Genomic DNA, 57671 nt, shown 5'->3' on the forward strand with positions numbered 1-57671 from the left:
CCGTTTCCCACTACCTGTGCAAAGTCTCTTACCCTTCTCAGTAAGCCGTTGGCAATACGAGGGGTACCTCTCGATCTCCGCGCTATTTCCATTGCAGCCTCGCTGGTGATCTTTGTTTCGAGCAGGCCGGCGGCACGCCAGATGATCTTTTGCAGGGTAGCGGAGTTATAGTATTCCAGCCTTGACTTGATACCAAAGCGGGAGAGCAGGGGAGCAGTGAGTAACCCTGAACGGGTAGTAGCCCCTATGAGAGTAAACGGATGTAATGAGATCTGGATGGCACGGGCGCTTGGACCTGTATCGATCATGATATCGATGCGGTAGTCTTCCATGGCAGAATAGAGGTATTCTTCCACCACGGTACTGAGCCGGTGAATTTCATCTATGAACAGCACATCCTTCGGCTCGAGGTTGGTGAGCAGACCGGCCAGATCACCGGGTTTCTCGATCACAGGGCCGGAGGTTTCACGGATGTTGACCCCCATTTCGTTGGAGACAATGCGTGACAGCGTTGTTTTACCCAATCCGGGAGGGCCGTGAAAAAGCACATGGTCCAGCGCTTCGCCTCTCAGTTTGGCGGCCTTGATAAAGATCTTGAGGTTCTCAATAATCTGCTCCTGTCCCGAGAAATCGACGATTTCTTTGGGCCGTATGCTGTTTTCAAACTCCTTTTCTGCCGCACTTGGGCGGACTTCATCTGGTCTTATCGGATTCGACATATCAGGGTGAAAGTTACCAAAAAATCGCCTGTGGCAGCTTCGAATTTTCGGTTATATTTGATAATTAGCAACCTCTCAATATGAAATACACGCGCATTTTAACCCTCCTTTTCAGTGTCTCCACCCTCACCACATACGCACAGGACATAAAGGAGCAGGAAGTAAAACGTATTATTACTACCCTTGCTGCCGATGATATGCAGGGGCGTAAAACCTTTGAGCCCGGTATTGAAAAAGCGGCTCAGTTTCTTGAAAAAGAATATAGTAAAGCCGGTCTTCAACCATTGACAGGCGCTGCCAGTTTCCGTCAGGCATTTCATCGCTTCAATACTACTCCCGGTACACAGGAACTGTACCTGAACGGGGAAAGAGCGCATGAAGGCAGCGTGATCCTGATTGGTGTAACAACGAATATTGACTGGAACGAAAAGAGTGATGTCGCATCTGTATCGCTGCCGGCTTCCGAACAGTTTTATGAATCGCTGAGAAAAATCAGAGATGTAAAAAAGAATACTATTGTATGGGTAGATGCTGCGCATACAGAAGACTTTAAAAAGTTCTATGAGAATGTACAGTCAAGAGGCGGTAAATTTCAGGATAGCCTGCCTACGGTAGTATTAGTACTTAAACAGGGAGAAGATGTCAAAAGCTGGCAGGTGAAAGCGAATCAGCAGGTTACTCCTTTATACCTCAGTAATATCGTGGGAATGATCAAGGGGAAAACAAAACCAGATGAGTATGTTATCTTCTCCGGCCACTACGATCACCTGGGTATTGTAAAACCAGTAGGTACGGATAGCATTGCCAATGGAGCAGATGATGATGCCAGTGGTGTAACAGCGGTGGTCATGCTTGCGAAGTATTACAAACAGCATCCGCCAGCCAGATCCATCATCTTTGTTGCATTTACGGCGGAAGAAATAGGTGGATATGGTTCTAAATATTTCTCTCAGCAGCAGGATCCTGAAAAGGTAGTAGCGATGTTCAATATTGAGATGATCGGGAAGGAATCCAAGTTCGGTAAGAACAGTGCATTTATAACCGGTTATGAACGTTCTGATTTTGGAAAGATCCTTGAGAAGAACCTGCAGAATTCCGCCTTCCATTTTTATCCGGATCCTTATCCGGACCAGCAACTGTTCTATCGTTCAGACAATGCAACTCTTGCCAGGCAAGGTGTACCGGCGCATACCATTTCTACAGACCAGATTGATTCAGATAAACTCTATCATAGTGTAGGTGATGAAGTCAGTTCATTAGACATTAAGAATATCACTTCAACTATACAGGCAATTGCCATCAGTGCGCGTAGCATAGTAGATGGTACAGATACGCCTACCAGGATAGATAAAGAGGGCGTATTAAAACGCTAAGATGAGGTTTGGATCAGGGCAATTAGCCAGGTATCTTTCTCTTTCACTATAACGACATACGCCAGGATAGTCTCCCGCCTTCCCTTCCATATCGATGATGAGCTGGAAGTGGAGGTGTGGAGGCCAATGGCCATTCTCCGCCAGTGGCCCGAAGTGGGCGATGATCTGACCCGCAGCCACAGGTGCATCGGGTTTTAATCCTTCCAGATCAGCTACACTCATGTGCCCGTATAGGGTATGAAAAGTGACACCGTCCAGCATGTGTTTTAAGATGATCGTAGCCCCATAATCTCCCAATTGGTTGTTGAATTGAAAACTATGAACATGCCCATTGAGTGGGGCATATACAGGTGTGCCTGCAGGTCCCCAGATATCGACACCCAAGTGTAAGCGGCGTGGTTCGCCTTCTGTATCGAAATGTGCACTACGGGAATAGATGGTCCTATGTTCGTTATATCCGCCTATACCGAATACGGCATTGTGTTTGGCTAATAGTTGGGTGACGTAGTCACTGAAACGATGTTCATCGTCCAGAATGTCCGGTGTCAGCGCTGTATTAGCGGCAGTAAAGTCCATTGGGTACAGGTGATCCTTTGTGGGATCAAAGAGTACGACTGGCTGGAACGGTTGATGGCGTTGTAAGATCCCGGTTAACATAGTAAAAAAGAAGGCTGGCATTGCGCCAGCCTATATTTATTAAACAACAATATTGATCATTCTTCCTTTTACAATCACTACTTTCTTCACAGGTTTGCCTTCTATCCATTTCTGTACGACTTCGTTGGCCAGTACAGTCTGTTCGAGGGCAGTGTTGTCTGTATCCAGCGGGAAGCTGAGTTCTGTACGGGTTTTACCATTCACTGCGATAGGGTAGTTGAATGCGTCTTCCTTTACATACTTCTCTTCGAATACAGGGTATGGAGCGTCGAGAATAGTGGTTGTATTACCCAGCAGGTGCCACAGCTCTTCAGCGATATGCGGTGCATAAGGTGTAAGCAGGATGAGTACTGGTTCCAGTACGCTACGTTTGTTGCACTTGAGACTGCTCAGTTCATTGACACAGATCATAAACTGGCTTACAGCGGTATTGTAAGAGAAGTTTTCAGTATCGCTATCGATTTTCTGAATGGTCTTGTGCAGGATCTTCAGTTCTTCAGGCGTTGCTTCACCATCTTTTACGATCATGCCTTTTTGCTCATCAGCATAGAGACGCCAGAGTTTTTTGAGGAAGCGGTGTACACCTTCGATACCTTTGGTATCCCATGGTTTGGACTGCTCTACAGGACCGAGGAACATTTCGTACATGCGGAAGGTATCGGCGCCGTATTTTTCAACAAGTACATCCGGGTTGACGGTATTGTACAATCGCTTACTCATCTTCTCTACTTCTGATTTACAGGTGAACTGGCCATCCTGTAATAAGAAGATTGCATTCGCAAAATCAGGTTTCCATTTTCTGGCAGCGTCTATATCCAGCACTACACCATCCACGAAGTTTACATTCATATGGATTTGGCTTTCCAGTACATTGTTCACCTTCATAGAATCCAGGAATTCAGCTAATGAAGCATCCTGTGCTCTAATCAATTCGATAATGTCTTTGATACGGATATCGGTGTAACTATTAGAGATATATACCTGTTTGTTATCCGGCAGTGTGATAGGTTCAATTTCATCAGCACCTACATGGTGGTCGCTGTGGATGAATCTTAAACGCTTTACAAACCTGGAGGAACCCTGAATCATACCCTGGTTGATCAGCTTCTTGTAAGGCTCATCAAAACCAATATAACCCAGGTCAAACAGTACTTTAGTCCACAGACGTGAATACAGCAGGTGGCCTACCGCATGTTCTGTACCACCGATATATACATCTACCTGGTTCCAGTAGTCAGTCGCTGCACGGCTTGCAAACTCCTCCTTGTTGGAAGGATCTGCATAGCGCAGGAAGTACCAGCTACTACCTGCATAACCAGGCATGGTGTTGGTTTCACGTTTGGTATTTGCATCTATATTTACCCAGTCAGTGATGTTAGCCAGCGGGCCTTCACCATCTTCACCTGGTTTGTAGGTGTCTACATGTGGCAATTCAACAGGCAATTCGCTTTCGTCTACAGCGTATGGGATACCATTTTTGTACACGATCGGGAATGGCTCACCCCAGTAACGCTGACGGCTAAAGCCGGCGTCACGCATTCTGAAGTTAGTCTGCTTTTTACCGATACCCATGGCTTCTACCTTATCAGCTACCAGCTCCATTGCCTGCTTCATAGGTACGCCATTCAGGAAGTCGCTGTTCTGCAGCACTGCATCTTTGGTAGGATTTGCTTCAGCACCATCAAATGCATCACCGATGATATTTGTAATAGGAATATTAAAGTGTTTTGCAAAGCCAAAGTCACGCTGGTCGCCGCATGGTACTGCCATGATTGCACCAGTACCATAACCTGCCAGTACGTATTCAGAGATCCATACCGGGATACGTTTGCCATTGAATGGATTCAGTACATAAGCACCTGTAAAGCAACCGGTGATTTGTTTGACCTCTGCCATACGTTCACGTTCAGAACGGCTTTGAACATAATCCAGGTATTTATCAACAGCTGCTTTATTTTCAGAAGTTGTGATCTTAGCTACCAGCTCATGCTCAGGAGCTACTACCATGAAGTCTACACCAAAGATGGTATCGGGGCGGGTGGTATAGACTCTTAATCCTTCATTGTCGTTACCATCAAACCTGAAGGTGATTTCAGCACCCTGGCTCTTGCCGATCCAGTTACGCTGCATTTCCTTCATAGCTTCGCTGTAGTTCACAGTTTCCAGACCCTCGAGCAGGCGGTTTGCATACTCAGTGATACGGAGGAACCACTGGCGCATTTTCTTCTTTACTACAGGGAAACCACCACGTTCACTAACACCATTTACTACTTCATCATTGGCCAGAACGGTACCCAGTGCGGCACACCAGTTCACCTCTGCGTAAGCGAGGAACGCGATGCGGTAATGCATGAGGATCTCACGCTGACGGGCTTCATCATAGCCTTTCCACTCTTCGGCAGAGAAGGTAAGGGTACGATCGCCAGGGCATTCGTGGGCTTTGTTACCTTCTTTTTCAAAGGTAGCGGTCAGTTCAGGAATGCGTTTAGCTTTCCGGGCACTACGGTCAAACCAGCTGTCGAACAGTTGGAGGAAGATCCATTGTGTCCATTTATAGTAATCGGGATTGCTGGTATTCACTTCTCTTTCCCAGTCAAAGCAAAATCCGATGTTACCCAGTTGTTTACGGAAGGCCGCAATATTTTCGGCAGTAGTCACCGCAGGGTGCTGACCTGTTTCCAGGGCATACTGTTCTGCTGGCAGACCAAAGGCATCCCAGCCCATGGGATGTAGTACATTAAAGCCTTTTAGTCTTTTATAACGAGCATAGATATCAGACGAAATATATCCCAGCGGATGACCTACATGGAGGCCCGCTCCTGATGGATAAGGAAACATATCAAGTACATAGCACTTGGGCTTTTGGCTATTGATGCTAACCCTGTAAGCATTCGAGCTGCCCCAGGCGTCCTGCCACTTTTTCTCAATAGCCCTGAAATTATATTCCATATAATTGTTGAATTAACCGGACGTAACGCTACGTCCTAGTTGACTTAAAATAACGTTAAAGGATGACAAAAGTAAACATAACTGTTAATTTTTATTATTTTCGCCTATAAACGGTAGTTTAATGGCGCAGCAACCCGGGAAATCATCTTCAAAAAAATCCAAACCTTCTTATTTGTATTCCATTATTGGAGTGGCACTTGTCCTGTTCCTGCTGGGAACCTTGGGTCTTATAGTGATACATGCTAATAAGCTAAGTGAATATTTTAAAGAAAGCATTGAAATTCAGGTGATCCTAAGGGACAACGTGAAAGAAGAGCAGGCGATCGCTCTTCGTGATTCCATTGCTGGCAGGCCTTATGTTAAGTCGATCGAATACGTATCCAAAGATATGGCGGCCGAGCGCTTTAAAAAGGAGTTTGGAGAGGATTTTATCACCCTGTTGCAGTATAACCCATTGTATGCCAGTATCAATATAAAAGGTAATGCCCGGTATGTAAATCCGGACAGCCTGGCAGTGATCGAGGCAAATCTGGGTCAGCAGAGTATAGTTAGAGAAATTTCTTACCAGAGAGGGCTGGTATCCAAGCTGAATGAGAATGTGCGTAAGATCGGGTTCGTGATCCTCGGTATCTCTGTTATGTTGGCGCTGGTAGTCATCGTACTGATAGACAATACGATACGTCTGGCCATGTTCAGCAACCGCTTCCTGATCAAGACCATGCAGATGGTAGGAGCCACCAGGTGGTTCATAGCCAAGCCTTTCGACCTGCGTAGTATCATCAATGGGGCCCTGAGTGCCATATTGGCTATTGCCGGTTTGATAGGGATTCTCTATTTTGCAGACCAGTTACTTCCAGAGCTCAGTGCCATGCGGGATTACTTTATGACATCTGTCCTATTTATAGGCATGATTGTAATAGGTATCTTTATCTCGCTGGTGAGCACGCATCGTTCGGTAATGAAATACCTGCGACTGAAACTGGATGATTTATATTGATTGATAATTTTCTACATCATATGATTAAAGAAACCAAACAAGCAGATAAGGCAGTCATTGATAGCCGCCCTGTTTTTGCAAAAGATAACTATAAATTGATGATAGCGGGTCTGGTGATCACTGTAGTCGGCTTTCTGCTGATGACTGGTGGTTACAATGATGATGCTACCAAATTCAAACCAGAAGAAGTGTATAGTTTCCAGCGTATTACCCTGGCGCCTATCGTGATCCTGCTGGGTCTGGCAGTAGAGGTTTTTGCGATTATGCGTAAACCAAAGCAATAATACCTGCAACTTATTATAATACAGGCGATGATACTGATTCATCGCTTTTTTTTTATTTAAACGGATAAATCAGCTATTTCCATGAGCATTCTGGATGCCATTATCATTGCTATTGTTGAAGGATTAACCGAGTTTTTACCCATTTCGTCTACCGGTCACATGGTCATTGCCAGTGCAATGCTGGGTATTGGAGACGACGAGTTTACTAAATTGTTTGAAATTGTAATACAGCTGGGGGCAATATTAGCTGTCGTAGTTTTGTACTGGAAGAAATTTTTTGTGTTCGATAAGAACCGCATTCCCTTTTATATCAAACTGGTACTGGCTACCATTCCTGCGCTGATCCTGGGTTTTCTGTTCCATCACAAGATCAAGGACCTGATGGGTTCTCCTGCGGTGGTTGCGGCCAGCCTGTTCCTGGGGGGGATTGTATTATTGTTTGTGGACAACTGGTTTAAGAATCCAACCATTGACAAGGATGAACAAGTGGACAATTTCAGGGCTATCCGCATTGGCTTTTTCCAGTGCCTGGCGTTGATTCCTGGTGTGAGCCGCAGTGCGGCATCCATCATCGGTGGTATGCAGCAAAAGCTGACCCGCAATGCTGCTGCTGAATTCTCGTTTTTCCTGGCCGTACCAACCATGTTTGCAGCTACCTGCTACGACCTGTATAAAAGCAAAGATGCCCTGGCAAGCAATACCGGCAATTTCCAGTTGCTAATTATTGGTTTTGTCATTGCATTTATTGTGGCATTGATTGCCATCAAGTTCTTTATCGGCGTATTGAAAAGATACGGTTTCCGCGTATGGGGTGTATACCGCATACTTGTAGGAGGTGCTATCCTGGCAGCTATGGCGATGGGATACAACCTGACTGTAGGCTAAGAAAAGTAAATAATCCGTATACCCAGCATGAAGAAGATTATATTACCCCTGATGGGGTGCCTGTTTGCTATGACCACGTATGGATAGCAAAATTATGTTCCCGGGACAGTAGCTATTCCTCAACAAGATTCCCTGAGAGGATTTCGCAAACTGGAACAATCTCTTGTTGGCGGAGTTGGTGTGAAGGTAAGCCGCTTCCAGCTGGAAGTTCGCGGTGCTACTACGACAGGATGGATGCCAACGGCAATGGTCTCTATGCCGGTCAATTCATTACAGATAATAGCCGGAGTAAGATTATAATAAAAAAGCTTCTGCCAGGGCAGAAGCTTTTTCTTATCCCTTCACTGCCAGTAGCAGCTCGAGGTCAGTATATTTTAGTTTGAACTTTTCACTCAGGTGATAGTTGGTCAATGCCCCTTTATAGAGATAGATCCCATTCCGCACGCCTCTCTTGATCCACACCAAATTCTCAAAACCACCATCATCCGCCGCTTCGAGCAATAATGGCATCAGTACATTACTGATAGCTTCAGATGCTGTGCGTGCAAATCCTGATGGAATATTAGGTACGCAATAGTGTATTACATCGTACTTCTTGAATATCGGGTTTTCATGACTGGTGATCTCTGATGTTTCAAAACAACCGCCTCTATCTATACTTACATCTACAATCACAGATCCTGCTTTCATGTTGCTCACCATTGATTCGGAGACTACAATAGGTGTACGGCCTGACTGTGAAGACAAAGCGCCGACTGCTACATCAGCATTCCGCAGCTGTTCTGCCAGTACTTTGGGCTGAATAACGGAGGTAAATACACGAACGCCGATGTTGTTTTGCAGGCGTTTCAGTTTGTAGATGTTATTGTCGAATACTTTTACAGAAGAACCCAGGGCCATGGCAGTACGCGCTGCAAATTCGCCTACAATGCCTGCGCCGATGATCACTACTTTGGTAGGAGGTATACCCGTTACGCCGCCCAACAGAATACCTTTCCCTTTATTGCTGTTGCTCAGGTACTGACTGGCCAGCAGCATGACGGCGCCACCAGCTATCTCACTCATAGCTCTTACAATAGGGTAGGTGCCTGCATCGTCTTTGAGATTCTCGAACGAGAGCAGGGTAATCCGCTTCTCCATCATCTTCTGGACCTGCTCTATTTTCAGGGCAGCCAGGTGGATGGGAGAGATCACGATCTGGTGAGGATGCAGCAGCTCTATTTCCTCATCGTTGAGTGGGGCTGATTTTACAATGATCTCCGCTTTGTATACTTCTTTCTTATCGTACAATATTTCGGCGCCGGCTTCTGAAAAATCTGTGTCATAAAAATGAGAGCCATCGCCTGCCTTATGTTCTACCACGATATGATGACCATTGCTGGCCAGTATACTTACCGCATCGGGTGTTAGCGCAATGCGGTTTTCCTGGAAGGACGTTTCTTTTGGAATACCTATGAATAAACGGGAATTTTTCTGTGGAATATCCAACGTTTCTTCCAGTGGTGAATATGTAAAGCCAGCACTCACAACAGGTTTTTGCCTTTGCTCCATATAGTTGTCAAAATTGATCCGGGTGAATTTTTCCTTGTAATCAAAGATACATTATTTGTACAAAGCAATGTATCAGGAAACCCGCAGCTGTCTCCGCTGATCAGGTAATACTGTCAATTGCAATCGAATGGTGTCTGCAGGTAATAAGTCCTGGATGATATCCGGCCATTCTACAAAACATATTGCGCCCTCCTGGTAGAGGGTATCCTCTACACCCGCGCCTATGGCCTCTTCTTCATCACGTAACCGATACAGATCCAGGTGATAGATATTACGTGTTACACCGCCATTTGTACGGTAGTTGTACTGGTTAATAATGGAGAAGGTCGGACTGGCAGTCGTATCCTCCACGCCTTTTGCCGCACACAGTGCCTTTACAAAAGTAGTTTTGCCGGCACCCATAGCTCCTTCAAGGGTAAAAATCTGTTGCGCCCCATATTGTGCCCAGAAACTTTGGGCTATCTTAGGCAGTTCCTCAATAGTAAAGGTCCATTCCATCTCGTAAATGTAATTAAATAACCGTAATCTATTGGTTGATACCGCGTTGCATTAATAAAAGACTTTACAGAAACAATTGATTTTCTGTTACTTTCATATTGGCTTGCCACTCCGTTGCATTAATATTTTATTCACATGAATCGGGGGTGGATACCTTTGTAACGTTAATCAGTCACTAATGGAAACGATCAGTTGTAAAGTTAAAGGAATGAACTGTACCAGTTGTGCCTTGACGGTATCTAAATACCTTCAGCACAAAGGTATGCAGGATGTGAATGTGAGTTTTGCCACAGAGGAATTGAGTTTTACCCTGCCGGAAGGAATTGATACAAATCCAAACGATATTCTCTCCGGTATCGATCAGCTGGGTTACCAGGTGGTATTACCTAACCAACCTCAACCCAAGGCGGCTTTTCTGCGTACACTGACATTTAAGTTTGTTTTCTGCGCCATCTTTACAGCTCCTTTGTTATTACATATGTGGGTACACTGGGCATGGCTCCATGATCCTGTTGTGCAGCTTTGCCTCGCTACACCCGTTTTCCTGACGGGGATGTGGCATTTTGGCCGGAGTGCGATCCGCTCTCTTGTAAACGGGATGGCGAATATGGATGTGCTGATTGCTTTGGGCGCCATCGCTGCTTATGGCTATAGCCTTACTGGTACAATCCTGCACCTGGGCCCTGACTATATGTTTTACGAAACGGCTGCCGCTATCATCACCCTGGTATTCCTGGGCAACCTGCTGGAAGAGCGTTCTGTAAAGCAAACCACTACTGCAATTACTGCCCTTGCAAAGATGCAGGTTACAACAGCCAGTCGTATTGAAGAACACGGTGATCATGAACATATTCATGTAGTAGACAACCAGGCCCTGCGCACTGGTGATAAAGTATTGGTGAATACGGGCGATATGATCCCCATGGATGGCACTATCTATTGGGGGAGTGGCCTCATCAATGAATCTATGATCACTGGTGAAAGCACCCCTCTACGTAAAGGCGAAAAAGATAAAGGTATTGGCGGCACTATCCTGGAAGAAGGTAGTATCAAAATGTTCATCACCGCTACCGGAAAAGATACCGTTCTCTCATACATCATCGACCTCGTAAAACAGGCACAGGGCAATAAACCGCCCATGCAGAAGCTGGCTGATAAGATCAGTGCCATCTTCGTACCATTGGTATTAGGCATTGCGGTACTGACCTTTTTAGGTTGGGCGATATTTGGTCATATCACCATCGGCGCCGCTATTATGCGGAGTATCGCTGTACTGGTCATCGCCTGTCCATGTGCTATGGGACTTGCTACGCCGGCAGCTGTTATGGTGGGATTGGGCAGAGCGGCAAAAAATGGTATTCTCATCAAAGGTGCCCAAACCCTGGAAGCCTTTAAGGATATAAAATACGTGGTGCTGGATAAAACCGGTACCCTCACTACCGGCAAACTGCAACTGGGCAATTATCACTACGAAGGGATGACCGAAAAGGAGTTTGCCCAGACAGTGTATAGCCTGGAGAAATTCTCTTCTCACCCCATTGCCCGTTCACTTGTGAGTATCTGGAAGAAGGAAGGAGAAGTGAAGCTGACACAGATCCGTGAAATAAAAGGTCGTGGTATGCAGGCAAAAGACTCCGCAGGCAATGAATGGCAGCTGGGTTCCTTTGAAATGGCGAAACATACGACTGCTGATGATAGCCATAACCTCTACCTGCTGAAGAATGGTCAGCTGACAGGCTGGATAGACCTGATCGATGAAGTAAGACCTGATGCAGCAGAAATGGTGGCTATGTTGCAAAGCAGAGGTATTACACCCGTGCTGCTGAGTGGAGATACTGAACGTAAATGTCGTGAACTGGCTGCGTTGACAGGCATCCAGGAAGTATATTCCAGCCAGACACCAGAACAGAAATTACAGCAAATAGATCGTCTTATGCAAACCGCACCGGTAGCCATGGTGGGTGATGGTATCAACGATGCACCGGCACTGGCCAGGGCAACGATTGGTATCTCCCTCAGTGATGCCACGCATATCGCTATGCAGAGTGCCAATGTGATCTTATTAAATAGCAAATTGTCTTCCCTGCCACTTGCATTGGGCCTGGGTAAACACACTTTCCTCACTATACAACAGAACCTTTTCTGGGCATTCCTGTACAATGTGATTGCCATTCCATTTGCCGCCTTTGGGGTATTGAGCCCTATATCCGGTGCAGGTGTGATGGCGCTTTCAGATATCGTACTGGCCGCGAATTCTGTGCGCCTGCGGTATAAGAGAGTAATATAGTTACATTTACAGTGTGACTACTCCAACAGAAATACTGAAAAAATACTGGGGCTATGACCAATTCCGTCCTTTGCAGGAAGACATTATTCAGTCTGTCTGCAATGGGCAGGATACACTTGCGCTGATGCCCACCGGAGGTGGAAAATCCATCTGCTTCCAGGTACCGGCACTCATGAAAGAAGGGCTTTGCCTGGTAGTCACACCCCTGATTGCATTGATGAAGGATCAGGTGGCAAATTTGCGTAGCCGGCATATTCCTGCTGCAGCTATCTATGCGGGTATGTATTATCAGGATGTGGAGAAGTTGCTGGAAGAGGCACGTCGCGGTTCATATAAGTTTCTCTATGTATCGCCTGAGCGATTACAGAGTCGTCGGTTTTTAGAATACTGTGATGGATTGCCGGTTACGTTGCTGGCAATAGATGAAGCACACTGTATTTCTCAATGGGGGTATGATTTCAGACCTGCCTATCTGGAGATCGCAGAGATCAGAACACAGTTTCCGGGAGTACCGGTATTAGCACTCACCGCATCGGCTACCCCAAAGGTCCAGCAGGACATCTGCGAAAAGCTGCGCATGCAAAAGCCGGCTATTTTTAGCAAGAGTTTTGTACGTAGCAATCTTTCCTACAGCGTCATTGAAGAAGGCGATAAGCAACCTAAGTTATTACACATCTTACAACGTGTACCCGGTAGTGCCATCATTTATTGCCGTAACCGGAAAGGCACCCGTGAGCTGGCGGATATGCTGGAACAGAACGGGATTTCTGCCAGTTATTATCATGCCGGACTAACAGGAGAGGAACGCACTGCCCGCCAGGAATTGTGGATAGAGGGCAGGATCAGGGTGATGGTGTGTACCAACGCATTTGGGATGGGGATCGATAAGCCGGATGTAAGAGTGGTGATACATGCAGATGCGCCGGAGAGCCTGGAGGGCTATTATCAGGAAGCTGGCAGAGGTGGGAGAGATGAGCAGAAGGCCTTTGCTGTATTGTTGTACCATTCTTCAGAGCTGGATAGAATGACGGAGATGATTGCTTTGCAGTTTCCCGGTCAGGATCAGGTGAGAGGTGTGTATCAGGCACTGGTGAATTATTTGCAGGTGCCGGTAGGTGGAGGAGAAGGCGTGTATTTTGATTTTGATATCAATGACTTCGTACAGAAATTCGAACTGAATATAACAGTGGCATATAGTGCTCTGCGCATATTGGAGCAGGAAGGTATTTTGCAGCTGAGTGAGAGTGTGTTTATGCCTTCAATGGTGGAATTTATTGTTAACAGGCAAACGTTGTTTGCATTTGATGCTGCACAACCGGCGTTGTCTGCTCTGGTGCAAACTTTATTACGCACTTATGAAGGGATTTTTGATAACCCCGTTCCGGTGTATGAAAGGCAGCTCCTGCGGATTCTGCGTATCAAAGAACCGGAGGTGATACTGGGCTTACAACAGCTGCATCAGCGCGGGATAATCCGGTATAAACAACGTAAGACAGTACCACAGTTATCCTTTGTAGAGCAGCGGGTATCTACGCAACATTTAAGGATAGATACAGAACGGGTAAAGGCGAGAATGAAGGCTTACAAGGATAGGCTGGATGCGATGTTGGAGTATGTTCGGAATAAAAAGCAGTGTCGGACACAGTTATTAGTACAGTATTTTGGAGAACACGATGCACAGCCTTGTGGTATCTGTGATGTATGTATAGCGCAGAAGAAAAAACCGGCTGATTTTAAGGCGATATCGGGGTTGTTATTGGCAGAGCTGAGTGGGGTTCCTCTTGAATGGGAAGTGATTCAGAATAAGCTGAAAGAGGTGGATGAAGCAGAATTGATGGAGGTAACGCAATTTATGATCAGTGAGGAAATTATTATAAGAGATGAAGAAGGACGCTTACGCGTTAAAGAATAAGGCTGCATTCATAGCCAGCCGCAGGCCCCGGTAAAAAAAGAGGGTGTATCACAAATAAATGAAACTCCTGAGAAATGCATAAAATGAAATCTGGCTCCACCAGGTATCCGAATTAAAAGAGGGTGTATCTAACTTGTGATACACCCTCTTTTTTGTTATTTAAGCGATATAACTTTCTTCGCATCACTACTCTCAAAAGCCGCCTCAATAATCCTGATCACATTCACCGCATCTTCTGCAGGTACAGGATTCGGCCCTTTACCAATCAGTGCATTATAAATACCCTCATAGTATTCGAGGTAGTCTCCCTTTGGAGATGGCAGGTATTCCCTCACCACCTTTCCATCTCTTTCTGTATGCAGCAACCCCCACTCATGAATCCCTTCCACACCCCATCCAGGCGCTCCCGGCATCAATCCCTGCTGCAACATCGTCTCCTGCGTATCTGCTTTCGTTTTTATAAAAGAACCTTTCCGCCCATGAAACTGATAAGAAGGAATCGGCTCTCTGCTGAGATAAGAGCATTTTAACCTCACTCTTAGATGCTCATAAAAATACACCAGCTCAAAGTAATCATCCACCAGTGACTCCTTCCTGATCGTCCTGATATCCGCCCATATCGCATCCGGCATTCCAAACAGTATCAGTGCCTGATCTACCAGGTGTGAACCCAGGTCATACAATCCGCCTGTACCTGGCAGTTTCTCTTCCTTATGTTTCTTATAACTCAGTTCCTCACGATAGCGGTCATAATGAATCTCTGCTTCCAGCAAATCACCCAGATCGCCACTGTTCAGCACCTGTTTTACAATCTTAAAATCACTATCAAAGCGTCTGTTATGATACACGCTCAACAGCAACCCTTTTGAAGCCGCCAGTTCTGCCAGCTCTTTCCCTTCTGCAGCATGCACTGTAAAAGGTTTTTCAACTATTACATTCTTCCCCGCGTCCAGCGCAGCTTTGGTGTATTCATAATGTGTATAGTTAGGTGTATTGATTACGATCAGATCCAGTTCAGGATCCTGAATCATATCCGCTACACTGGTATATACTTTCACATCAGGATAACGCTGTCTTGCGAGGTTCTTACTTCTCTCCACAACAGCATAGAAGGTAAACCCCGGATGTGTGTGAATGAAAGGTGCGTGAAAGATATGTCCTGACATACCATAGGAACAAATCCCTGCTTTGATAATTTTCTCCATATCCTAGATTTTAATTAAAACCAGCTACTACTTTTTTTGCTGCTCTTACCGCCTAATCCCAAGGCGCCCAGCAGGCTCCTTGTGATCATCGTAGTTGCTGTTCGGCCCACTTGTTTGGCGATAGGACTGCTTAGTACAGTGTCTAATATACTCTTCTCTTCGGGTTGTTTTTTGCCTCCGGCAGTTTTCGCTGCAGGGGCACTTTTTTCCGCTGCTTCCTGCAGCTTTGCTGTCAGGATCTCATAAGCACTTTCATTATCGATTTCCTGATTATACTTCTTCGCAATTTTGCTGCTGTTTACCAGTGCATCCATCTCTGCCGCAGAGAGTATGTCCATGCGGGAGCGTGGTGTAACCAGCATGGTCGCAGCCAGTGGCGTAGGTATACCTTTTTCATTCAGACAGGTGAACAATGCTTCGCCAATACCAATCTGTGTGAGTAGTTCATCAGTTTTATAGAAATCAGACAGTGGGTAGTTCTCTGCCGTCTGCTTAATGGTCTTACGGTCATTGGCAGTAAATGCACGCAGTGCATGCTGTACTTTCATACCCAGCTGTCCCAGTATTGAAGGTGGTACATCCATTGGATTTTGTGTACAGAAAAAGATGCCCACGCCTTTGGAACGGATCAGTTTAATGATCGTTTCGATCTGCTGCAACAGTGCAGAACTGGCTTCCTGGAATACCAGGTGCGCTTCGTCTATAAATAGCACCAGTTTGGGTTTATCCATATCACCTTCTTCAGGTAATGTAGCATACAGCTCTGCCAGCAGGCTAAGCATGAATGTGGAAAACAGCTTTGGTTTATCCTGGATATCTGCTACTCTTACGATGGAAATCACTCCTCTGCCATCATCGCTGATGCGCAGCAGGTCATCTACTTCAAAAGAGGCTTCGCCGAAGAACTTATCGGCACCCTGTTGCTCCAGCGCAATTACTTTTCTGAGCACAGTACCGGCTGAAGTGGTAGAGATCTTACCATAATCTTTTTCCAGTTCAGCCTTGCCTTCATCGCTCACATACTGCAATACTTTCTTGAAATCTTTCAGGTCCAGCAGGGGCAGTTGACTATCATCACAATATTTAAATATCATGGCCACCAGGCCTTCCTGTGTATCGTTCAGTTCTAATATTCTGGACAGTAATATCGGTCCAAATTCACTCACCGTTGCTCTCAGGCGTGCGCCTTTTTCATTACTGAGTGACAGCAGTTCTACCGGGTAGCCGGAAGGAGACCAGCTGCCGTCGATTTTCTCATATCGCTCTTTGATCCTGTCACTGTTGGTGCCGGCAGCGGCTACGCCACTCAGGTCACCTTTAATATCCATGAGCAGTACGGGTACGCTGGCATCGCTCAGCCCTTCTGCAATCACCTGCAGGGTTTTGGTTTTACCTGTACCTGTGGCGCCGGCTATCAATCCATGCCTGTTCATCGTTTTCAGTGGCAGGTACACATCTGCTCCACTTACAACATCGCCATTCAGCATGGCGCAGCCCAGTTTAAATCTTTCGCCTTTGAAGGTATATCCAGTTTGAATATGCGACAGAAATGCTTCTTTATCGGCCATGGGGTATTAAAATTTCTCTGAAGATAAAAAAAGGGCTGTAATCACTTACAGCCCTTTTTGAAATTTTTATGAAAAAAGCATTAGAGATCTTCTTCTCTTTCCAGCATCAGTATCGCACTCTGCGGTACGATAAAGTACTTTTCTCCCTGGTACGACACTTCTGTGGAGCCATTGAGCAGGAAGATAGCCAGATCGCCTTCCTTTGCCTGTAAAGGAATATACTTCACTTTCTCATCTTCTCCCTTCCAGGCATCATCATCCTCAGAAGGTAATGGAATGGCATATCCGGGACCTGTTTTGATCACATATCCAGATTGTACCTTTTCCTTTTCCTGCATACCGGGAGGCAAAAATAGCCCACTTTCTGTACGTTCATTGGGGGTAAGTGGTTGTACCAGAACCCTGTCGCCTACAACAATCAGCTTTTTCAATTTATTATCTATTGTCAGGTGTGTTGCCATGATCTATATAGTACAAAATGTATGCAGCAGGCACATGTCGTGCCAAGATGACATACACTATAGTGCAGATAATGGGAAAGTTTCGCCTGCGCGGATGCCTTTCTCCGTTTGCTGCAGCACGAGGCATTCTACCTTCGGATCATGCTCTAAATACAGTACATATTGCTGCTCCAGGGCTTCAGTCAGGTAGGTTTTCTTCTCCTGAAGGGTTGTCAGCGGGAACATATCGTATGCCATTACGTATGGCAGCGGAATATGTCCGATGCCGGGCAACAGGTCCGCCATATACAGGATGGTTTTATCCTTGTATTTGATCTGTGGCAGCATCTGTGCATCTGTATGTCCGTTTACAAACCGGATATTGATATTATCAGTAAAGCTCACGCCTTCCTTTACTTCCACAAATTTCAGCTGACCACTTTCCTGCATGGGCAGGATGTTTTCTTTCAGGAAAGATGCTTTCTCTCTGTCGTTTGGTTTTATTGCCCAGTTCCAGTGATCTTCATTGCTCCAGAAGGTAGCATTTTTGAAAGCAGGTACGAGTTTATCGCCCTGTCTTACAATGGAGCCACCACAATGGTCAAAGTGCAGGTGGGTCATGAACACATCGGTGATATCATCTTTGTGAAAACCCAGTTTAGCCAGGGAGCTATCCAGGGTTGCATCGCCATGCAGGTGGTAATGGCCGAACCATTTCGCATCCTGTTTGTCACCAATACCTGTGTCTACCAGGATCAGGCGTTTGCCATCTTCGATGAGCAGGCAGCGCATGGCCCAGGAGCATAAATTGTTCTCGTCTGATGGGCTTAGTTTGTTCCAAATAGTCTTTGGTACTACGCCGTACATAGCACCTCCATCCAGTTTAAAAAAGCCTGTGTCTACGGTATATAGTTGCATACAATTGAAATTTTATTGTAGTGCCTTTTGCTTTCTCCGGGCGGAGAACAGCCATGCGAGGCCCATTAAAAAGAAGGCAGCCAGTGCAATTACAGAATTGCGCATACTCCCTGTCAGCTCATGGATATACCCGAAGGTGGTCATACCGATCACGATAGAAAGCTTTTCAGTCACATCATAGTAACTGAAGAAACTCGCGGTATCCTCCGTTTCCGGCATTAGCTTGGCGTAAGTGGAGCGGCTCAGGGACTGAACACCTCCCATGACCAGACCTACAGCTGTGGCCAGTATATAAAAGTCGGTGGCCGTCTGCATCCGGTAACCTGCAAAGCAGATGCCTATCCATACGAATATGACACCGATCAATACAGGCAGGTTACCATACTTACCTGAGAGCCATGCCATGCCCGAAGCACCGGCAATCGCTACTAACTGGATCACTACCACTACACTGATGAGGGTGGTAGAAGGCAGGTGTAATTCCTGTGCACCAAAGAGGGTTGCTGCCATCATGACTGTCTGCACACCCATGCTGTAGAAGAAAAAGCCTCTCAGAAAGCGTTTCAGTACCGGCATGGTCTTCACCTGGGCATACACTTTGCGTAGCTCAGAGAAGCTTTCTGTGAACACACCTGCTTTATGTTCAGTAATTGTTCCTTTGGATGCGGGCAGTCGTACAAAGGTGATCTGGGCAAAGCCGATCCACCAGACACCTACCAGCAGGAAGGTAATGAGCACTGCCTGACCTTCTGTGATACCAAATGGCAGCAGTGCCACCAGTGCAAAACCAACCAGCTGTAACAGTACGCTACCGATGTACCCCATGGCAAAGCCTTTGGCACTTACCCGGTCACGGTCTTCCTCTGCAGCTATCTCTGGTAAGTAAGAGTTGTAAAACACCAGGCCTCCGCAGTAGCCGAGGGTAGCGAGGACAAAGAAGATGATCCCATATTCGACATTGCCGCCATTGAACAGGTACAACGCACTACAGCTGATACCACCCAGCCAGGTGAACATCATCAGGTAACGTTTCTTGTTACCTCTTGTATCTGCAATAGAAGACAGGATCGGAGAGGCAATCGCAGCAATCAGAAACGCTGCTGCCATCGCGTAGTCATACAGGGCCGAATTAATAAAATATTTTCCGAAGAAAGGAATGCGGTCGCTATGGAAGGCCGCTTTTGTAGCGCTTGTAAAGTAAATAGGGAAAAAGGTAGTAGTAATTACCAGATTGTAAACAGAGTTAGCCCAGTCATACATGGCCCACCCGTTAATTACTTTCTTACTGGCAGTCTTTTGCATATGCATCTCGTATTATGGGGTTCAATATACGATTAAAGCACAAATCCCCACGTCATTTGTAGTCCAAGATACTCATACGCTGTTCACACATAAAATACTCCTGCTCATCGTTGGAGCTGACAATGATCATACGATTGCTTGCATATGTTGTAATCAGCTCCTGGTAAAGCTTTACACCAGCTGCATCCAGGTTGGTACATGGTTCATCCAGCAGTAATACAGGCACATCGGAAAAGATGGCCAGCGCCAGTTTCAGCCTTTGCTTCATACCAGAAGAAAAGTGCTTCACCTGCTTACGCATAGATGATTGCAGACCGACTGTTTCCGCAGCTTTTTGCGGGGTAATACCAGGTATGAACTGCTTAAATTGCAGATGAAAACTGATGCTCTCTGCGAGGGTAAATTCTTCGATCAGTTCGAGATAGGGGGCTGCGATAGCACAGGATTCAAAAAAACGATCGGCGGGTATGGGGGTGTTCGCATCGTGGTAGGTGACAGTGCCTTCGTTGTGCAACAAATGTCCGCTGATCACCTGCAATAATGTAGACTTACCTGAACCGTTTGGTCCAAGTATGGCATAACGTTGTCCGGCTTCAAAGGTAGCGTTGACCCGACGGAAGATCCAATCGTAGTTAAAGCGTTTACCCGTCTGGTCCAGCGTTATTTTCATTCGTCCTCATTATTTATAGAAAAGGCAATACCACATGTTTTACACATGGTATTGCCTGTAAAGATTTTATTTTCATTCGTCACTGGAGAGAGACGTATATCCTTTCATGATACCACGTCCGGACTCACGGATAAATGCAAGGATTTCATCCCTTTCATCCGTAGCAGGATATTCAGCTTCGATGATGCTCACTGCTTTTGACAGCTTGTAGCCTTTCACGAAGATCACGCGGTAAATATCCAGGATATGATTGATCTTTTCCAGAGAGAAGCCTCTTCTTTTTAAACCGATAGAGTTCACGCCTACATAAGACAATGGCTCACGTGCAGCTTTTACGTAAGGGGGTACATCTTTTCTTACCAGTGAACCACCGGTTACGAAAGCATGTGCACCAATTTTACAGAACTGTTGTACAGCCACCATACCAGCCAGCACTACGTGGTCGCCCACGGTGATGTGACCAGCCAGGGTCGTGTCGTTAGAAAATACGCAGTAGTTACCTACTTCACAGTCGTGGGCGATATGGCTGTAGGCCATGATCAGACAGTTGGACCCGATTACGGTTTTCCATTTGTCTTTAGTACCCCTGTTAATGGTTACATACTCGCGGATAGTGGTGTTATCTCCAATAATGGTGGTGGTGTCTTCTCCGTCAAATTTGAGGTCCTGTGGTATAGCGGATATGACGGAACCAGGGAAGATACGGCAGTTCTTTCCAATCCTTGCCCCTTCCATGATAGTGACATTCGACCCGATCCAGGTACCGTCACCAATCTCCACATTCTTGTGGATGACAGTGAATGGATCGATTTTAACGTTTGGTGCCACCTTCGCGTCAGGGTGGATGTAAGTAAGCGGATGGATCATTGCTATTTTTTAGCCTCTTGTTTTAATGATTTGAGCAGTCAGGTCGCCCTCTGTAACGATCTTGTTACCTACAAATACAGTTCCCCGCATTTCCACGATACCTCTTCTGATAGGGCTCAGCAGCTCCATCTTCAGGATCATCGTGTCACCAGGGAATACCTTTTGCTTGAACTTACAGTTGTCGATCTTGATAAAGTATGTATCGTAATTTTCAGGATCAGGAACTGTGTTCAGTGCGAGGATACCTCCACATTGTGCCAATGCCTCTACCTGTAATACACCCGGCATAACCGGATTGTTCGGGAAGTGACCCTGGAAGAAGGGTTCGTTGAAGGTTACATTCTTGATACCGACTACCTGCGTATCTGTGAGATCAATGATCTTGTCTACCAGCAGCATTGGGAAACGATGTGGCAGGGTCCGCTCTATACGTGGAAGGTCAAATATAGCCGGTTTATTAGGATCATATACAGGCACATCTTTAATATGCTTGTTCTTCTTGATGTATTGTTTTAAGCGACGGGCAAACTCCACGTTGGAAGCATGTCCCGGACGGTTGGCGATGATATGGGCCTTGAGCGGATAACCTACCAGTGCCAGGTCGCCCATGATGTCCAGCAGTTTGTGACGTGCAGGTTCGTTAGGGAAACGCAGCTTAATATTGTTCAGGATACCTTCGCGTTGTTCCACACTGATATTCTTGCGTTGGAAAACGGTTGCCAGGCGCGCCAGTTCTTCTTCGCTTACAGGTTTATCAACGATCACGATTGCGTTGTTGATATCACCACCTTTGATCAGGTTATTGTTGATCAGGTACTCCAGCTCATGCAGGAATACGAAGGTACGGCACGGTGCGATTTCTGATCTGAAGTCAGCCAGGCTGTTCAGGTTCGCGTGCTGGGTACCCAGTACCGGCGAGTTGAAGTCGATCATACAGGTGACGCGGTAGTCTACCGCAGGCAGCGCTACCATTTCCACATTCTTCTTATCGTCGTAGTAGGTAATATTGGTATCGATGGTATAGTATACCTTCTTAGCATCCTGTTCAGCTACACCTGTCTGTTCGATCAGTTCGATGAAAGGCATAGCGCTACCGTCAATGATAGGCACTTCAGGACCATCAATATCTATTTCTACGTTGTCAACACCGGTACCTACCAGTGCAGCCATGATATGTTCGATGGTATTTACTCTTGCACCATTGTGTTCCAGTGTGGTACTTCTGGCTGTATCTACTACATAATCCACATCCGCTTTTACTACAGGTTGGTTGGGCAGATCAATACGTCTGAACTTAATACCCGATCCAGGAATACCAGGTTTGAGGGTCATATTTACGCTGGCACCTGTGTGCAAACCTACACCCGATATAGTGACAGGGGTTTTTATCGTGTGTTGATTGGGCGACTGTTGATTCTCCATCATATTTTATTAACTAATTTTTCTGTTGTCTCGTAAGGGTATGCGATCCCGCAAATGATTGTGGCGTAGTAAACTACAGGAATATTAAACACCTTCTCTTACAGAAAGTAACTGTTTTACCATATCCTCCAGCTCCTTTACACGTTTTTCAAGGTCCGGCAAATTTCTAAAAATTGCCTGACTTTTCAGTGAACTTTTGTAGTCAAAAGCAGGAGAGCCCATCAGCGCCGTATTTGACTCGGTGATGGATTTGGAAAGACCGCTCTGCGCGTTGATCTTAGTGCCGTCTGCCAGCTGAATATGGCCTACCAGACCTACCTGGCCGCCGATCACGCAGTTCTTTCCGATTTTGGTACTGCCGGAGATGCCGGTCTGTGCCGCGATTACGGTATTCGTATCTATATCTACGTTGTGCGCGATCTGGATCAGGTTATCCAGTTTTACACCCTGGCGGATGATGGTGGAGCCCATTGTCGCTCTGTCGATAGTCGTATTTGCACCGATTTCCACATCGTCGTGGATCACTACGTTGCCGATCTGAGGAACTTTCTTGTATTTACCATCAGGCTGGGGGGCAAAGCCGAAGCCGTCGCCACCGATTACGCAGTTCGCATGCAGGATCACCCGTTTGCCTACCACGCAGTTCTCGTAAACTTTCACACCTGGGAATACCACAGTGTCGTCGCTCACAACTACATTATCACCCAGATATACACCCGGATAGATCTTCACATTATTGCCCAGTACGACATTTTCACCCAGGTAGGCAAATGCGCCAATGAATACATTGGTGCCTGTTTTTACAGAAGCAGGTACAAAAGATGGTTGTTGAATACCAGTTTTGTTGCCTACCAGCTGTTTGTATTGCTCCAGTAGTTGGGCGAATGCGCTGTAAGCATCTTTTACCCTGATCAGGGTAGACTTTACAGGACGCTCTGTCACCAGACTTTCGTTCACAATGAGTATGGAAGCATTGGTCGTGTAGATGAATTCTTCGTATTTGGGATTGGCAATGAAACTGAGCATCCCTTCACCAGCCTCTTCGATTTTGGCGATGTTATTCACTTTTACGTCCGGGTTGCCTTCCAGCTTACCATCCAACATGGTAGCCAATTGTAATGCGCTAAACTGCATAGTTAATAATTAATATAGTTATCCAGGCGGTACCAGTTTTATGATTTAATTGACAGCCATCTAGTTATACATTATCTACAATCTATCATTCATAATCCTGTGTTGCTTAGATTTTTGGATGACAAATGTAGAATTTTTTTACGGGTATAGCCAGTGTATGACTAACCAGTGCATTATCGATTGACGAAATATCCTTGACGGTCCCGTCTTTAAAAAGGATGTTAATCCTTTCATTATTAATGTTGTACGCGCTCAGACTAGCTGTTCCTGTGAAGACAAAGTAATCAAGATCATGGCCAGAAATGCCATATCTTTCTTGTACCTGTGTTTTCAATAAAGTTATGGCCGAGGTATCAAAAGCCTCATTACTGAGCAGGCATTTAAACAAATTCCTGTTTGTCAACCATTTACATAACAAGGAAAGGACTGGATCCGTATGGGTGGTCCATACCTTTATCGCGCTTAGAATATCGTAATCATCCAGCAGACAAAACTGTTGCAGACAAGCTGGTTCCTGTTCGAAGTTGGCAGCTGTAATAGTATGGTACAGGAAATATTCCAATGCCGGCGAGGCAAACAGGGATACTCCCCTCAGTGCCAGTTCTTTAGCCCGTTTCAGTATTTTGACCAGCATATTTTCTGCACTTAATACTGTCTTGTGCAGGTATACCTGCCAGTACATCAATCGCCGGGCCACAATAAACTTTTCTATTGAATAAATTCCCTTCTCCTCCACCATCAGCTCATTCCGTTGCACAGTGAGCATTTTTATAATACGGTCATAACCAATTACTCCTTCAGAAACTCCCGTATAAAAGCTGTCACGATTCAGGTAATCCATCCTGTCTACATCCAGCTGGCTCGACACCAGCTGATGAAGAAACGTTTTATGATAACGCCCGTTGAAGATTTCTATTGTCAGGCTCAGGGCTCCTTTCAGCTCCTTATTCAACTCCTCCATCAGCCACTGGCTGATCTTTTCGTGGGATACCCCTTCGATAATTCCATTTTCCAGGGCATGAGAATAAGGTCCATGACCTATATCATGCAGCAAAATAGCCATCTTAGCGGCTATCTCCTCTTCGTCCGTAATTTCTACCCCTTTCCCTTTCAACTCTGCCAGTGCGCAGCTCATCAGGTGATAAGCGCCCATACTGTGATGAAAACGGGTATGCATCGCTCCCGGATAAACCAGATGTGCCAGGGCCATCTGATGAATACGGCGCAGGCGCTGATAGTAAGGATGGGAAATTAAGGCAAATATCAGCGGATGATCTATCGTGATGAAGCCATACACCGGATCATTTACAATTTTTCTCTTGCGTTCTGCCATTTTTACCGTTACCCTTTAGCTTGGGCAAAGCTACGTTAAGGAATTATTATCTTTAACTTTTTCTAATGTATAAGACGCCACCCGTACCTCCTTCCCCTATATCTGCCTCGATTTTCCTATTTTTATTGCAAAAATTGATAATATTTGGACAACTTACAGCAAATCAACTGTTATTTAACAATTTATTGTGCCAACATCGCATATAGGGAATATTTTTTGCCAGTAGAGAATGGTACCTTGGCCAAATAGTTGCTGCATGAAACTAATTTTATCTTACTCCTAACCAATACTTGCATGAGTCAAATAAATATACTCTGGGTAGATGACGAAATAGAATCACTGAAATCGCAAATTATGTTCCTTGAAAACAAGGGATACAAGGTGTCTGCCCTGACCAATGGCTATGACGCCCTGGAATTTCTGAAGGAACAGGTGGTAGATGTTGTGCTGCTGGATGAGTCTATGCCGGGTATAACTGGACTCGAAACCCTGGCCAAGATCAAGGAGATCGATCAGCAGATCCCTGTGGTCATGATCACCAAAAATGAGGCGGAAAATGTGATGGACGAAGCCATTGGCTCCCAGATCACCGACTACCTTATCAAACCCGTGAACCCGAACCAGGTACTCCTTTCTCTGAAGAAAATCATTGATAATAAAAGGCTTGTGGCCGAAAAGACGACCATCGGTTACCAACAGGACTTCCGTTCCCTCTTCATGGCCCTGAACTCAGGTCCGGACTTCAATGAGTGGATGGATATTTATAAGAAGCTGGTTTACTGGGAAATGGAAATGGCCAAAACCAACAATCCAGAGATGATGGAGGTATTAAACTCCCAAAAGGCGGAGGCCAATACGGAGTTTGCCAAATTCATCTCCCGCAACTATGCCAGCTGGGTGGCTCCGAAAGCGAAGGAAGCTCCTGTGATGTCGCACTCCGTATTTAAAGAAAAGGTGGTGCCACAGCTGGACAATGACGTGCCGAACTTCTTCATTATCATAGACAATCTGCGTCTGGACCAGTGGAAGGCGATCCTGCCTATCTTCCTGGAGTCCTTCAGGCTGGTCACCGAAGATACTTTTTACAGTATACTCCCTACTTCTACTCAATATAGCCGCAATGCGATCTTTGCCGGTCTGTTGCCAATAGATATAGAAAGCCGTTTTCCACAAGAATGGAAAAATGACGATGAAGATGGAGGGAAGAACCTGCATGAAGAAGAATTCTTCGCAGATCAGCTCAAACGCCTGAAATTAGATGCCCGTTTTTCCTACACCAAGGTGACCACTCACAATGATGGTCAGCACCTTGTGAACAGCATACATAACCTGCTAGCCTATCCGCTGAACGTAATTGTGTACAACTTTGTGGATATGCTGAGCCATGCACGTACAGAAATGGAAGTGCTGAAAGAACTGGCAGGGGATGAAACTTCTTACCGTTCTATCACCGCCAGCTGGTTTGAACACTCACCTTTGCACCAGGCGCTGCGCAAAGTGGCAGACAGAAAGATTAACCTGATCATTGCGACTGACCATGGTAATGTCAGGGTGAAGACACCGGTAAAAGTGATAGGAGATAAGCAAACCACTACCAACCTGCGTTATAAACATGGTCGTAACCTGAACTATGACGCCAAGGAAGTACTGGCCTTCAGGGATCCCCGCGAAGCAGGTCTGCCCAAACCCAATGTAAACTCCTCTTATATCTTTGCAAAAGAAGATGGCTACCTCTGCTATCCGAATAATTACAACTACTTTGTCAACTTCTACCGCAATACCTTCCAGCATGGAGGTATTTCGCTGGAAGAGGTGATCGTACCTGTCGCAAGGTTGGTGAGTAAATAATCTTACTTTTGTGTCATGAACTTCAAAGTGACACCCAATAACCTGACCCGCCTTGAAAAAATCTTTGGAGAGGCTAAGTATGAGTTGCGTTTTGAAAAAGGAACGTTTAATTCAGGCTATTGTGTACTCGAACATAAAAAGGTCGTGGTAGTTAATAAATTCCTGAACCTGGAAGGACGTATCAATACGCTCCTGGATATCCTGGGCTCGATGGAACTGGATGAAAGTGTGCTGACTCCTGAATCCCTGAAGCTATACAAGCAGATCGTGGAAAACAGGAATACCGCTGCTGATGCGGCCGACGAAGAATCCACTCCTCCTTCACCAGAAACACCTTCAGAGAATTGAAAGTAACTTTTTTAGGAACAGGCACCTCTCAGGGCGTACCCGTTATAGCTTGTGGCTGTAGGGTATGTACTTCTACCGATAAGCATGATAAGCGTCTGCGCAGCAGTATCCTCATTTCTGATACACCTGCAGGCAATATCGTTATCGATACAACACCAGACTTCCGCTACCAGATGCTGAGAGCAGAAGTGAAACACCTGGAAGCGGTATTAGTGACCCACTCTCATAAAGATCATATAGCAGGGATGGACGACATCCGGGCTTTCAATTATTTTCAGCAGCGCGCGATCGATATCTATGCGACACCGTTCACACAGGAAAGCATCATGCGTGAATTTGCCTATGCTTTTGCAGAGCATAAATATCCGGGCATTCCGGAGCTGAATCTCCTTACCATTGGTAATGACCCGTTTGTTGTAAATGGCATGCTGTTTACGCCGATCAATGTCATGCATCATAAGATGCCGGTATTGGGCTTCCGTTTTGGCGACTTCACGTATATTACAGATGCGAATTTTATCGCACCTGAAGAAAAAGAAAAAATTGTGGGCTCCCGCATACTGGTAGTAAATGCCCTGCGCAGGGAGAAACACATATCTCACTTCACCCTGGATGAGGCGATTGCCCTGGCACAGGAGCTGGCTATTCCACAGGTATACTTCACGCATATCAGTCACCAGATGGGACTACATGCCGAAGTATCGCAGGAGCTGCCTGCCGGTATGGCACTGGCCTATGATGGGCTTGAAGTGACATTGTAATTTCATCCATCCATTTATTTGTTAACCTATGAAACCATTCTGGCACTTCACCGCGCTTGAAAGAAGAGGCATCATCGCATTGCTGCTTCTCACTGCTATCAGCATATATACACCGGCGATAGTCGCGCACTATTTTCCACTGCAAACCAGCAGGGATACATTACTACGACAAGATATTGCGGCTTTTCAATCCTCTCTGAAAAAAGCCCCGCCTCCACCTAAAAAGCATATTACCTTTTCCCGTCCCCGGCAATCAGTAATCAACATCGACATCAACAAGGCTGATTCCGCAGCCTGGGAGTCATTGAAAGGAATAGGACCTGTGCTGGCTGCACGAATTATCCGCTTTAGAGAGAAACTCGGCGGTTTTTATGCCATTTCCCAGATCAGGGAAACTTACGGCCTGCCGGACAGCACATTTAAAAAAATTCAACCTTACCTGCGATTGAATGCAGTTTCACTAAAAAAACTGGACCTCAACACCGCAGATGAGCAAACTTTGGCCCAACATCCTTACATAAGGTATAAACTGGCGCGGTTAATTGTCCTGTATCGCAGCAACAACGGGCTTTTTCAGCAACCATCTGACCTTCTTGGCATACCATTGGTGGATGATAGTATTTATCGTAAAATTGAACATTACATCAAAACAGAAAAACCCCCAATATGAACTTCGAACCTACAGAAATGCAGCAGCAGATCACCCAGGTGATCAGGGATTTCGGTAAATCGCACATTCAACCAAACGTTATGGAATGGGATGAAACCCAAACCTTTCCGGCACCACTCTTTAAACAACTCGGCGAATTAGGCTTAATGGGGGTGTTAGTTCCACAGGAATATGGCGGCAGTGGCCTCAGTTATCTTGAGTACGTTACTGTCGTCAGCGAAATCAGTCGCTTCTGTGGCGCTATAGGCCTTAGTGTAGCAGCGCACAACTCTCTTTGCACCGGTCATATCTTACAATTCGGATCTGAAGAACAAAAGAAGCGTTACCTCCCTAAACTCGCCAGTGGCGAATGGCTCGGTGCCTGGGGCCTCACAGAACCGAATACCGGCTCCGATGCCATGAACATGAAGTGTGTGGCAAAGAAAGACGGTGACGAATGGGTGCTGAATGGCACCAAATGCTGGATCACCCATGGTAAAAGTGGGGACGTGGCAGTGGTAATAGCCCGTACCGGAGATGTAAGAGATAGTCATGGTATGACCGCCTTTGTAGTAGAACGTGGTACACCCGGTTTCAGCGGTGGTAAAAAGGAAAACAAACTGGGTATGCGTGCCTCGGAAACCGCCGAAATGATCTTTGATAATTGCCGGATACCTGTTGCCAATATGCTGGGTAATGAAGGCGAAGGCTTCATCCAGTCGATGAAAGTACTGGATGGGGGTCGTATCTCTATTGCCGCACTTTCGTTAGGCATTGCCAAAGGCGCTTACGAAGCGGCCCTGAAATATGCACAGGAACGGCATCAGTTCGATAAACCTATTGCAACCTTCCAGGGTATCTCTTTTAAACTGGCTGATATGGCCACAGAGATTATGGCTGCTGAGCTACTGACTATGCAGGCTGCCTCGGGTAAGAGCAAAGGACAAAAGGTGACTCAGCAGGCGGCAATGGCCAAATATTATGCTTCGGAAGTGGCAGTAAAAACTGCGAACGAAGCCGTACAGGTATTTGGTGGCTATGGATACACGAAGGATTTTCCTGTAGAGAAGTTTTATAGAGATGCGAAATTATGTACTATAGGAGAGGGGACTTCCGAGATTCAGAAGCTCGTCATTGCCCGTGAGGCCCTGAAGTAATTGAACTATCTAAAAACATACTAATAGACTGATCCGCTCCCGGAGTGCGATCAGTCTTTTTTTTATAACCTATTTACTATCTTTCATCTATATAAACTACTATGTCATGACCTTTGAAGAACACTTACATCAAATGTTCCCGACAGCAGACGCCATCCCGGCGCAATTCCTGCTACCGGAGGAGATTCACCAGCGTGAATATCTTTCCGGCGGTGAAATGAAACCCTGGAACGGTGATGTCCACACCGTTCTTTCCCCTGTAGCTGTCCAGACTCCAGAAGGCCTCAAAAGAAAAGTAATTGGCTCTTACCCGCTGTGCACACAAACAGAAGCCCTTGCAGCGCTCGATGCAGCTGTACTCGCGTACAATGATGGTCGTGGTGAATGGCCTACCATGCCGGTAGCTGAGAGGATTGCCTGCATGGATAAGTTCACCGGCAAGATGATTGCAAAGAAAGACGAGATTGTAAAACTGATCATGTGGGAAATCGGGAAATCGTATGCAGATTCCATAAAGGAATTTGATCGTACCATTGAGTACATCAACGCTACGATCGATGCACTGAAAGATCTTGATCGCAATTCCAGCCGTTTCGAAATTGAACAAGGTATTATCGGACAAATACGCCGCTCACCATTAGGTGTTGTGTTATGTATGGGACCCTTCAACTACCCGCTGAATGAAACCTTTACCACCCTGATTCCAGCCCTTATCATGGGCAACACGCTGCTGTTCAAACCTCCAAAGCACGGTACGTTATTGCACTATCCTCTGCTGGAAGCTTTTGCAAGCTGTTTTCCAAAAGGTGTGGTGAATACCATTTATGGTCGTGGAAATGTGATCATAGCCCCGCTCATGGAGTCTGGCAAGATCAATGTACTCACCCTGATCGGTAGCAGTAAAGTAGCCAACCAGCTAAAGAAGATGCACCCGAAGGTAAACCGCCTGCGTGCTATTCTGGGGCTGGATGCAAAGAATGCCGCAATTATCACAGAAAAGGCTGATTTAGACCTCGCAGTAAAAGAATGTGTATTGGGTTCACTTTCATTTAATGGGCAGCGCTGTACGGCTATAAAGATCATTTATGTTCATAAAGATGTAGCGGATGCATTCATTGAAAAGTTTAGTGCTGCTGTAGGCAAACTGAAAATCGGTATGCCATGGGAGAAGGATGTATTCCTTACACCACTGCCAGAGCCACAGAAACCGGCTTATCTGCAGGAGTGTATTGAAGATGCTATCGCTAATGGTGCGAAGGTGATGAACGAAAATGGCGGTACTACATTCGAATCATTTGTATACCCGGCGGTATTATACCCTGTGAATAATAAAATGAAGTTGTATAGAGAGGAGCAATTTGGCCCTGTCATTCCAATTTTGCCATTTGACAATATAGAAACACCGATCGATTATCTGATTGAATCCTCTCACGGACAGCAGGTGAGTCTTTTCAGCAATGATGCAGACGAACTGGCTTCGTTGATTGATCCGCTGGTAAACCAGGTAAGCCGGGTGAATCTGAACTGTCAATGTCAGCGTGGTCCTGATATTTTTCCATTCACCGGCAGGAAGGATTCTGCTGAAGGAACATTGAGTGTTCCGGATGCTTTACGTGCGTTCTCTATTCGTACAATGGTGGCTACTAAACTGACGGAAGAGAACAAAAATCTCCTGAATGAGATCGTAAGTGAGCAGCATTCAAACTTTTTGTCAACAAAATATATCTTTTAAACAAGATCCTATTAGTGTTGATTTTTGAGTTAGAATATTACTTTTAAGGTTTTTAGCCATATGTTAAAAGTTTAATGTATTGATGCTGTCTAAACTTTTTGATAAAAAAGTGAGTATAAACTAAATAAGGTGCTGGATTTTTGAATTAAGAACGTTAAATTTGGGTTAATTCATCACTCTTTACCAATTTATCAACCTCCTACAAAAAGAAAAGACAATCGAAACAACTTTTACGCAACCAAAAGAAAAAGGCATCCTCTCAGAGGATGCCTTTTTTATTGTGCCAATGTCTTTTGCTTAGTGCTCCAGAAAATCGTTTTCTTTTTCTTCTTTGCCAGCTGCTTCGGCTTTCTTTTCGATGTCGTTAAACCATTTCTCGACAGTACCTGCCAGGAATACGGGCACCTTTCCACCAACGTACTCTTTCAGTATCTCAAAGGTCTTGATAGCCTGTTCGTTGCTAAGGCCGGCTCTTTCTTTCAATTCTTTTAAGAGGTCCATATTTATTATTTGAATTAAAGGTAATAAAAAAGGCGAACGATCATCGTCCGCCCTTTTCAAAATATCATGTACACCTTACGCAACTTTCAGCTGCACCAGTGTTGATTTATCTAACTTCTCTTCTGCATATGCTCTTGTCAGTACAAAAGAGCTTTCGTTGGAAGAAGGCAGGTTAAACATCGCATCGCTCAGTACTACTTCACAGATAGAGCGAAGACCACGTGCACCCAGTTTGTACTCCATTGCTTTTTCTACGATATAATCTACTGCATCATCTTCTATTTCCAGGTCAATACCTTCTACTTTGAACAGTTTCTTGTATTGTTTTATAAGTGCATTCTTTGGTTCTGTCAGAATCGCTTTCAGCGCTTCGTTATCCAGAGAATTCAGGTAAGTTACAACTGGCAGACGTCCCAGCAATTCAGGAATCAGACCGAATGCTTTTAAGTCCTGAGAGTTGATGTAACGGAGTATATGCTTCTTGTTTTCTTCTTCTCTCTCTTTGTTCACAGTGAACCCGATAGAATGCGTCTGTACTCTGCGGCTGATAATCTTATCAACACCATCAAATGCACCACCGCATATAAACAGGATATTCTGTGTGTTCACTTTGATCAGTTTCTGCTCAGGGTGCTTACGACCGCCTTGTGGAGGAACGAGTGCTTCGGTACCTTCCAGCAGTTTCAGCAGGCCTTGCTGTACGCCTTCACCACTCACATCGCGGGTAATGGAAGGGTTATCGCTCTTACGTGCGATTTTATCGATCTCGTCAATATATACGATACCTCTTTCAGCAGCTTCAACATCATAGTTACATACCTGTAGCAGGCGGGTCAGGATGCTTTCCACATCTTCACCTACGTAACCGGCTTCGGTAAACACGGTTGCATCTACGATAGTAAAAGGAACATTCAGCAGACGGGCGATAGATTTAGCCAGCAGGGTTTTACCTGTACCGGTTTCACCTACCATGATGATATTGGATTTCTCGATTTCCACATCGTCATCTCCTACCTGTTGGTTCAGCCTTTTATAGTGGTTATAAACGGCAACTGCCAGTATTTTTTTTGCATCATCCTGTCCGATCACATACTCATCAAGGAATTTCTTGATCTCCTGGGGTTTGGCCACTTTTGGAACGAAGTGGGAGGGGGCTTTTTTACCCTGCTGTTGAAACAATTCCTGTTCTATGATCTCCTGTGCGTTGGCCACACAGTTCTCACAAATATGGCCATCTGCACCAGCTATCAATATCTGCACTTCATCTTTCGAACGATTACAGAATGAACAACGTATTTTGGACTCTTTCATAGCTTACAAAGGTACAAATTAAAGGGGGAAAGGGTGTCATTTAAAAAGAAAAGCAAAAGTTAAAAAGAAAAACCGGCTGTGAAGACACGGTTTCTCTTTCTAAATTTTGCTTCTATAGAATTTACAACTAATTATTGAGGCGTAGTACCGTCCTGCTGCTGTTGTTTTCTAGGGTTCTTGGTGAGTACGTCATCGATGATACCGTATTCTTTTGCTTCATCGGCAGTCATCCAGTAGTCACGATCAGAATCCTTTTCAACTTTCTTTACAGGCTGTCCGCAGTGTCCGGCAATGATTTCGTTCAGCTCTTTTTTCAGCTTTACGAACTCGCGGGCAGTGATCTCGATATCTGAGGTCTGTCCTTCAGCACCGCCATGAGGCTGGTGAATCATTACACGAGCGTGCTTCAGCGCAGTACGTTTGCCTTTAGTACCAGCCACCAGCAGTACGGCGCCAAAAGAAGCGGCCATACCTGTACAGATTGTCGCTACATCAGGAGCGATGATCTGCATGGTGTCATAGATACCTAAACCAGCATATACGCTACCGCCGGGGCTGTTAATATACATCTGTATATCACGGGTACGGTCAGTAGATTCGAGGAACAGCAACTGTGCTGTGATAATATTAGCTACATAGTCATTTACCGGATCGCCCATGAAGATGATGCGGTCCATCATCAAACGGGAAAACACGTCCATAATCGCCATGTTCATCGGGCGTTCCTCGATGATGTTGGGAGTTAAGGCATTGATCTGGTGACGGGTATAGCTATCTACTACCAGGCTACTGATCCCTCTATGCTGGATGGCATATTTCCTGAATTCGTTATTAATGTTCATGATGGTGATGTTTATTAGGTAATTTAGCAAATTCTTCGGCTGTTACTTCCTCTTCCTTCACATTTACCTTTTGTTCTGCCCAATCAAACAGTTTTTGAGTCACCATCTCACGATAGGTCTGATCTACGAATTTTTCATCCTGCAGCAGGCGTTCCAGGTAGCTATCCAGCCAGTCTGCACCATCTGCAGCAGCTGCACCACCAAAATAGCCCATTACTTTCTGTTTGGCGCTTTCCTTCAGTTCATCAAAGGATACGTCCAGTTTATTTTCGCGGATCAGTTTGTCGCTGATCAAAGTCCAGCGTAACTGATGATCAAATCCAGGATATTCTTTTTCGGCTTCTTCAGCAGTTTTTGGCTTTTCGCCACCCTGCTGCAACCAGCGCTTCAGAAATTCTTTGGGCAGTTCAATAGGAGTTTCGTGTACCAGCACCTCGAACAGTTCGTTGTGCAGGTGGTTACGGCTCTCGGAATCCCAGTACTTTTCTATTTCAGATTTCAGTTTCTCACGGAAGGCTTCTTCAGTGGTTACTTCATCTTTAGGGAATACTTCTTTGAAGAATTCTTCATTCAGTTCCCTTTTTTCAATTACTTCAACTTTCTCGATTGTCAGTTTGAAGTAACGTTGTGCATCCGCATCGTTATGACCATGGAAACCAAGGTCGTGCAGGATATCGTGTAAAGCAGCTGCATCAAATGAAGTAGCCAGGAAGAATACGATGCTATCGCCCTTTCCTTTACCCTTCAGCTGTTCCTGGATAGGAGCAGAGAACTGCTTTAACTTAATGGCGTTTTCTTTCTGAATACCACCTTCCAGTACGTTACCTGCTTCGTCGCTCTCTTCGAACTTAACAGTCAGGAAATCATTCTCAGAAGATACTTTTTCAGTTTCTACGTTTTTGCCACCTTTTTCGAGCAGGTTGTCAACCTCTTTGTCCAGCATTTCGCTGGTCACTTTAATTTTATAACGGCTCAGGGTAGTTTTACCTTCCTGCAGTGGAGTTACTTCAAAAGCAGGTTTCAGGCCAATTTCAAAATCGAAGTTATATTCGGTAGGATTGTTATGATCGAAATTTTTAGCTTCCTTTTCCAGAGAAAGTGGCTGAGCGAAGATCTCAACTTTCTCATTCTGCAGGTAGCCTGTGAGTTCTTTCTCTACAGTTTTCAGTATTTCATCCGCGAAGATTGCCGGACCGTGCATTTTTTTCACCATCCCTGCTGGCACCATCCCTTTACGGAAGCCTGGTATATTGGCGGTTTTGCTAAGCTGTTTTACTGCTTTGTCATAATTGGGAAGATAATCTTCCTGGCTCACTTTCACAGTGATCTTATCATTCAATAAACCGATGTTTTCTCTGGTAACGGTTGCCATAATTAATTTTAATAAATGTTCTTGTATGAAGCAATAATAATTCCTGAATTGAAGAATATGCCATGAAGTCACAAAGGCACGAAGGAATGGCAGCTATGTGGGAGTTACTAAGTGACTTAGTGCCTTAATGGCAATATTTTTTATAAGCTGTATGCCGAAATGTATAAAAAAAAGTGCGGGTGGAGGGACTCGAACCCCCATGCCGTGAAGCACCAGATCCTAAGTCTGGCGTGTCTACCAATTTCACCACACCCGCATACACTATTGTGTAAAGAACTACTTCCCCCTGCCTTGACATGCTGTGGAAAGGACGGCAAAGGTATTGTTTTTTATGAATTTAAAAAAAATGTCTGCACTTAAATCAGTGCCTTTTTGGCTGTTGTCGGCCTGAACATATAAAATAAAGTTATATTCACCAGGATAATTATTGTACAGCCCGCACATACTACCGGCCACTGCCCTTGGTTCCAGAGCCATAAGCCGATCGCAGAACCGCCCGCCCCACCAATAAAAGTACTGGTCATATAAACTGTATTAAAACGGTTTCTCGCCTCCTGCTTCAAAGCGTATATAATGGTCTGATTCGTTACCATGATGGATTGATGCCCTACGTCTACCAACACAATTCCGACTAATAGTAATATAATATTGCTCCCTGTAAAGTAAAATGCCCCAAAACTGAGGAGTTCCAGTATTAGACCGATAATAATATTCTTTCCCGGATCCCGGCCATCACTCATCTTACCCACCAGTGGTGCCGCCAGTGCCCCGGCTGCTCCCGCTATGCCAAATAAGCCAATCTGTGCCGAGGTATATTTAAAAGGAGCATTGGAAAGGAACAACACCATGGTCACCCAGAAGGCGCTCAGCACCGCAAAGGAAAGGGCGTTCATTACAGAAGCCTCTCTGAGCCGGGGATGTGTACGGGCATAATGAACCACCGTACGCATCAGTTCTCCATAGTTACTCTTCAGGGTTGGCTGACTATCCGGAAACCGGAAGTACATCAATACCATCAGCACGGTACAGATGCCTGCCGCTATATAATACATCTCCCGCCAGCCAAATAAAGCCCCCACTGTACCACTCACTGACCGGGAAGCCAGGATGCCTACCAGCAAACCACCCATGATGGCACCGATGATGCTCCCTCTTCTATGATCCGGCGCCAGGTGAGCTGCCAGTGGTAATATCAATTGTGGTACTACAGAGGTAATACCGATCAGCAGACTCGCTGCCTGCAATACAAAGAAGTTCTGTGCGGTAGCCGCCAGCAATAGGGCGCCTATCGCCACCAGCGTGGTGATCAGTATCTGTTTTTTACGTTCAAGGATATCGCCCAGCGGTACCAGGAGTAATAACCCCAGTGCATATCCGATCTGGGTGAGGTAGGTGACACGCCCGGCGGCGCTTTCTTTCAGCCCCCATTCTCTGGCGATCAGAACGATGAGGGGTTGACAATAATATATATTAGCGACGATCAATCCGGTACAGGCCGCCATAAACGCGGTGTCTGCTTTTCCAAGGTGCTTTTGTTCCATGACAGGGTAAAATTAGTTATACTAATTCAACACCCAACCGGCCCATCATTTATTTAGACAATAATTACCTGTAATTATCCAACAAACTTATCGCCCCTGTCGCCAGGAATTTAGCGCCATAGGCAATGGCGCCTTCATTGAAGATCACTTTGGGATGGTGCAGATAATACCCGCCACATGTCGGATCCTGTGCGCCCAGCAGGTAAAACATAGAAGGTACTTTCCTGGAATAGTGGGCAAAATCTTCACCTGCCAGCAGCGGTATAACCTCTCTGCTATTGCCGGCACCAAATACGGTATCGAGACTTTGTACAAGTTTGCCATGTACATTGCCGTCGTTCAGTACACTTGGCAGGTTATAGTAGAGGTCGAATCTGATCTTTGCATCATAGGCTATCATCAGTCCTTCAATGATCTTATTGAGTCTGCTGATGATGTCATTGTATGTATCCAGGTCCAGAGACCGGATGGTTCCTTCCAGCACTACTTTGTCAGCAATCACATTCGGTGCTACGCCGCCATTGATTTTGGTGAAGGACAATACGGCTGTTTCCGTAGGAGCAGTATGCCTGGCTACAATCATTTGTGCAGAAGTCACCAGTTGAGCCGCCACAGCCACTGCATCTACACCCAGTTGAGGTGCCGCGCCGGCATGTGCAGCTTTGCCCAGTACTTCGATGCTAAAGAATCCGGTACATGCCAGTGCAGGGCCCAGTGCATAGGTGATCTGACCCACGGGCAATGAAGGATCTACATGCAGCCCCAAAGCGGCCTGTACATCATCGAGGTAACCTTCTTCCACTATTCTGTGAGCACCTGTCATACCTTCAGGATCGCCATTTGGCCCTTCTTCAGAAGGTTGGAACAGGAACCTGACAGTACCCTGGAAGTCTGTATTCTTTAAAAGCGCAGCAGCGCCTATCAGCATAGTCGTATGCAGGTCATGACCACAGGAATGCATTTTGCCGGCTGTCAGTGAGGCAAAGGGTAAACCTGTTTCCTCCTGCATAGGCAAGGCATCCATATCAGCACGGATGGCTACTACAGGGCCATCACCCTTACGCAGGGTGCCAATCACACCTGTACCACGGGCAGCGCCGGTAGTATATGGTATGCCAAGCTGGTCAAGCTCCTGCTTTACCAGTTGAGATGTTTTTTCTTCCTGATAACCCAGTTCAGGGTTGGCATGAATCTGTCTTCTGATCTGTATAAGTCTGGCTGATAATTGCTCGTCCATTTATTCCACTTTTCTTAAGATGATCCTCTCAAGATAAGCGGTTTTTACGATATTCTCTCGGAGAGCAGCGATACCGTTTCCGGAACACGGCCGTGAAGTAGTTCGCTCCTCTGTAGCCGGTATTGTAACTAATTTCCTTGATGCTTAGTGTAGTTTGAGAAAGTAGCGTGGCTGCTTTTTTCATACGCAGGTGTTCGATATACCCTCTGGGGCTGACCCCTAATAGCTCTTTGAAAGCCCGTTCAAAAGTGTTGATATGCATATCTGCTTTCCTGCTCAGATCTGCAATGTTCAGGTGTTGGTGATAGTGATGTTGAATGTACAGGCATACCTGTTTCAGTTTGCCTGCCTGTTCGCCGTTTTGCAGGTATTTAGGCGTAAGGGCGTTGAAATACAGCGTGAGCAGTGATCCCAGTTTTTCTTCTATGTAGGCTAGCTTTTCTTCTTCCTGTATGGGGCATTGCCGCAGGTCCTCCAGTACTTTCAGATCGGCTGCTTCCATTCTGATGGCGGGCAGTGTCGTACCTCTGCGCGCCTGTTTTTGCTGTTGCTGATAGATGTCTTCGAATGAAGGATGCCGGGAAATGAACCTGCTGAAAAAGGTTGGGGAAAAAGAAATACAGATCATCTCATAATTGCCGGACCGCAGGTCGGCCGTATTCTGAGAGTGCGACGGAATGTAATAGATGCCGAATTCTTTTTCAATCAGCATTAGTTTGCCCTGCCCCTGCAGCCGACAGCTGATATTACCTTTCAGGATGCAGTACATGGCCAGCATGGGCGATGGGGTAGAAGGCCGTAACCGTACTTTTTCCCGGATAAAACATTGTTGCCAGCTGATCAGCCAGTCGGGTCCCTTTATTTCCTGAGTAATGTAACTGCCGAAGGGGGCTTCTATATACGTGGTCGCCGAGGTAGGTGATAGCAGATATTGCTTGAATTGCTCCGGCAGATGAGTTGATATACGGATATGCGGCTGCATTTTTTCAGGGATCCCGAAGTGCAGCCCAGGGGGATATTGGTTGGACATCATGTATAATGTTTAACGTGTGATTGTGAGTAAATAGTTTGGGTTAGTATCAGCAAATTAACGAATATGACTGCGGGGGCATTGCATACTCATAGCCTGTTATGTAGCAGCACTGCCGGGCGGGTCATTTAATACTATGGTAATATGCTTATCTTAGCTTTACACGAAAACCAAACCCCAATCGTTATGACTACACAAGAGATCGCCCAGAAACTGGTGGCGTATTGCGCTAAAGGAGAATTCGAGAAAGCTCAGACTGAACTGTATGCCGAGAATGCGGTAAGCATTGAACCTTATTCTACACCTAACTTTGCAAAGGAAACTAAAGGTTTGCCAGCGTTACTGAAAAAGATTAAATTTTTCATGGATGGATTAGACGCGGTGCATAGCATCAAGGTGTCTGAACCATTGGTAGTAGCGAATGCTATTTCTTTTTCTATGGATATGGATGTGGATATGAAAGGACAGGGAAGAATGAATATGGCAGAGATTTGTGTGTATGAAGTGAAAGATGGAAAGGTTGTATCTGAACAGTTTTTCTTCTAAGTAATTTTTCAGCCGGCTCCAAGCCACTGCGCCGAACCAATCGCTTTTATACCGCAGGTATAAAAGCGATTGGTTCGGCTTTTTTCTTTTATTACCTTTCCATTCTACTGTCTAAATCGCATTTGCTTATGAAACGAATATACCTCCTGGTATGCCTCTTTGCTGTTGCCTCGCCTATGCTGGCACAGCAAACACAAAAACCACCTTTGCACGGTAAACACTGGATGGCTGTCACCGGCAAGCCACTGGCTGCTACCGCTGGTTCTATGATATTTCAGAAAGGAGGGAATGCCGTAGATGCTGCCTGCGCTATGTTGGCTGCTACCTGTACCATGTGGGATGTACTCAGCTGGGGTGGCGAAACGCAGGCCCTCATCTACAATCCAAAAACAAAAAAAGTCATTGCCATCAATTCGCTGGGTGTAGCGCCAACCGGTGCCACGCCTGAATTCTTCAAAGGCAAAGGCTATAACTTTCCACCTGAATATGGTCCGCTGGCAGCTGTTACTCCCGGTACTCCCGGAGGTCTTTGCCTCATGCTTGCAAACTATGGTAAACTGAGTCTGAAAGAAGTACTGGCACCTGCCATGGAAATGGCGGCTGGTTACCCGATCGAAGCACAGACCGCCAACAGCATTGAGCGTGCAAAAGAAAGGATCAAAGGCTGGCCATACAGCAAAGCTGTTTTCCTTACACATCCTGGTGAAAAGAGAGAAGCACCCGATGCAGGTGAGATCTTTGTACAAAGAGATCTACTGGCTACGCTTACCAAAATGGTAGAAGCAGAACAGGAAGCACTGCGCAATCATAAAAGCCGTAAGGAAGCGATCATGGCTGCTTACGACCGTTTCTACAAGGGGGATATTGCAAAGGAATTTGTAAGAGGTTGTCAGGAACAGGGTGGTCTCATCACCATGAATGATCTGGCAAAATGGAAGCCTGTAGAAGAAGAACCTTTACATGTAAATTACCGTGGTATAGAAGTATACAAATTACAAGCCTGGACTCAGGGCCCTGCTATGTTGCAAAGCCTGAACATCCTGGAAAATTTCGACCTGAAAAGCATGGGTTACAACTCTTCCCAATACATCAACACCGTATACCAAACCATGAGTCTTGCCTTTGCAGATCGTGATTTCTACTATGGTGACCCTGCTTTTTCTCCTAAATTACCAATGGATGGTTTGCTGAGTAAAGCCTATGCAAAAGACAGGGCGAAACTGATCAATCCATCACAGAACGAACCTAAGTTAGGGCCTGGTGATCCATATGTGTACGAAGGGAAAAAGAATCCATTCACAGATTTGCTGAATGTGCATAATGCCCTCTCTGATACATCTATCAATCTGAACAAAGGTTTCCTGCCTAAACACGATGCTGCTGTCATCCTGAATTCACCTGTTACTGATCAGATGATGGCGATGAATGATAGCACTTATATGGACAGATTATGGAGAGGTACTACCAGTGTGGAAGCCGCTGACGAAGAAGGCTGGGTAGTGTCTGTAACCCCTAGTGGTGGCTGGACACCGGCATGCATTGCAGGTCATACAGGTGTAGGTATGAGTCAGCGTATGCAATCATTTGTGTTGGATTCTGCGGTATGCCCTTTCAATGTGGTCGCTCCCGGCAAGCGCCCCCGCGTTACTTTAACACCTAGTTTAGCGCTGAAAGATGGTAAACCATTTCTTTCCTTCGCAGTACAGGGGGGTGATACCCAGGATCAGAACCTCTTACAGTTCTTCCTCGATATAGTGGAATTTGGAATGACGATACAGCAGGCTACTGAAGCTGCGAATATCAATACGAACCAGTTGTGGTTATCCCTCGGTGGTACCCAGGCAAAAGATCGTATCCCTCATCCGGGAGAGATCCTGTTGAATAAAAACACACCTGACAGTGTGCGTACGACCCTGATCAATATGGGGTACAAGCCTACTTACGGTGAGCGTACCAGTGGTCCGGTAAATGCTATTTTCCTTGACAGGGAACATGGTAGTTTATGGGGTGGTAGTAGCAACCATGGGGAGGATTATGGCATTGGCTGGTAAATTTCCAGCCATGCCGGCAATCGCAAAAAAAAGTTGGCAAATTCCAGAAATATTTTACATTTGCAACCTTGATTGCAGGGGAATTAGCTCAGTTGGCTAGAGCGCTTGCATGGCATGCAAGAGGTCACCGGTTCGACTCCGGTATTCTCCACTAAATTCAAAAGCCTTAAAATGTTTATCAGTAAGCATTTTAAGGCTTTTTTGTTTTTTATAAGTTTGTTTTCTTTTCCTGATACTCATACAAAATACCTGCCCTTTCACCTGCAAAACTGGTTAGAAATGGGTCAGCTTTTAAAAGCAACCAAGGGCGAAATCAACATTACCAACTTTGAAGGTCGTATTCGACTAAGATGGAGTTTTGAAGGATAACGTTATTCCCTAAACCTCCGATATTGCATCATGCAAAGTGACAATGGCCTGTAGGAACTGGTTTACAGCGGTTTTTGCCAGAGAATTACAAACTATAGTTGCTTCTACGGCATTACTATGTTGTTTATAATTTCCTTTATGCCACTCGTCTTTATGACTGTGTTTCATAAGAATATTGTGCAGGCTCTTAATAGTGCTTTCGGTTACTCTCATTTCCTCATAAGAATCCGAAATGATATCTAACGCATTAAAATAACCTGCAACCTCCTGGGAATCCCTATCTTCTAATTTAGATACGCTTAATTTATCAATCAGCACCTTTACTTCATCATCTGACATTCTGGAGCCTTCTATTCTTGTAGAAGCGCCAACACTTCTGACAGTTGCGATTGATTTTAACTGTTTTAGGTTTTGTCTTTCTCTTTTCTCAATGGCCGTCCATGAAGCATCAAAGCGGTCTAATTTGCTTATTGCACTGATCAGTTGCCAGTCTGGTTTCAACTGAAATGTATGCACCTGGTTTTCCATTATGTGAATATAAACTATTTTAATTAAATGAGACGATATGAGACGAATGGAGATCTAAAATGAGACGATTGTTTAATACAATTTGAGACGATATGAGACGAATGGAGACTTCCAGTAATCCTAAAGCTGATTTTACTAAATTATTTAATACCTCAAAACTCTCCAAACATTGATATCTCCCCCCATCAGTTATTTACCTCTTCATTACCAGTGCCTTACTACTATCAATAGAAAAATTCCTATACTTGCTTAAGGTTTTACTGTTTAAACATTTTAATAAGAAATCAGGAATTTATCATAATGAATCAATCTGTTCATAACAAACTTGTTTCTTTTATCTGGAGTGTGGCAGATGACTGCTTACGCGATGTATATAACCGTGGTAAATACCGCGATGTAATTTTGCCAATGGTAGTATTGCGTCGGTTGGATGCGCTGTTGGAACCCACCAAACAGAAGGTGTGGGATGAAATGTCTTTTCAGCGCGATGAAGCGGGCTTTACCGAATGGGATGAAGCCGGGTTAAGGGAAGCTTCCGGTTATGTATTTTATAATACGAGCGAATGGACATTACAGCGACTGAAAGATACGGCCTCCAATAGTCAGCAGTTATTAATCGGCAATTTTGAAGATTACCTCAATGGCTTTAGTCAGAATGTAAAGGAGATTATTGACAACTTTAAGTTGCGTACGCAGATTCGGCATATGGCTGTAAAGGACGTATTGCTGAATGTCTTGGAAAAATTCACCTCTCCTTATATCAACCTTACACCCTTTGATAAACTGGATCCTGATGGCCGTAAATTGCCGGCGCTTTCCAACCTGGGTATGGGATACGTGTTTGAAGAGTTAATCCGGAAGTTCAATGAAGAAAATAACGAAGAAGCCGGAGAACACTTTACGCCAAGAGAAGTTATTGATCTGATGACGCATCTGGTGTTTGAACCGGTTAAGGATCAATTGCCTCCTGTAATGACTATCTACGATCCTGCCTGCGGCAGTGGTGGCATGCTTACCGAATCACAGAATTTTATTAAAGACCAGGAAGGTATAATCCGGGCTAGCGGTGATGTGCATTTATATGGCAAGGAAATTAATGATGAAACCTATGCCATTTGCAAAAGTGATATGATGATCAAGGGCAATGATCCGCAGAACATACGCCTGGGAAGTACCTTAAGTACCGATGAATTTGCCGGCACGCATTTCAATTTCATGCTCAGCAACCCGCCTTACGGTAAAAGCTGGGCTAGTGAACAGAAAAATATTAAGGATGGTAAAGATGTGATAGATGGGCGGTTTAAAATAAAATTGGATGATTATTGGGGTAATACAGAAGCAGTGGATGCTACTCCACGCTCGTCCGACGGGCAGCTATTGTTTTTGATGGAGATGATCAGCAAAATGAAACCTTTACGCCAAAGCCCTATTGGCAGCCGCATTGCCAGCGTTCATAATGGAAGCAGCCTGTTTACGGGTGATGCAGGTAGTGGAGAAAGCAATATCCGCCGGTATATTATTGAAAATGATTGGCTCGAAGCTATTATTCAACTACCTAATAACCTCTTCTATAACACAGGCATCACTACTTACATCTGGTTGCTAAGCAACAACAAGCCTGCCCATCGTAAAGGCAAGGTACAGTTGATAGATGCCAGCCAACGCTATCGTAAACTACGCAAGAACCTGGGCAATAAAAACTGTGAATTTGCTCCTGAGCATATACGGGAAATAGTAGACGTATATAAGCAAATGCTGATCATAGACCGGAACACTGAGGAAGATGTCGCCAGCCAGGTATTTGATAATGCAGATCTGGGATATCATAAAGTTACCATAGAAAGGCCTAAAAGGCTTAAAGCACAGTTTACGGCAGATAGGATTGCTACTCTACGCTTTGATAAGGGACTTCGTGAACCTATGGAATGGGCTTATGAGCAGTTTGGAGAGGAAGTTTATACCCAACTGCAAAAATATGAGAAAGCCATTATTGACTGGTGCGAAAAGGAGGAACTGAACCTGAGCCCCAAGCTGCAGAAAGCATTGGTAAGTCCGGCGCTTTGGCAGAAAGGCTTGGATCTGATAGCCACTGCCACCAGGTTAATGAGCCTTATTGGCACTGAGGAACATAACGACTTTAATTTATTCACTGCACGTGTAGACGAGACGTTAAAGGCGGAACAGATAAAGTTATCAGCCACTGAAAAGAATACTATTTTAAATGCCATAAGTTGGTATCATGCTGAAGCGGAGAAAGTGGTAAAAAGCAGGCAAAAGCTGAGTGCAGATAATCTGAAGCAACTACTTATCAGGTTAGGTTGTACCCGGGAAGAACTGCACCATTATGGCTGGTTTTCTTATGGTAAGCACGGTGAATACATACAATATGAAACGGAAAGCGATTTAAGAGATACGGAGAATGTGCCATTAAAGGATAACATATACAGCTACTTTCTGAAGGAAGTACTGCCGCATGTACCGGAAGCCTGGATAAACCTTGACACTATCAAAATAGGCTACGAGATTAGCTTTAATAAATATTTCTATCGTCATAAGCCTTTGCGTAGCCTGGAAGAGATTACTGCAGATATTCTGGCGTTGGAAAAGGAAAGTGACGGGCTGATCCAGGAAATTCTTAATTTCTCCCATTAACCGCTATGGAACTACAAAATCACCTTTTTAATACCATTGCCCAGGTGATCAGCAACGCCAGGCAAACAGCCTACCGGAACGTTAACAGCATTATGCTGCGCATGTATTGGGAAATAGGCAGGCTGATAGTGGAAGATGAGCAGCAGGGGCGTGAGAAGGCACAATACGGAAAGGCATCTCTTAAAAACCTTGCCGGGCAATTAAGCCTGGAGTTTGGAAAAGGGTTTGATGAAAGGAATCTGAACAATATGCGGGCCTATTACCGCTCTTTCCCAATTTGGAACGCAGTGCGTACCGAATTGAGCTGGACACACTACCGGCTCATAAGTCGCGTGGAGGACGAAAGCCATCGACAACAATATATACAATTGAGTATTGATAACCAGTGGGATACACGTACGCTGCAAAGAAATATCCAATCTCAGTACCTGAATCGCACGCTGGCGCCGGTTACTGCGCAACCACAGCCTCATCAGTTTATTAAAGATCCTTATATTTTCGAGTTCCTGAACCTGCCATCTGATGTCCGCCAAACAGAAAGCACGATAGAGGCGGCATTGATTAATCACCTCCGGGAATTTTTGATGGAAATGGGTAAAGGTTTCGCTTTTGTTGCCCGTCAACAGCATATCGTAACAGATACGGCAGATTTTTATATAGATCTTGTCTTTTATAATTACTACCTGAAGTGCTTTGTACTGGTAGATTTGAAAACAGGAAAACTGGGCCATGGAGATATTGGGCAGATGGACATGTATGTACGCATGTATAACGATTTGAAAAAGCAGGCAGATGATAACCCTACTATCGGCATTATCCTTTGCACCGAAAAAGACGAAACAATTGTGAAATATTCGGTATTGGCTGAAAACGAATACCTCTTTGCAAGTAAGTACCGCCTATACCTGCCCAAAGAGGAAGAACTGAAACAATTAATTGAACAGGACCGTATAACGTTGGAATTAGATCATGAGAACAAATAAATTGAAAAGATATGATGCTTATATGGCGAGTGGAGTGGAGTGGTTGGGGGAGATTCCGGAGCATTGGGAGACGATTTCGAATAGGCATGTTTTCAAAATAAAGAAGAATCTAGTTGGTAAACTTTCTTATAAATATGATCTTCTTTCGCTAACACTTTCTGGTGTTATAAAAAGAGATATGGAAAACCCAACAGGAAAATTTCCAGCTGAATTTGATACTTATCAAGAAGTTTCTAAAGGAGATTTTGTTTTTTGTCTTTTCGATGTTGAGGAAACCCCAAGAACAATTGGTTTGTCACAACACAATGGGATGATTACCGGAGCATATACAGTAATGCAAGCGGCTTCAATATTTAATGCTCCATTTTTGTTCTATTTTTATTATAATCATGATCAAAGTAAATCTTTAAGACATCTTTACACTGGGTTAAGAAATACCATTTCGAAAGAAAAGTTTCTTGCCTATAAAACATTTATTCCTCCTTTCTCCGAGCAAACTGCCATTGCCCAATTTTTAGACACCAAAACAGCATTAATAGACAAAGCTATTGAGCTAAAAGAGAAGCAAATTGCCTTATTGAAAGAACGCCGTCAGGCAATCATTCACCAGGCAGTTACCAAAGGGCTGAATCCTGATGTGCCGATGAAAGATAGTGGAATTGACTGGGTTGGACAGATTCCGGCACATTGGGAGGTTAAAAAGCTGAAATATGTGTTTGATTTTATCGGGGGCGGCACCCCGAGTAAAGAACGTTTAGATTATTGGAATGGTGATATTCCATGGGTTTCACCTAAAGACATGAAATCAGATAAAATTAAGGTAACTGAGGAATTTTTGACATGCAAGGGATTAAAAAACTGCCCTTCAAGCTTGCTTACGAGTAATTCATTGATAATGGTTGTTCGCTCAGGTATATTAAAGAGAGTTGTACCGGTGGCCATAACTAAAGTAGAAGTCGCTATAAATCAAGATATGAAGGCATTTATACCACTTGGCGAAGTTTTGCCCAATTTCATGTTTTTTTTTATCAAGGGGAATGAGATCTTTCTAAAAAACGACTGGGTGAAACAAGGAGCAACAGTAGAAAGTATAGAAATGGAGCTTTTGAGAAATTTCAGCATAGCATACCCTCCATACACAGAGCAAAATCAAATCATTGATCATGTAAGAGTTCTTTCTACAGAGATTGAAAAAATCTTATTACTAATAGAACAAGAAATCGAAAAACTCAAAGAATACAAAGCAAGCCTTATCAACAGCGCCGTCACAGGTAAAATAAAAGTTACCTGAATAAGCTGAAAGAAACACACGTATCACCCCTAATTAATATCACATGCCCAGTCAAACCAATGAACAAGCGTTGGAGGACGCCATTGAAAAGTGCTTAACCGGAATTATCTCACGCAAAAGCAACGCTAATGAAGAAGCTGAAAATGCCGCTCCTTATGGAAACGGTCATGGCTTCTATGTAGGCTACCCTCATGAGTTTGATGCACGCTACGCAATTGACAAATCAAGGTTATGGCATTTTCTGGAAAACACCCAGCAGGAGGAACTGGCCAAACTGCAAAAGCAAGGTGACTGGCAATTAAAGATATTGGAAAGAATTGACCGCATGGTCAAAAAATATGGGGTACTGAGACTGTTACGTAAGGGGTTAGATGTAGATGATGCGCATTTCACGCTTTTCTATGTAGCTCCTTTAGCGAGCAGCAGCCAGAGCCTGAAAGATAATTTTGAAAAAAACGAGTTCAGCGTTACACGACAGTTATGTTATTCCGCCAGCAACCTGGCAGAGGAAATAGACATGGTACTGTTTATAAACGGTCTGCCTTTAATTACCATGGAGTTGAAAAATCCATGGACAGGGCAGACTGCAAGATCAGATGGCCAACATCAATACCGTCATAAAAGGGATAATACGCAACCCCTGTTACAATTCGGGCGTTGTATTGTACATTTCACTGTAGATACTGATGAAGTATATATGACTACCCGGCTGGCCGGCCCGGATACATTTTTCCTTCCTTTTAACAAAGGTCATAATTATGGTAAGGGCAACCCACCGAATCCTTTCGGACATCGGACCGCTTATTTATGGGAAGAAGTTCTTTCCCGCTACAGTCTGGCAAACATCATACAGCACTTTGTCCGTATAGATGGGAAAGATAGCGATCCGCTTGCAAAGAAGAACCTGTATTTTCCCCGTTATCACCAGCTGGATGTAGTGCGTAAGCTCGTAAACGATGCTTCGGTAAAGGGAGTGGGCCAAACATACCTGATACAGCATTCAGCCGGTTCCGGTAAAAGTAACTCTATCACCTGGGCTGCATACCAGTTAATAGAAACTTACCCCACCAGTGAGCAAACGCCAGGTGGAAAAGGTTTCAGTCAGCCCTTGTTCGATTCTGTAATTGTAGTGACCGACCGCCGCCTGCTTGATAAACAGTTAAGAGAAAACATTCGTGAGTTCTCAGAAATAAGAAATATTGTAGCACCAGCCTACTCTTCCAAAGAACTCAAAGAAAACCTGGAAAGTGGTAAACGTATAATTATTACTACTATCCAGAAATTTCCATTCATTATTGATGGTATCGCCGATTTAAGTAACCGGAACTTTGCGGTTATTATTGATGAAGCCCATAGTTCCCAAAGTGGCCTGGCTGCAGACAATATGAACAGGGTAATGGGTAATGCTGCAGATAATGAAGAGGAAGACGAGGATGATTCACAGGATAAAGTGTTGAGAGCAATGAACAACCGCAAGATGAGAGGCAATGCCTCCTACTTTGCCTTTACTGCTACACCTAAAAACGCTACCCTGGAAAAGTTTGGCAGTTTACAGGAAGACGGGAAGTTCAAGCCTTTTCACCTGTATTCTATGAAACAGGCCATTGAAGAAGGTTTTATCCTGGATGTGCTGGCCAATTATACTACTTACAGAAGTTATTACGAGATAGAAAAATCTATAGAAGACAATCCACTTTTTGAAACCGCGAAAGCACAAAAAAAGCTAAAAGCATTTGTAGAGCGCAACCCCCAAACAATAGCAACCAAGGCTGAAATTATGTTGGATCACTTCATTACCAAAGTGGTTACACCTAAAAAATTAAAAGGAAAGGCCAAAGCAATGGTTGTAACCCAAAGTATTGAAAGTGCTATCCGGTATTATTTTGCCTTGCACAAACTATTAGAACAGAAGGGCAGCCCATTTCGAATAGCTATTGCTTTTTCCGGTAAAAAAATTGTGGATGGTATTGAGTATACGGAAGAAACCACCAATCAATTTCCCGCGCACCTGGATACTGCTAAACCTACCGACCCCGGTTATATTGCAGATACCATAGCGCGTTATTTTAATATGGACGATTACCGCATACTAGTGGTGGCTAACAAATATCTGACTGGTTTTGACCAGCCTAAGCTGAGCACGATGTATGTAGATAAAAAGTTGCAGGATGTGCTGGCGGTACAGGCTTTATCAAGGCTAAACCGTGCTGCTGACAAGCTGGGGAAAAAAACGGAAGATTTGTTTGTGCTCGACTTTTTCAATTCTACAGAAGAGATTAAAACATCTTTTGATCCTTTTTATACAGCCACCTCTTTAAGCAAGGCTACTGATGTAAATGTATTGCACGAGCTGAAGGCTTATCTGGATGATGCAAGCGTATATGAATGGAGTGAGGTAGAAGATTTCACTACCCGGTATTTTAATAAAGAGGATGCTGATACGGTATTAAGTCCCATCATTCAATTAGGAGAAGAACGATTTAATCACGAGCTGGGCCTGGAAGAAAGCGCCAAAGCAGATTTCAAGATCAAGGCCAAACAGTTTGTAAAAATCTATGGCCAGATGGCTGCCATTATACCATTTGAAGTACGCAAATGGGAATTATTGTTCTGGTACCTTAAATTTCTAATACCAAAGTTGATTATCGTAGATCGCGAAGCCGATGCGTTAGATGAACTATTGAATGCGGTAGATTTATCTACTTATGGACTGGAAAGGGTTAAATTAAATGTTTCAATTGGGTTAGATCAGAGCGAGACAGAACTTGATCCACAGAATGCTAACCCTAGAAGTGCACATAATGCAGGTGGAGCAGAAGATCCTTTAGACGTAATTATTCGCAGCTTTAACGAGCGCCATTTTCATGGATGGGAAGCCACCCTAGAAGAACAGCGGGTAAAATTTGTATCGCTTGCCCAAAAGCTTCAGGCACATCCTGACTTTCAAACGAAGGTGGTCAATAACCCTGATATACAAACACAGGATCTTGCGTTTAAAAAGTTATTGGAAGAGGTAATAGCAGAACAGCGTAAAAAGGAACTGGATTTATACCGCTTATATTCCAAAGATGAAGCTTTCAAACAGGCTTTTATAGATACCATGCGGCGTTTATCTATGAATAATAAAGGTAATCGTTGGGTGTTATAATATTTTTCTATTCGAAAAACAGTTGGAAAATCCAATTTACCTGATATCTTACCAAATAGGCATATGATCATATAAATAGTCAATTGCGTAATGATATTTTCATTAATTCAAACACATTCTTTTAGCCTTAATAAACTCCACGAATATGTTTCACTTAACTAAAACTTTTCGCTTATGTCCCATATGATCTATGAAGATTATAGAAAATCTGCTCTAAAACATTTAAAAACATGCGAGTTTATGCTCGAAAACTTAGATAAAATACCGGCAGTTGACAATCTTGATGGTTTAAGTAAGGAGGAATGGAAAAATCATGTTCTTAGAAACATATTCTATTTAACAGGATATGCGGCTGAAGGAATTATTAATTATTGCATTTATAAACTTGCATATGGTATTCGAGGAAACAATTTAGACATAGAACGTTTAAATATGAAGTTGTTTAAACTTATTTAGGTAAAAAAAGAAGAGTCCCAGGAATTGTAGATTTTTGATTTGCGAAAAAAAAGGAACTACTCTGGGACTCATAGACGAAGATAAAATAAGAGAATGGATATTACCACATTTAAGTAAGGGAAAGCGAGGTTTAAGCCGAGAATATGTCTGGTAAAAGTGGTACAGCTAATCTTAAAGCGTATGAAAACTGGGTGCCAGTGGCGGGAACTAAGTGTTCGGGAGTACATAGAAGCTCCCAAAGTAAGCTGGCAGCATATATATTACTATTTCAATAAATGGAGTAAAGATGAATCATTCAAGGCAGCCTGGAAAGCGCTATTGTCAAGCCACAAACAGCTCCTGGACTTATCGTGCGCCCAACTTGATGGTAGTCATACACCGGCTAAACGGGGAGGAGAACAGGTGGGATACCAGGGCAGAAAGGCCTGTAAGACAACTAACAGTTTGTATTTGAGCGATAACAATGGCCAAATACTGTCGGTAGGTAGTCCGCAAAGTGGGGAACATAATGATTTGTATGAGATCAGTAGCATTTTTGAAAAAATGATCAGTTTATTGGAGGAAGCGGGTATTAACAGTAGCGGCGTTTTTTTGAATGCAGATCCTGGTTTTGACAGTGAGGAGCTACGGAAGGCTTGTGATATAAAAGAAATAGAGCTAAATGTGAAACCCAATAAGCGTAACGGCAAAACCGCCAGTGAGGAGTATAGATATTTTGATGACCAATTGTACAAAAGGAGAACAAAAATTGAGCATGCCAATGCCTGGTTAGACGCGTTTAAAGCTCTATCTGTTCGCTATGAAACAAAAGTATTCACATGGATGGGGTTACATTGGCTTGCTCTTATTACATTATTCTGTCGAAAATTAAAAGTTTAAACAACTTCTATAATAAATACTTGGCCAAGCACTCGGCCTCACCGTTCCAGTGGAATATGTTTCAGGTTGCCAATTCCAGTGCCAACTACGATTTTTTACGATTATATAATTAGTAATCATAATTATGCAGCAAATAAGGACTACATAGTTAGGAAAGTGGGAATTGCTGCGTTTACTGCATTTAATGGCCAATAAATTTGGCCACCCTTTCTATTAATATTCTAACTGTTCCCTCAGATACACTATATTTTTCATTATACCGAGCTTCTGAATATGCCCTATTTAATATAATACAGAGCTCCGTTTCCTCATTAGTTACACAAGGCAAGACATGGATTTCGAGCAATGTTATCAAAAGTCTGTCGTTTTTGAAGATGACAGGGTTAAAATAAGAACGCTTCATAAAGACTCCCCTTTTCTCTTTTTGTTCACCCGGATAAAAATTTCTGAATATTCGGCTTTTTACAGCATTTTTTCTAATTCGTTAATTATTTGTCCTATACCAGCACAAACTCCTATATTCTCTCTATTTTTATTACCCATAAATCCCGTCAAATGTCAATATCCAAAAAACAACCAACCGCCAGGAAAAGGGTAAACAAGAAAAAACAGGCGCTCCCATTACACGTTTCGCATACCCGTAAACCGGATAACCTGACAGATAAAGAATGGCAAACAATTTTGCGTCGTCAGATAGCAGAAAAGGAGACATTCACTATAGAAAACCTTGACCAGGAACCTATATATAGCAATTATCGTGTGTTTAGTGCAAAATCAGGAAATACCTATAAAGTAGCTTTACGCAGTAAAGATAATAGCCTGAATTTTTGCTCCTGCCTGGATTTCAAAACAAACCAGTTAGGCACATGTAAGCATATCGAAGCTGTTCGCTTATTCGCAGGCAAAAAGCGAGGTATGAAAAAACTGCTGGATGTTTTACCGGTACTCTCTTATTCATCCATGTATGTATCTTACACAGGAGAACAAAAAGTGAAACTGCGCATCGGAACAGAAGGTGAAAAAAAGTTTAAGAACTGGAGCAGGAAATATTTTGATAGAGACAATACACTACTTCCTGCTGCATATTTTGATATAGAGCAATTGTTGCTGGAAGCTCATAAAATAAATGCCCAATTCCGTTGCTACGATGATGCCTTACAACTAATCATTAAATATCGGGAGAAGCACAACCGGAAAGCATTATTAGAAGAAAAAGGGGACCAATTGCTGAAAGATCTCGTAAATGTGTCCCTGTTCCCTTATCAGCAGGAAGGTATACTATTTGCTACCAGGGCTGGCCGATCTATTCTTGCAGATGATATGGGACTCGGTAAAACAGTACAGGGTATTGCATGGGCAATGCTCCTACAGCAACATCTAAATACACATAAAGTGCTGATTATCTGCCCCACTTCATTAAAATATCAATGGAAAACTGAAATAGAAAAATTTACTGGTCGTTCTGTTACAGTTATAGAAGGTAATGCACTAACCAGGCGGGCTTTGTATGAAAATGATGAAAACTATTTCATGATTGTTAGCTATCATATGGCAGGTAATGATTGGCATTACATTAATCAGATGAATCCTGATGCTGTAATTCTGGATGAAGCACAACGTATCAAAAACTGGAAAGCAAAAATTTCGCAACACATCAAACGTATCCAGTCCCCCTATGCGCTGATTCTTACAGGTACACCACTTGAGAATAATATTGAAGAACTGTATTCGCTGGTTCAATATATTGACCCATTCCAGTTGGGGTCCTTACATCATTTCCTAAGAAAACACCAGTTAACTGATACCGATACCGGAAAAGTTACCGGCTATAAAGGCCTTAATGAAATTGGTAAACAACTTGCTGATATTGTGTTGCGTCGCACTAAGAAAGAAGTGCTTAAACAGTTACCCGGAAGGATGGATAAAACACTGTTTGTACCACTAACACCACCCCAACAGGATTTACATAAAGAATATGCAGACGCGGTAGCTCAACTGGTAAATAAATGGAAGCGTTTCGGTTTTCTAAATGAACAGGACAGACAGCGAATGTTAAACTATCTGAATTTGATGCGCATGGTTTGTGACAGCACCTATATTATTGATCAGAAAACCAATCATCAAACCAAACTGGATGAATTGTTTAATATTTTGGATGAGCTGTTTCTAATAGAGGATGAAAAAGTGGTCATTTTTAGCCAGTGGGAAAGAATGACACGTCTTATTGCTGAAAGACTAAAAGAGCGCGGGGTGAAATTTGAAAACCTTCACGGAGGAGTACCCAGTAAACGACGGGAGTCGTTGTTTGAGAATTTTAATAATGATGCACAGTGTAAAGTTTTTCTTTCTACTGATGCTGGCGGAGTAGGACTTAACCTACAGGCTGCCTCATATCTTATTAATATGGATATTCCCTGGAATCCTGCAGTACTTGAACAACGAATTGCCCGTATTTATCGCATGGGGCAAAAGAAAAACGTATCCATCATTAATCTGGTTGCGCAGGAAACGATCGAACACAGGATGCTGTCTGTATTAAAGTTTAAAAGTGCTGTTGCCGCTGGTGTATTGGATAATGGCGAGGATTGTATTTTCCTGGGTGATGACAAGTTTAAACAATTCATGCAGTCTGTAGAAACACTTACACAGGAGATATCACAAACCATCACCTCTTTCGATACACAGGAGCAGGAAGAAATAGCAACACAATATAATAAAACAGAGAAAGATGCAGACGATAATAACATGATTGAAAGACTGGAAAATGAGTCTTTACAACAGCCGGCAGTCAAAATAATGACGACGGATGATCCCCGGGAAGAAACGGCTGCTACAATAGTTCAACATGGTATGAACTTCTTTACACAACTAATAAATACCTTAAGTAATCAGGATGCTGTAGAAAAACTGACTGCAACGATTACTGAAACAGACCAAACTACTGGTCAAACATATCTGAAACTACCAATTGAGAGTAAGCAAACCGTTGAAAAAGCGCTACACTTATTAAGCGGTTTATTTAAAGCATTTGACAAATGATGTTGCCTGTGCTTGACCTTTTCGCTTGTGAGGTCGTTGGTGAATCTATGAATCGCATTATTCCTGATAGATCAATCTGTCTTTTCAGAAAGTATGAAAGCGGATCACGAAATGGAAAAATAGTCCTGGTACAATATAACAGTCTTCCAGCTGAAGGCTTAGCGGGAGGGTATACAGTTAAAGAATATAGAAGTACAAAGCAACATAAAGAAGAGCAGTGGAGCCATGAGTCAATCATACTACGTCCCTTGTCTACTGATCCTTCATTTCAGGATATTGTACTTACAGAAGATCAATCTACAGGCTTTAGGGTACTGACTATTTTCGAATCGGTTTTGTCTTCAAACAGCTAAAGGTACCTACTATGGCTCTTCAGGGAGTGCGCTTAATATTTCCCTAAAAAGGAAGTATAAATTCTTAATCTTTTTCTCCAGTGTTCGAAAATTTGGAGAGGAAAAATTATTGTCGCTATAGTAAATATTTTCGCTTTAAATGTTTAACTGTGTGCATAGCTGTATTGAATCTTCCAAAAAATTTGACAATTCTCCAAACTTCTCCACAAGCCTGTGGGTCATTGTGATCTACAGGCTTTTTTGCACGAGAATCACAAACTATAATTCGTTCCCGGCCCTGAACCATGTTTAATGATCTGTTTTTCATTGACCAGGAAGGTAAGAATCCTTTTGACCGTACCTAGCGGTATGTTCAGTTTCTTAGCTATTTGCCCAGATTGGCATCCTGGATGATTTTCAACAAACATATAAATGCTTTTCTCTTTTGGAGCCAGGCTAATTTCCTTTGCAGCAGCCGTTAATTTAATCATTAACTGACTGCTGATGTTATTTAAACAATCCAGAAAAAAAATAATCCACGGATAAACATCTTCATGCGGCCTTTGTTGCTGGCATTGCATTAATTCTTTGTAATATTCTCCCTTTCTGTTTTCAATTTCATGTTCAAAGCTTACATACTGAATCCATCTGTACCCGTTTTTTAGAAGTAACAAGGTAGCTATTAATCTGCTTAACCTTCCGTTACCATCCTGAAAAGGATGAATACTTACGAAATCGTAAGAAAACAGCGCACACTTTACAATAGGGTGTGTTTCATTGTCCGCATGATACCATTCTATAAGTTCCTGCATTGCATTTTCTGTTTCAATGCCGGGTGCAGTAGTATGAAAGATAACCTGTTTAGCCCCGTCTGGTTTTCTTGCTTCTACGGCATTACTGTGTTGTTTATAATTTCCTCTATGCCACTCGTCTTTACGGCTGTGCTTCATAAGAATATTGTGTAGGCTCTTAATAGTACTTTCGCTTACCCCCATTTCCTCATAAGAATCGGAAATAATATCCAATGCATTAAAATAACCTGCAACCTCCTGGGAATCCCTGTCTTCTAATTTCGATATACTTAATTTATCAATCAGGACCTTTACTTCATCATCTGACATTCTGGAGCCTTCTATTCTTGTAGAAGCGCCAACACTTCTGACTGTTGCTATTGATTTTAAATGTTGTAGGTTTCGTCCTTCTCTTTTTTCAACGGCGGTCCATGAAGCATCAAAGCGGTCTAATTTGCTTATTGCACTGATCAGTTGCCAGTCTGGTTTCAACTGAAATGTATGTACCATATTTTCCATTATGTGAATATAAGCCATTTAATGAAATGAGACGATATGAGACGAAAGAAGACTTAAAATGAGACGATCGTTTAAATACAATTTGAGACGATATGAGATGAATAGAGACTACAAGTAATCCTATAGCTGATTTATCATCAAATTATTTAATGCTTCAAAATCCTCCAAAAACTTCGACATCTCCCCGCCCTTTTCCACTAAAGCGGGAACAGTACAGTAAAATGTATTGTTCCCGTTTTCTTTTTCTGCTTAATCCTTGCCTGGTTGGCCATACACTGGAATACTGCATTTTACATTTCAAAGCCCCGATTGCTCACGGCCTACTTTACGTTTTATACAACATTGTGTGAGATGAATTGTTATGAGAAATTAATATGGATGATTCTCACGAACTGCTCTTTTTTTAAATGTTTATAAGATTATTTAGTCGGGCAATAGTGATTTTTAAGTTTGGATTGTTTCAAAATATCTTACTTTTAGATAATCTTGTCATACCTTATTTTATTACCATTCATATGATAAATCTAAAACACAATGAGTATAGTAAATGTAACATTGCAACCAATACAATGCATTGCACAGCAATCACTTACCCCCTCTAATCCTCCACGACCGGACCCGACTGACAAGTATTACGTATTCGCTCCCCTGATAAATGCCCAATTATTAACCAGTCCAGAAAACACTATACTTGTAAGAGTCACTTTATTAATAGACACCACTGTACAGGCTTCCAATGTAATATATTCGACAGGACATGCCCAAATCACAGATAATGTAATGAGCT

At 43.9% G+C, this 57671-nt stretch carries 45 protein-coding genes and 2 tRNA genes (1 of these 47 cut by a window edge); 22 read left to right on the forward strand and 25 right to left on the reverse strand.

The genetic code is table 11. The annotated features are described in order from the left end of the window. On the reverse strand, positions 1-707 hold the 5' portion of the coding sequence (gene ruvB, locus QQL36_RS10580; protein ID WP_415751073.1) for a Holliday junction branch migration DNA helicase RuvB. It extends 310 nt beyond the left edge of the window; the window shows 707 of its 1017 coding nt (coding positions 1-707); the start codon lies at positions 705-707; the stop codon falls past the left edge of the window. 92 nt (positions 708-799) lie between these two features. On the opposite strand from ruvB, the gene QQL36_RS10585 reads away from it, so the two are divergent. Further along, positions 800-2092, forward strand: coding sequence for a M28 family metallopeptidase (locus QQL36_RS10585; RefSeq protein WP_321569691.1), 1293 nt, complete (start codon positions 800-802; stop codon positions 2090-2092). Here QQL36_RS10585 and QQL36_RS10590 read toward each other — a convergent pair. Both QQL36_RS10590 and QQL36_RS10595 read right to left on the reverse strand, forming a co-directional pair. After that, positions 2081-2749 carry a peptidoglycan DD-metalloendopeptidase family protein gene (locus QQL36_RS10590; RefSeq protein WP_321569692.1) on the reverse strand — a complete coding sequence of 223 codons (669 nt, stop codon included), beginning with the start codon at positions 2747-2749 and terminating at the stop codon, positions 2081-2083. The genes QQL36_RS10585 and QQL36_RS10590 overlap by 12 nt on opposite strands. A 39-nt stretch (positions 2750-2788) precedes the next feature. Then, positions 2789-5698, reverse strand: coding sequence for a leucine--tRNA ligase (locus tag QQL36_RS10595; protein WP_321569693.1), 2910 nt, complete (start codon positions 5696-5698; stop codon positions 2789-2791). A gap of 121 nt (positions 5699-5819) precedes the next feature. On the opposite strand from QQL36_RS10595, the gene QQL36_RS10600 reads away from it, so the two are divergent. The 3 genes from QQL36_RS10600 (at position 5820) to QQL36_RS10610 (ending at position 7864) form a co-directional block, all read left to right on the forward strand. Next, positions 5820-6695 (forward strand): cell division protein FtsX, encoded by an 876-nt coding sequence (locus QQL36_RS10600; RefSeq protein WP_321569694.1) that lies wholly within the window; start codon positions 5820-5822, stop codon positions 6693-6695. Between the two features lie 20 nt (positions 6696-6715). Continuing rightward, positions 6716-6979: a DUF3098 domain-containing protein gene (locus QQL36_RS10605; protein WP_321569695.1), complete on the forward strand. Its 264-nt coding sequence runs from the start codon at positions 6716-6718 to the stop codon at positions 6977-6979. 81 nt (positions 6980-7060) lie between these two features. After that, positions 7061-7864 (forward strand): undecaprenyl-diphosphate phosphatase, encoded by an 804-nt coding sequence (locus QQL36_RS10610; RefSeq protein ID WP_083724104.1) that lies wholly within the window; start codon positions 7061-7063, stop codon positions 7862-7864. Positions 7865-8197: 333 nt separating this feature from the next. Here QQL36_RS10610 and QQL36_RS10615 read toward each other — a convergent pair whose 3' ends face one another. Next, positions 8198-9415, reverse strand: coding sequence for an alanine dehydrogenase (locus tag QQL36_RS10615; RefSeq protein ID WP_083724108.1), 1218 nt, complete (start codon positions 9413-9415; stop codon positions 8198-8200). 72 nt (positions 9416-9487) lie between these two features. Continuing rightward, on the reverse strand, positions 9488-9913 hold the full coding sequence (gene tsaE / locus QQL36_RS10620; protein WP_083724110.1) for a tRNA (adenosine(37)-N6)-threonylcarbamoyltransferase complex ATPase subunit type 1 TsaE: 426 nt from the start codon (positions 9911-9913) through the stop codon (positions 9488-9490). Positions 9914-10091: 178 nt separating this feature from the next. Between tsaE and QQL36_RS10625 the strand changes: the two genes are divergently transcribed. Continuing rightward, positions 10092-12200 carry a cation-translocating P-type ATPase gene (locus QQL36_RS10625; protein WP_321569696.1) on the forward strand — a complete coding sequence of 703 codons (2109 nt, stop codon included), beginning with the start codon at positions 10092-10094 and terminating at the stop codon, positions 12198-12200. A 13-nt stretch (positions 12201-12213) separates the two neighbouring features. Further along, the gene (locus QQL36_RS10630; RefSeq protein WP_321569697.1) at positions 12214-14112 is read left to right on the forward strand and encodes an ATP-dependent DNA helicase RecQ; all 1899 of its coding nucleotides are present in this window, start codon (positions 12214-12216) and stop codon (positions 14110-14112) included. 155 nt (positions 14113-14267) lie between these two features. On the opposite strand, the gene QQL36_RS10635 is transcribed toward QQL36_RS10630, so the two are convergent. From QQL36_RS10635 to QQL36_RS10680, 10 genes are all read right to left on the reverse strand, one after another. Further along, complete coding sequence (locus QQL36_RS10635; protein WP_321569698.1) at positions 14268-15317, reverse strand: Gfo/Idh/MocA family oxidoreductase; 1050 nt, start codon at positions 15315-15317, stop codon at positions 14268-14270. A 14-nt stretch (positions 15318-15331) separates the two neighbouring features. After that, on the reverse strand, positions 15332-16885 hold the full coding sequence (locus QQL36_RS10640) for a helicase HerA-like domain-containing protein (protein WP_321569699.1): 1554 nt from the start codon (positions 16883-16885) through the stop codon (positions 15332-15334). A gap of 80 nt (positions 16886-16965) precedes the next feature. Continuing rightward, a complete protein-coding gene (locus QQL36_RS10645; RefSeq protein WP_083724120.1) occupies positions 16966-17346 on the reverse strand; it encodes a co-chaperone GroES family protein in 381 nt (126 codons plus the stop codon). A 57-nt stretch (positions 17347-17403) separates the two neighbouring features. Continuing rightward, positions 17404-18243, reverse strand: a complete 840-nt coding sequence (locus QQL36_RS10650) for an MBL fold metallo-hydrolase (RefSeq protein ID WP_083724122.1) — start codon at positions 18241-18243, stop codon at positions 17404-17406. Positions 18244-18255: 12 nt separating this feature from the next. Further along, positions 18256-19545: an MFS transporter gene (locus tag QQL36_RS10655; protein ID WP_083724218.1), complete on the reverse strand. Its 1290-nt coding sequence runs from the start codon at positions 19543-19545 to the stop codon at positions 18256-18258. A 52-nt stretch (positions 19546-19597) separates the two neighbouring features. Next, entirely contained in the window at positions 19598-20215 is a 618-nt protein-coding gene (locus tag QQL36_RS10660) for an ATP-binding cassette domain-containing protein (protein ID WP_083724124.1), read from the reverse strand. Positions 20216-20287: 72 nt separating this feature from the next. After that, complete coding sequence (gene lpxA, locus QQL36_RS10665; RefSeq protein WP_083724126.1) at positions 20288-21082, reverse strand: acyl-ACP--UDP-N-acetylglucosamine O-acyltransferase; 795 nt, start codon at positions 21080-21082, stop codon at positions 20288-20290. 9 nt (positions 21083-21091) lie between these two features. Next, complete coding sequence (locus tag QQL36_RS10670; protein WP_235643757.1) at positions 21092-22507, reverse strand: bifunctional UDP-3-O-[3-hydroxymyristoyl] N-acetylglucosamine deacetylase/3-hydroxyacyl-ACP dehydratase; 1416 nt, start codon at positions 22505-22507, stop codon at positions 21092-21094. Between the two features lie 81 nt (positions 22508-22588). Then, complete coding sequence (lpxD, locus tag QQL36_RS10675) at positions 22589-23638, reverse strand: UDP-3-O-(3-hydroxymyristoyl)glucosamine N-acyltransferase (protein WP_083724128.1); 1050 nt, start codon at positions 23636-23638, stop codon at positions 22589-22591. Positions 23639-23744: 106 nt separating this feature from the next. Further along, positions 23745-24971: an HD domain-containing protein gene (locus QQL36_RS10680; RefSeq protein ID WP_083724130.1), complete on the reverse strand. Its 1227-nt coding sequence runs from the start codon at positions 24969-24971 to the stop codon at positions 23745-23747. Between the two features lie 294 nt (positions 24972-25265). Between QQL36_RS10680 and QQL36_RS10685 the strand changes: the two genes are divergently transcribed. The 6 genes from QQL36_RS10685 (at position 25266) to QQL36_RS10710 (ending at position 31466) form a co-directional block, all read left to right on the forward strand. Then, positions 25266-26819: a response regulator gene (locus QQL36_RS10685; RefSeq protein WP_083724132.1), complete on the forward strand. Its 1554-nt coding sequence runs from the start codon at positions 25266-25268 to the stop codon at positions 26817-26819. A gap of 15 nt (positions 26820-26834) precedes the next feature. Then, complete coding sequence (locus QQL36_RS10690) at positions 26835-27167, forward strand: hypothetical protein (RefSeq protein ID WP_083724134.1); 333 nt, start codon at positions 26835-26837, stop codon at positions 27165-27167. After that, complete coding sequence (locus tag QQL36_RS10695; RefSeq protein ID WP_083724136.1) at positions 27164-27928, forward strand: MBL fold metallo-hydrolase; 765 nt, start codon at positions 27164-27166, stop codon at positions 27926-27928. The genes QQL36_RS10690 and QQL36_RS10695 overlap by 4 nt, the downstream gene beginning before the upstream one ends. A 28-nt stretch (positions 27929-27956) precedes the next feature. Continuing rightward, the gene (locus QQL36_RS10700; RefSeq protein WP_321569700.1) at positions 27957-28598 is read left to right on the forward strand and encodes a helix-hairpin-helix domain-containing protein; all 642 of its coding nucleotides are present in this window, start codon (positions 27957-27959) and stop codon (positions 28596-28598) included. Next, positions 28595-29734, forward strand: coding sequence for an acyl-CoA dehydrogenase family protein (locus QQL36_RS10705; protein ID WP_321569701.1), 1140 nt, complete (start codon positions 28595-28597; stop codon positions 29732-29734). Before QQL36_RS10700 ends, QQL36_RS10705 begins: the two co-directional genes overlap by 4 nt. Before the next feature lie 106 nt (positions 29735-29840). Beyond that, the gene (locus QQL36_RS10710; RefSeq protein ID WP_083724142.1) at positions 29841-31466 is read left to right on the forward strand and encodes an NADP-dependent glyceraldehyde-3-phosphate dehydrogenase; all 1626 of its coding nucleotides are present in this window, start codon (positions 29841-29843) and stop codon (positions 31464-31466) included. A gap of 297 nt (positions 31467-31763) precedes the next feature. Here QQL36_RS10710 and QQL36_RS10715 read toward each other — a convergent pair whose 3' ends face one another. The 8 genes from QQL36_RS10715 to QQL36_RS10750 form a co-directional block, all read right to left on the reverse strand. Beyond that, positions 31764-31967, reverse strand: coding sequence for a hypothetical protein (locus tag QQL36_RS10715; protein WP_083724144.1), 204 nt, complete (start codon positions 31965-31967; stop codon positions 31764-31766). Between the two features lie 75 nt (positions 31968-32042). Next, a complete protein-coding gene (clpX, locus tag QQL36_RS10720; RefSeq protein WP_083724146.1) occupies positions 32043-33278 on the reverse strand; it encodes an ATP-dependent Clp protease ATP-binding subunit ClpX in 1236 nt (411 codons plus the stop codon). 131 nt (positions 33279-33409) lie between these two features. Beyond that, positions 33410-34120 (reverse strand): ATP-dependent Clp endopeptidase proteolytic subunit ClpP, encoded by a 711-nt coding sequence (gene clpP, locus QQL36_RS10725; protein ID WP_083724148.1) that lies wholly within the window; start codon positions 34118-34120, stop codon positions 33410-33412. After that, entirely contained in the window at positions 34110-35492 is a 1383-nt protein-coding gene (gene tig, locus QQL36_RS10730) for a trigger factor (protein WP_321569702.1), read from the reverse strand. Before tig ends, clpP begins: the two co-directional genes overlap by 11 nt. A gap of 174 nt (positions 35493-35666) precedes the next feature. Continuing rightward, a tRNA-Leu gene (locus QQL36_RS10735) sits at positions 35667-35748 on the reverse strand. A 100-nt stretch (positions 35749-35848) separates the two neighbouring features. Next, a complete protein-coding gene (locus QQL36_RS10740) occupies positions 35849-37033 on the reverse strand; it encodes an MFS transporter (protein ID WP_321569703.1) in 1185 nt (394 codons plus the stop codon). Between the two features lie 64 nt (positions 37034-37097). Further along, positions 37098-38270, reverse strand: coding sequence for a M20 family metallopeptidase (locus QQL36_RS10745; RefSeq protein ID WP_321569704.1), 1173 nt, complete (start codon positions 38268-38270; stop codon positions 37098-37100). A gap of 28 nt (positions 38271-38298) precedes the next feature. Beyond that, a complete protein-coding gene (locus QQL36_RS10750) occupies positions 38299-39303 on the reverse strand; it encodes an AraC family transcriptional regulator (protein WP_321569705.1) in 1005 nt (334 codons plus the stop codon). A 183-nt stretch (positions 39304-39486) separates the two neighbouring features. Here QQL36_RS10750 and QQL36_RS10755 point away from each other — a divergent pair, with 183 nt between their 5' ends. The 3 genes from QQL36_RS10755 (at position 39487) to QQL36_RS10765 (ending at position 42048) form a co-directional block, all read left to right on the forward strand. After that, positions 39487-39846 carry a SnoaL-like domain-containing protein gene (locus tag QQL36_RS10755; RefSeq protein WP_083724156.1) on the forward strand — a complete coding sequence of 120 codons (360 nt, stop codon included), beginning with the start codon at positions 39487-39489 and terminating at the stop codon, positions 39844-39846. A 128-nt stretch (positions 39847-39974) separates the two neighbouring features. Next, positions 39975-41897, forward strand: coding sequence for a gamma-glutamyltransferase family protein (locus QQL36_RS10760; protein WP_321569706.1), 1923 nt, complete (start codon positions 39975-39977; stop codon positions 41895-41897). A 77-nt stretch (positions 41898-41974) separates the two neighbouring features. Beyond that, positions 41975-42048 (forward strand) — tRNA-Ala (locus tag QQL36_RS10765). A gap of 227 nt (positions 42049-42275) precedes the next feature. On the opposite strand, the gene QQL36_RS10770 is transcribed toward QQL36_RS10765, so the two are convergent. Then, positions 42276-42794, reverse strand: coding sequence for a hypothetical protein (locus QQL36_RS10770; protein WP_321569707.1), 519 nt, complete (start codon positions 42792-42794; stop codon positions 42276-42278). A 300-nt stretch (positions 42795-43094) separates the two neighbouring features. Here QQL36_RS10770 and QQL36_RS10775 point away from each other — a divergent pair, with 300 nt between their 5' ends. The 7 genes from QQL36_RS10775 (at position 43095) to QQL36_RS10805 (ending at position 55242) form a co-directional block, all read left to right on the forward strand. Next, on the forward strand, positions 43095-45446 hold the full coding sequence (locus QQL36_RS10775) for a class I SAM-dependent DNA methyltransferase (protein ID WP_321569708.1): 2352 nt from the start codon (positions 43095-43097) through the stop codon (positions 45444-45446). A gap of 5 nt (positions 45447-45451) precedes the next feature. After that, positions 45452-46429, forward strand: coding sequence for a PDDEXK nuclease domain-containing protein (locus QQL36_RS10780; RefSeq protein WP_321569709.1), 978 nt, complete (start codon positions 45452-45454; stop codon positions 46427-46429). Next, positions 46416-47720: a restriction endonuclease subunit S gene (locus tag QQL36_RS10785; protein WP_321569710.1), complete on the forward strand. Its 1305-nt coding sequence runs from the start codon at positions 46416-46418 to the stop codon at positions 47718-47720. The genes QQL36_RS10780 and QQL36_RS10785 overlap by 14 nt, the downstream gene beginning before the upstream one ends. Positions 47721-47763: 43 nt before the next feature. Beyond that, positions 47764-50868: a type I restriction endonuclease subunit R gene (locus tag QQL36_RS10790; RefSeq protein ID WP_321569711.1), complete on the forward strand. Its 3105-nt coding sequence runs from the start codon at positions 47764-47766 to the stop codon at positions 50866-50868. Positions 50869-51042: 174 nt separating this feature from the next. Further along, positions 51043-51324, forward strand: a complete 282-nt coding sequence (locus QQL36_RS10795; protein ID WP_321569712.1) for a hypothetical protein — start codon at positions 51043-51045, stop codon at positions 51322-51324. Positions 51325-51504: 180 nt separating this feature from the next. Next, on the forward strand, positions 51505-52203 hold the full coding sequence (locus QQL36_RS10800; RefSeq protein WP_321569713.1) for a transposase family protein: 699 nt from the start codon (positions 51505-51507) through the stop codon (positions 52201-52203). Between the two features lie 555 nt (positions 52204-52758). Then, positions 52759-55242, forward strand: a complete 2484-nt coding sequence (locus tag QQL36_RS10805) for a DEAD/DEAH box helicase (protein ID WP_321569714.1) — start codon at positions 52759-52761, stop codon at positions 55240-55242. A gap of 604 nt (positions 55243-55846) precedes the next feature. Here the strand turns inward: QQL36_RS10805 and QQL36_RS10810 are convergent. Then, entirely contained in the window at positions 55847-56884 is a 1038-nt protein-coding gene (locus tag QQL36_RS10810) for a Fic family protein (RefSeq protein ID WP_321569715.1), read from the reverse strand. Positions 56885-57671: the final 787 nt, after the last annotated feature.

Origin of the sequence: Chitinophaga sp. LS1, assembly GCF_034274695.1 — a bacterium.
In the GTDB taxonomy this organism is placed as follows: Bacteria; Bacteroidota; Bacteroidia; order Chitinophagales; family Chitinophagaceae; genus Chitinophaga.

Coding starts and splice junctions, on each gene's coding strand:
- QQL36_RS10585 (WP_321569691.1), top strand. CDS start 800: ATGAAATACACGCGCATTTTAACCCTCCTTTTCAGTGTCTCCACCCTC.
- QQL36_RS10590 (WP_321569692.1), bottom strand. CDS start 2,749: ATGTTAACCGGGATCTTACAACGCCATCAACCGTTCCAGCCAGTCGTA.
- QQL36_RS10595 (WP_321569693.1), bottom strand. CDS start 5,698: ATGGAATATAATTTCAGGGCTATTGAGAAAAAGTGGCAGGACGCCTGG.
- QQL36_RS10600 (WP_321569694.1), top strand. CDS start 5,820: ATGGCGCAGCAACCCGGGAAATCATCTTCAAAAAAATCCAAACCTTCT.
- QQL36_RS10605 (WP_321569695.1), top strand. CDS start 6,716: ATGATTAAAGAAACCAAACAAGCAGATAAGGCAGTCATTGATAGCCGC.
- QQL36_RS10610 (WP_083724104.1), top strand. CDS start 7,061: ATGAGCATTCTGGATGCCATTATCATTGCTATTGTTGAAGGATTAACC.
- QQL36_RS10615 (WP_083724108.1), bottom strand. CDS start 9,415: ATGGAGCAAAGGCAAAAACCTGTTGTGAGTGCTGGCTTTACATATTCA.
- tsaE (WP_083724110.1), bottom strand. CDS start 9,913: ATGGAATGGACCTTTACTATTGAGGAACTGCCTAAGATAGCCCAAAGT.
- QQL36_RS10625 (WP_321569696.1), top strand. CDS start 10,092: ATGGAAACGATCAGTTGTAAAGTTAAAGGAATGAACTGTACCAGTTGT.
- QQL36_RS10635 (WP_321569698.1), bottom strand. CDS start 15,317: ATGGAGAAAATTATCAAAGCAGGGATTTGTTCCTATGGTATGTCAGGA.
- QQL36_RS10640 (WP_321569699.1), bottom strand. CDS start 16,885: ATGGCCGATAAAGAAGCATTTCTGTCGCATATTCAAACTGGATATACC.
- QQL36_RS10645 (WP_083724120.1), bottom strand. CDS start 17,346: ATGGCAACACACCTGACAATAGATAATAAATTGAAAAAGCTGATTGTT.
- QQL36_RS10650 (WP_083724122.1), bottom strand. CDS start 18,243: ATGCAACTATATACCGTAGACACAGGCTTTTTTAAACTGGATGGAGGT.
- QQL36_RS10655 (WP_083724218.1), bottom strand. CDS start 19,545: ATGCAAAAGACTGCCAGTAAGAAAGTAATTAACGGGTGGGCCATGTAT.
- QQL36_RS10660 (WP_083724124.1), bottom strand. CDS start 20,215: ATGAAAATAACGCTGGACCAGACGGGTAAACGCTTTAACTACGATTGG.
- lpxA (WP_083724126.1), bottom strand. CDS start 21,082: ATGATCCATCCGCTTACTTACATCCACCCTGACGCGAAGGTGGCACCA.
- QQL36_RS10670 (WP_235643757.1), bottom strand. CDS start 22,507: ATGATGGAGAATCAACAGTCGCCCAATCAACACACGATAAAAACCCCT.
- lpxD (WP_083724128.1), bottom strand. CDS start 23,638: ATGCAGTTTAGCGCATTACAATTGGCTACCATGTTGGATGGTAAGCTG.
- QQL36_RS10680 (WP_083724130.1), bottom strand. CDS start 24,971: ATGGCAGAACGCAAGAGAAAAATTGTAAATGATCCGGTGTATGGCTTC.
- QQL36_RS10685 (WP_083724132.1), top strand. CDS start 25,266: ATGAGTCAAATAAATATACTCTGGGTAGATGACGAAATAGAATCACTG.
- QQL36_RS10690 (WP_083724134.1), top strand. CDS start 26,835: ATGAACTTCAAAGTGACACCCAATAACCTGACCCGCCTTGAAAAAATC.
- QQL36_RS10700 (WP_321569700.1), top strand. CDS start 27,957: ATGAAACCATTCTGGCACTTCACCGCGCTTGAAAGAAGAGGCATCATC.
- QQL36_RS10705 (WP_321569701.1), top strand. CDS start 28,595: ATGAACTTCGAACCTACAGAAATGCAGCAGCAGATCACCCAGGTGATC.
- QQL36_RS10710 (WP_083724142.1), top strand. CDS start 29,841: ATGACCTTTGAAGAACACTTACATCAAATGTTCCCGACAGCAGACGCC.
- QQL36_RS10715 (WP_083724144.1), bottom strand. CDS start 31,967: ATGGACCTCTTAAAAGAATTGAAAGAAAGAGCCGGCCTTAGCAACGAA.
- clpX (WP_083724146.1), bottom strand. CDS start 33,278: ATGAAAGAGTCCAAAATACGTTGTTCATTCTGTAATCGTTCGAAAGAT.
- clpP (WP_083724148.1), bottom strand. CDS start 34,120: ATGAACATTAATAACGAATTCAGGAAATATGCCATCCAGCATAGAGGG.
- tig (WP_321569702.1), bottom strand. CDS start 35,492: ATGGCAACCGTTACCAGAGAAAACATCGGTTTATTGAATGATAAGATC.
- QQL36_RS10740 (WP_321569703.1), bottom strand. CDS start 37,033: ATGGAACAAAAGCACCTTGGAAAAGCAGACACCGCGTTTATGGCGGCC.
- QQL36_RS10745 (WP_321569704.1), bottom strand. CDS start 38,270: ATGGACGAGCAATTATCAGCCAGACTTATACAGATCAGAAGACAGATT.
- QQL36_RS10750 (WP_321569705.1), bottom strand. CDS start 39,303: ATGATGTCCAACCAATATCCCCCTGGGCTGCACTTCGGGATCCCTGAA.
- QQL36_RS10755 (WP_083724156.1), top strand. CDS start 39,487: ATGACTACACAAGAGATCGCCCAGAAACTGGTGGCGTATTGCGCTAAA.
- QQL36_RS10760 (WP_321569706.1), top strand. CDS start 39,975: ATGAAACGAATATACCTCCTGGTATGCCTCTTTGCTGTTGCCTCGCCT.
- QQL36_RS10770 (WP_321569707.1), bottom strand. CDS start 42,794: ATGGAAAACCAGGTGCATACATTTCAGTTGAAACCAGACTGGCAACTG.
- QQL36_RS10775 (WP_321569708.1), top strand. CDS start 43,095: ATGAATCAATCTGTTCATAACAAACTTGTTTCTTTTATCTGGAGTGTG.
- QQL36_RS10780 (WP_321569709.1), top strand. CDS start 45,452: ATGGAACTACAAAATCACCTTTTTAATACCATTGCCCAGGTGATCAGC.
- QQL36_RS10785 (WP_321569710.1), top strand. CDS start 46,416: ATGAGAACAAATAAATTGAAAAGATATGATGCTTATATGGCGAGTGGA.
- QQL36_RS10790 (WP_321569711.1), top strand. CDS start 47,764: ATGCCCAGTCAAACCAATGAACAAGCGTTGGAGGACGCCATTGAAAAG.
- QQL36_RS10795 (WP_321569712.1), top strand. CDS start 51,043: ATGTCCCATATGATCTATGAAGATTATAGAAAATCTGCTCTAAAACAT.
- QQL36_RS10800 (WP_321569713.1), top strand. CDS start 51,505: ATGAAAACTGGGTGCCAGTGGCGGGAACTAAGTGTTCGGGAGTACATA.
- QQL36_RS10805 (WP_321569714.1), top strand. CDS start 52,759: ATGTCAATATCCAAAAAACAACCAACCGCCAGGAAAAGGGTAAACAAG.
- QQL36_RS10810 (WP_321569715.1), bottom strand. CDS start 56,884: ATGGAAAATATGGTACATACATTTCAGTTGAAACCAGACTGGCAACTG.